Annotated in this window: 54 protein-coding genes (1 of these 54 running past the window's edge); 14 read left to right on the top strand and 40 right to left on the bottom strand. The window is 71.3% G+C overall.

Features of this window, described 5'->3' with window-relative positions; all coding sequences use genetic code 11:
• Positions 1-814, top strand: the 3' portion of a protein-coding gene (locus ACIBKY_RS52435; protein ID WP_397109761.1) for a saccharopine dehydrogenase NADP-binding domain-containing protein. 191 nt of this gene lie to the left of the window's left edge; only the last 814 of its 1,005 coding nucleotides appear in the window; its start codon lies beyond the left edge, outside the window; it ends in the stop codon at positions 812-814.
• Positions 815-839: 25 nt separating this feature from the next.
• Here ACIBKY_RS52435 and ACIBKY_RS52430 read toward each other — a convergent pair whose 3' ends face one another.
• From ACIBKY_RS52430 to ACIBKY_RS52410, 5 genes are all read right to left on the bottom strand, one after another.
• Entirely contained in the window at positions 840-1,799 is a 960-nt protein-coding gene (locus ACIBKY_RS52430) for a DMT family transporter (protein ID WP_397109759.1), read from the bottom strand.
• Positions 1,796-2,866: a glycosyltransferase family 4 protein gene (locus tag ACIBKY_RS52425; protein ID WP_397109757.1), complete on the bottom strand. Its 1,071-nt coding sequence runs from the start codon at positions 2,864-2,866 to the stop codon at positions 1,796-1,798. The genes ACIBKY_RS52430 and ACIBKY_RS52425 overlap by 4 nt, the downstream gene beginning before the upstream one ends.
• 31 nt (positions 2,867-2,897) lie before the next feature.
• A complete protein-coding gene (locus tag ACIBKY_RS52420) occupies positions 2,898-3,710 on the bottom strand; it encodes an SDR family oxidoreductase (protein WP_397109755.1) in 813 nt (270 codons plus the stop codon).
• Positions 3,707-4,888: a Gfo/Idh/MocA family protein gene (locus ACIBKY_RS52415; RefSeq protein WP_397109753.1), complete on the bottom strand. Its 1,182-nt coding sequence runs from the start codon at positions 4,886-4,888 to the stop codon at positions 3,707-3,709. The genes ACIBKY_RS52420 and ACIBKY_RS52415 overlap by 4 nt, the downstream gene beginning before the upstream one ends.
• 126 nt (positions 4,889-5,014) lie before the next feature.
• Complete coding sequence (locus ACIBKY_RS52410; RefSeq protein WP_397109751.1) at positions 5,015-6,145, bottom strand: ROK family protein; 1,131 nt, start codon at positions 6,143-6,145, stop codon at positions 5,015-5,017.
• 142 nt (positions 6,146-6,287) lie between these two features.
• Between ACIBKY_RS52410 and ACIBKY_RS52405 the strand changes: the two genes are divergently transcribed.
• Complete coding sequence (locus tag ACIBKY_RS52405; protein ID WP_397109749.1) at positions 6,288-8,549, top strand: phosphatidylserine/phosphatidylglycerophosphate/cardiolipin synthase family protein; 2,262 nt, start codon at positions 6,288-6,290, stop codon at positions 8,547-8,549.
• Between the two features lie 15 nt (positions 8,550-8,564).
• On the opposite strand, the gene ACIBKY_RS52400 is transcribed toward ACIBKY_RS52405, so the two are convergent.
• Positions 8,565-9,779: an MFS transporter gene (locus tag ACIBKY_RS52400; RefSeq protein ID WP_397109747.1), complete on the bottom strand. Its 1,215-nt coding sequence runs from the start codon at positions 9,777-9,779 to the stop codon at positions 8,565-8,567.
• A gap of 83 nt (positions 9,780-9,862) precedes the next feature.
• On the opposite strand from ACIBKY_RS52400, the gene ACIBKY_RS52395 reads away from it, so the two are divergent.
• A complete protein-coding gene (locus tag ACIBKY_RS52395; RefSeq protein ID WP_397109745.1) occupies positions 9,863-10,408 on the top strand; it encodes a CGNR zinc finger domain-containing protein in 546 nt (181 codons plus the stop codon).
• 34 nt (positions 10,409-10,442) lie between these two features.
• Here ACIBKY_RS52395 and ACIBKY_RS52390 read toward each other — a convergent pair whose 3' ends face one another.
• Positions 10,443-10,898, bottom strand: coding sequence for a DUF6640 family protein (locus ACIBKY_RS52390; RefSeq protein ID WP_397109743.1), 456 nt, complete (start codon positions 10,896-10,898; stop codon positions 10,443-10,445).
• A gap of 245 nt (positions 10,899-11,143) precedes the next feature.
• Here ACIBKY_RS52390 and ACIBKY_RS52385 point away from each other — a divergent pair, with 245 nt between their 5' ends.
• Positions 11,144-11,578: a hypothetical protein gene (locus tag ACIBKY_RS52385; protein WP_397109741.1), complete on the top strand. Its 435-nt coding sequence runs from the start codon at positions 11,144-11,146 to the stop codon at positions 11,576-11,578.
• 110 nt (positions 11,579-11,688) lie between these two features.
• Here the strand turns inward: ACIBKY_RS52385 and ACIBKY_RS52380 are convergent, their stop codons facing one another.
• Both ACIBKY_RS52380 and ACIBKY_RS52375 read right to left on the bottom strand, forming a co-directional pair.
• Positions 11,689-13,044: a glycoside hydrolase family 1 protein gene (locus ACIBKY_RS52380; RefSeq protein WP_397109739.1), complete on the bottom strand. Its 1,356-nt coding sequence runs from the start codon at positions 13,042-13,044 to the stop codon at positions 11,689-11,691.
• A gap of 70 nt (positions 13,045-13,114) precedes the next feature.
• Entirely contained in the window at positions 13,115-13,810 is a 696-nt protein-coding gene (locus tag ACIBKY_RS52375; RefSeq protein WP_397109737.1) for a TetR/AcrR family transcriptional regulator, read from the bottom strand.
• A 53-nt stretch (positions 13,811-13,863) separates the two neighbouring features.
• On the opposite strand from ACIBKY_RS52375, the gene ACIBKY_RS52370 reads away from it, so the two are divergent.
• Positions 13,864-14,991 (top strand): FAD-dependent oxidoreductase, encoded by a 1,128-nt coding sequence (locus tag ACIBKY_RS52370; RefSeq protein WP_397109735.1) that lies wholly within the window; start codon positions 13,864-13,866, stop codon positions 14,989-14,991.
• On the opposite strand, the gene ACIBKY_RS52365 is transcribed toward ACIBKY_RS52370, so the two are convergent.
• Genes ACIBKY_RS52365 through ACIBKY_RS52355 form a run of 3 tightly spaced genes read right to left on the bottom strand, consistent with a single transcriptional unit; the run spans position 14,966 to position 17,638 of the window.
• Entirely contained in the window at positions 14,966-15,457 is a 492-nt protein-coding gene (locus ACIBKY_RS52365) for a hypothetical protein (RefSeq protein ID WP_397109733.1), read from the bottom strand. The genes ACIBKY_RS52370 and ACIBKY_RS52365 overlap by 26 nt on opposite strands.
• Entirely contained in the window at positions 15,454-16,956 is a 1,503-nt protein-coding gene (locus ACIBKY_RS52360; protein ID WP_397109731.1) for an ATP-binding protein, read from the bottom strand. Before ACIBKY_RS52360 ends, ACIBKY_RS52365 begins: the two co-directional genes overlap by 4 nt.
• Before the next feature lie 7 nt (positions 16,957-16,963).
• On the bottom strand, positions 16,964-17,638 hold the full coding sequence (locus ACIBKY_RS52355) for a response regulator (RefSeq protein ID WP_397109729.1): 675 nt from the start codon (positions 17,636-17,638) through the stop codon (positions 16,964-16,966).
• Between the two features lie 191 nt (positions 17,639-17,829).
• Between ACIBKY_RS52355 and vanY-N the strand changes: the two genes are divergently transcribed.
• Both vanY-N and ACIBKY_RS52345 read left to right on the top strand, forming a co-directional pair.
• On the top strand, positions 17,830-18,414 hold the full coding sequence (vanY-N, locus tag ACIBKY_RS52350) for a D,D-peptidase/D,D-carboxypeptidase VanY-N (RefSeq protein ID WP_397109727.1): 585 nt from the start codon (positions 17,830-17,832) through the stop codon (positions 18,412-18,414).
• The gene (locus ACIBKY_RS52345) at positions 18,398-20,290 is read left to right on the top strand and encodes an AAA family ATPase (RefSeq protein WP_397109725.1); all 1,893 of its coding nucleotides are present in this window, start codon (positions 18,398-18,400) and stop codon (positions 20,288-20,290) included. The genes vanY-N and ACIBKY_RS52345 overlap by 17 nt, the downstream gene beginning before the upstream one ends.
• A gap of 15 nt (positions 20,291-20,305) precedes the next feature.
• Here ACIBKY_RS52345 and ACIBKY_RS52340 read toward each other — a convergent pair whose 3' ends face one another.
• The 5 genes from ACIBKY_RS52340 to ACIBKY_RS52320 all read right to left on the bottom strand — a co-directional run bounded on the left by ACIBKY_RS52340 (position 20,306) and on the right by ACIBKY_RS52320 (position 24,234).
• Positions 20,306-20,998 (bottom strand): aspartate/glutamate racemase family protein, encoded by a 693-nt coding sequence (locus ACIBKY_RS52340; RefSeq protein ID WP_397109723.1) that lies wholly within the window; start codon positions 20,996-20,998, stop codon positions 20,306-20,308.
• 11 nt (positions 20,999-21,009) lie between these two features.
• The gene (murF, locus tag ACIBKY_RS52335; RefSeq protein ID WP_397109721.1) at positions 21,010-22,401 is read right to left on the bottom strand and encodes a UDP-N-acetylmuramoyl-tripeptide--D-alanyl-D-alanine ligase; all 1,392 of its coding nucleotides are present in this window, start codon (positions 22,399-22,401) and stop codon (positions 21,010-21,012) included.
• Entirely contained in the window at positions 22,398-23,354 is a 957-nt protein-coding gene (locus tag ACIBKY_RS52330; protein WP_397109719.1) for a D-alanine--D-alanine ligase family protein, read from the bottom strand. Before ACIBKY_RS52330 ends, murF begins: the two co-directional genes overlap by 4 nt.
• Positions 23,355-23,470: 116 nt before the next feature.
• Complete coding sequence (locus ACIBKY_RS52325) at positions 23,471-23,812, bottom strand: hypothetical protein (RefSeq protein ID WP_397109718.1); 342 nt, start codon at positions 23,810-23,812, stop codon at positions 23,471-23,473.
• Between the two features lie 167 nt (positions 23,813-23,979).
• Positions 23,980-24,234, bottom strand: coding sequence for a hypothetical protein (locus tag ACIBKY_RS52320; protein WP_397109716.1), 255 nt, complete (start codon positions 24,232-24,234; stop codon positions 23,980-23,982).
• Positions 24,235-24,874: 640 nt separating this feature from the next.
• On the opposite strand from ACIBKY_RS52320, the gene ACIBKY_RS52315 reads away from it, so the two are divergent.
• Positions 24,875-25,234, top strand: coding sequence for a hypothetical protein (locus ACIBKY_RS52315; RefSeq protein WP_397109714.1), 360 nt, complete (start codon positions 24,875-24,877; stop codon positions 25,232-25,234).
• A gap of 862 nt (positions 25,235-26,096) precedes the next feature.
• Here the strand turns inward: ACIBKY_RS52315 and ACIBKY_RS52310 are convergent.
• The 4 genes from ACIBKY_RS52310 to ACIBKY_RS52295 are packed head-to-tail and all read right to left on the bottom strand — an operon-like array spanning position 26,097 to position 30,619.
• On the bottom strand, positions 26,097-26,798 hold the full coding sequence (locus ACIBKY_RS52310; RefSeq protein WP_397109814.1) for an ABC transporter ATP-binding protein: 702 nt from the start codon (positions 26,796-26,798) through the stop codon (positions 26,097-26,099).
• Positions 26,799-26,808: 10 nt separating this feature from the next.
• Positions 26,809-28,536 (bottom strand): branched-chain amino acid ABC transporter ATP-binding protein/permease, encoded by a 1,728-nt coding sequence (locus tag ACIBKY_RS52305; protein WP_397109712.1) that lies wholly within the window; start codon positions 28,534-28,536, stop codon positions 26,809-26,811.
• Entirely contained in the window at positions 28,533-29,411 is an 879-nt protein-coding gene (locus tag ACIBKY_RS52300; protein WP_397109710.1) for a branched-chain amino acid ABC transporter permease, read from the bottom strand. The genes ACIBKY_RS52305 and ACIBKY_RS52300 overlap by 4 nt, the downstream gene beginning before the upstream one ends.
• Positions 29,408-30,619, bottom strand: a complete 1,212-nt coding sequence (locus ACIBKY_RS52295; RefSeq protein ID WP_397109708.1) for an amino acid ABC transporter substrate-binding protein — start codon at positions 30,617-30,619, stop codon at positions 29,408-29,410. The genes ACIBKY_RS52300 and ACIBKY_RS52295 overlap by 4 nt, the downstream gene beginning before the upstream one ends.
• A 324-nt stretch (positions 30,620-30,943) precedes the next feature.
• On the opposite strand from ACIBKY_RS52295, the gene ACIBKY_RS52290 reads away from it, so the two are divergent.
• The gene (locus ACIBKY_RS52290; RefSeq protein ID WP_397109706.1) at positions 30,944-32,050 is read left to right on the top strand and encodes an amidohydrolase family protein; all 1,107 of its coding nucleotides are present in this window, start codon (positions 30,944-30,946) and stop codon (positions 32,048-32,050) included.
• A gap of 138 nt (positions 32,051-32,188) precedes the next feature.
• Here ACIBKY_RS52290 and ACIBKY_RS52285 read toward each other — a convergent pair whose 3' ends face one another.
• The 6 genes from ACIBKY_RS52285 to ACIBKY_RS52260 form a co-directional block, all read right to left on the bottom strand.
• Positions 32,189-32,755, bottom strand: a complete 567-nt coding sequence (locus ACIBKY_RS52285) for a class I SAM-dependent methyltransferase (protein ID WP_397109704.1) — start codon at positions 32,753-32,755, stop codon at positions 32,189-32,191.
• 10 nt (positions 32,756-32,765) lie between these two features.
• On the bottom strand, positions 32,766-33,926 hold the full coding sequence (locus ACIBKY_RS52280; RefSeq protein WP_397109702.1) for a cation:proton antiporter: 1,161 nt from the start codon (positions 33,924-33,926) through the stop codon (positions 32,766-32,768).
• A gap of 12 nt (positions 33,927-33,938) precedes the next feature.
• Positions 33,939-34,421 (bottom strand): cation:proton antiporter regulatory subunit, encoded by a 483-nt coding sequence (locus ACIBKY_RS52275; protein ID WP_397109700.1) that lies wholly within the window; start codon positions 34,419-34,421, stop codon positions 33,939-33,941.
• A 67-nt stretch (positions 34,422-34,488) separates the two neighbouring features.
• The gene (locus ACIBKY_RS52270; RefSeq protein ID WP_397109698.1) at positions 34,489-34,632 is read right to left on the bottom strand and encodes a hypothetical protein; all 144 of its coding nucleotides are present in this window, start codon (positions 34,630-34,632) and stop codon (positions 34,489-34,491) included.
• Positions 34,633-34,645: 13 nt separating this feature from the next.
• Entirely contained in the window at positions 34,646-35,635 is a 990-nt protein-coding gene (locus ACIBKY_RS52265) for an alpha/beta hydrolase family protein (protein WP_397109696.1), read from the bottom strand.
• Complete coding sequence (locus ACIBKY_RS52260) at positions 35,632-36,555, bottom strand: zinc-binding dehydrogenase (protein WP_397109694.1); 924 nt, start codon at positions 36,553-36,555, stop codon at positions 35,632-35,634. The genes ACIBKY_RS52265 and ACIBKY_RS52260 overlap by 4 nt, the downstream gene beginning before the upstream one ends.
• 88 nt (positions 36,556-36,643) lie before the next feature.
• Between ACIBKY_RS52260 and ACIBKY_RS52255 the strand changes: the two genes are divergently transcribed.
• On the top strand, positions 36,644-37,591 hold the full coding sequence (locus ACIBKY_RS52255) for a LysR family transcriptional regulator (RefSeq protein WP_397109692.1): 948 nt from the start codon (positions 36,644-36,646) through the stop codon (positions 37,589-37,591).
• A gap of 4 nt (positions 37,592-37,595) precedes the next feature.
• Here the strand turns inward: ACIBKY_RS52255 and ACIBKY_RS52250 are convergent, their stop codons facing one another.
• A complete protein-coding gene (locus ACIBKY_RS52250; RefSeq protein WP_397109690.1) occupies positions 37,596-38,192 on the bottom strand; it encodes a tetratricopeptide repeat protein in 597 nt (198 codons plus the stop codon).
• Positions 38,092-38,538 carry a winged helix-turn-helix transcriptional regulator gene (locus ACIBKY_RS52245; RefSeq protein ID WP_397109688.1) on the bottom strand — a complete coding sequence of 149 codons (447 nt, stop codon included), beginning with the start codon at positions 38,536-38,538 and terminating at the stop codon, positions 38,092-38,094. Before ACIBKY_RS52245 ends, ACIBKY_RS52250 begins: the two co-directional genes overlap by 101 nt.
• 88 nt (positions 38,539-38,626) lie before the next feature.
• On the opposite strand from ACIBKY_RS52245, the gene ACIBKY_RS52240 reads away from it, so the two are divergent.
• Positions 38,627-39,823 carry an MFS transporter gene (locus ACIBKY_RS52240; RefSeq protein ID WP_397109686.1) on the top strand — a complete coding sequence of 399 codons (1,197 nt, stop codon included), beginning with the start codon at positions 38,627-38,629 and terminating at the stop codon, positions 39,821-39,823.
• A 200-nt stretch (positions 39,824-40,023) separates the two neighbouring features.
• Here ACIBKY_RS52240 and ACIBKY_RS52235 read toward each other — a convergent pair whose 3' ends face one another.
• Genes ACIBKY_RS52235 through ACIBKY_RS52190 form a run of 10 tightly spaced genes read right to left on the bottom strand, consistent with a single transcriptional unit; the run spans position 40,024 to position 48,762 of the window.
• Positions 40,024-40,692, bottom strand: coding sequence for an O-methyltransferase (locus tag ACIBKY_RS52235; protein ID WP_397109684.1), 669 nt, complete (start codon positions 40,690-40,692; stop codon positions 40,024-40,026).
• A gap of 4 nt (positions 40,693-40,696) precedes the next feature.
• Entirely contained in the window at positions 40,697-41,866 is a 1,170-nt protein-coding gene (locus tag ACIBKY_RS52230; RefSeq protein WP_397109682.1) for an HAD-IIIC family phosphatase, read from the bottom strand.
• Positions 41,847-42,956: an acyl-CoA dehydrogenase family protein gene (locus ACIBKY_RS52225; RefSeq protein ID WP_397109681.1), complete on the bottom strand. Its 1,110-nt coding sequence runs from the start codon at positions 42,954-42,956 to the stop codon at positions 41,847-41,849. The genes ACIBKY_RS52230 and ACIBKY_RS52225 overlap by 20 nt, the downstream gene beginning before the upstream one ends.
• Positions 42,949-43,212: an acyl carrier protein gene (locus ACIBKY_RS52220; RefSeq protein WP_397109680.1), complete on the bottom strand. Its 264-nt coding sequence runs from the start codon at positions 43,210-43,212 to the stop codon at positions 42,949-42,951. Before ACIBKY_RS52220 ends, ACIBKY_RS52225 begins: the two co-directional genes overlap by 8 nt.
• Positions 43,209-44,075, bottom strand: a complete 867-nt coding sequence (locus ACIBKY_RS52215; protein WP_397109678.1) for a 3-hydroxyacyl-CoA dehydrogenase family protein — start codon at positions 44,073-44,075, stop codon at positions 43,209-43,211. Before ACIBKY_RS52215 ends, ACIBKY_RS52220 begins: the two co-directional genes overlap by 4 nt.
• 17 nt (positions 44,076-44,092) lie before the next feature.
• The gene (locus tag ACIBKY_RS52210) at positions 44,093-45,196 is read right to left on the bottom strand and encodes a Gfo/Idh/MocA family protein (RefSeq protein WP_397109676.1); all 1,104 of its coding nucleotides are present in this window, start codon (positions 45,194-45,196) and stop codon (positions 44,093-44,095) included.
• A gap of 32 nt (positions 45,197-45,228) precedes the next feature.
• Positions 45,229-46,467 (bottom strand): MFS transporter, encoded by a 1,239-nt coding sequence (locus ACIBKY_RS52205; protein WP_397109674.1) that lies wholly within the window; start codon positions 46,465-46,467, stop codon positions 45,229-45,231.
• The gene (locus tag ACIBKY_RS52200) at positions 46,464-46,724 is read right to left on the bottom strand and encodes an acyl carrier protein (protein WP_397109672.1); all 261 of its coding nucleotides are present in this window, start codon (positions 46,722-46,724) and stop codon (positions 46,464-46,466) included. Before ACIBKY_RS52200 ends, ACIBKY_RS52205 begins: the two co-directional genes overlap by 4 nt.
• Positions 46,724-47,533: an HAD family hydrolase gene (locus ACIBKY_RS52195; RefSeq protein WP_397109670.1), complete on the bottom strand. Its 810-nt coding sequence runs from the start codon at positions 47,531-47,533 to the stop codon at positions 46,724-46,726. The genes ACIBKY_RS52200 and ACIBKY_RS52195 overlap by 1 nt, the downstream gene beginning before the upstream one ends.
• Complete coding sequence (locus ACIBKY_RS52190) at positions 47,530-48,762, bottom strand: condensation domain-containing protein (RefSeq protein ID WP_397109812.1); 1,233 nt, start codon at positions 48,760-48,762, stop codon at positions 47,530-47,532. The genes ACIBKY_RS52195 and ACIBKY_RS52190 overlap by 4 nt, the downstream gene beginning before the upstream one ends.
• Here ACIBKY_RS52190 and ACIBKY_RS52185 point away from each other — a divergent pair.
• The 3 genes from ACIBKY_RS52185 to ACIBKY_RS52175 all read left to right on the top strand — a co-directional run bounded on the left by ACIBKY_RS52185 (position 48,739) and on the right by ACIBKY_RS52175 (position 54,105).
• Positions 48,739-48,876: a hypothetical protein gene (locus ACIBKY_RS52185; RefSeq protein WP_397109818.1), complete on the top strand. Its 138-nt coding sequence runs from the start codon at positions 48,739-48,741 to the stop codon at positions 48,874-48,876. The two genes, ACIBKY_RS52190 and ACIBKY_RS52185, sit on opposite strands and share 24 nt — an antisense overlap.
• A 632-nt stretch (positions 48,877-49,508) precedes the next feature.
• Positions 49,509-53,108, top strand: coding sequence for a beta-ketoacyl synthase N-terminal-like domain-containing protein (locus tag ACIBKY_RS52180; protein WP_397109810.1), 3,600 nt, complete (start codon positions 49,509-49,511; stop codon positions 53,106-53,108).
• Between the two features lie 10 nt (positions 53,109-53,118).
• A complete protein-coding gene (locus ACIBKY_RS52175) occupies positions 53,119-54,105 on the top strand; it encodes an ElyC/SanA/YdcF family protein (RefSeq protein ID WP_397109668.1) in 987 nt (328 codons plus the stop codon).
• 107 nt (positions 54,106-54,212) lie between these two features.
• On the opposite strand, the gene ACIBKY_RS52170 is transcribed toward ACIBKY_RS52175, so the two are convergent.
• Positions 54,213-55,073 (bottom strand): class I SAM-dependent methyltransferase, encoded by an 861-nt coding sequence (locus ACIBKY_RS52170; RefSeq protein WP_397109666.1) that lies wholly within the window; start codon positions 55,071-55,073, stop codon positions 54,213-54,215.
• Between the last annotated feature and the right edge of the window lie 525 nt (positions 55,074-55,598).

Here is a 55,598-nt window from a genome sequence, read left to right as displayed (position 1 = left end):
GGTCACGACGGTCCTGATGTGCGCCGAGATCGACAACGCCCGCGTCGCCCACGCCTGCCTCAAGAGGGGCATCGGCTACGTGGACGTGTCGGCCTCCCACGACCTGCTGGCCGGGATCGGCGGCCTCGACGACGTGGCCCGGGCATCCGGCGCGACCGCGGCGCTCAGCGTCGGCCTGGTCCCCGGGGTCACCAACCTGCTGGCCCGCGTCCGCGCCGAGCGCGCGCCGTCCACGGAACTGCGCGTCGGCGTCCTGCTCGGCTCGGGTGAACACCACGGCCCGGCCGCGATCGCCTGGACCCTGGACGGGCTGGGCACCCTGGAGGGCTCCTGGACGATGAACTTTCCCGTGCCGTACGGCTCGCGCGTCGTCCACCGCTTCCCGTTCTCCGATCAGTACACGCTGCCCGGGACGCTCGGCGTGCCCGCCGTACGCACCGGGTTGTGCCTGGACTCCCGGCTGCTCACCAGGCTGCTGGCCGTGGCCGGACGGCCCGCCGCCGCCCGCCTGCTGCGCCGGGGACGGGTCCGGTCGCTGCTCCTCGGCGCGCTGGCGAGGTTCCACTTCGGCGGCGACGGGTTCGCCGTGACCGTCACCTCGGGCGAGGGCGAGGGCGACGGCGAGGGCGGGGTGTCCTTCAGCGGGCGGCGGCAGAGCCGCGTGACCGGGCGCGCCGCCGCACTGCTCATCCGTGACCTGCCCGCGCTACCACCCGGTGTCCGGCACATCGAGCAGCTGGTGGACCCGATCGCCTTCCTGACCGAGCTCGCGAGCGACGGATTCGACCTCCTGCTCGGCCCTGACGGCCGCTGACGCGTCCGGCCCGTTCGTGCCCGCCCTATGGAGATCGGGTATCGGAAGGCAGCGTGGCGTGAGCGGGCTCGTCCTTCTTCTCCCGCGCGAGTTTGCTCCGGATGACGAGTGCCATCCCCGCCAGCGTGAGTCCCATGCCGGCGATCTGCGTCGACGTCGGCGCCCCGGCCAGGTGCGTCAGCGCCGAACTGACCCCCACCAGCGGCGGTACGGCGAGGCCCAGCAGAGCGGAGTAGGACGGCCCGCCCGTCAGCAGGATGCGGTGCTGAAGGAGGTAGACGGGCACGTAGATGACGATGCCCAGGAGCACGAGCATGCCCAGCACCGTCCAGCTCACCCGCTCGCCGGCCGCGACGTCCGTCGCCGCCCAGGCGGCCAGCGGCACCGTCCCGACCGCGAAGATCGGCAGGATGCGTGGCGCCATCGCCCCCTGGTAGCCGCGGTTCGTCCTGCTGAAGTAGAGGCCGTAGAAGGCCATGGAGAACATCGCCGCGAGCGCGACCAGCGCCCCGAGCGCCACGTCGTCGCCGAGCGACCCCGCCAGCCGGGGGACCGTGTAGAGCACGGCACCGGCGACCGCGATCACGGTTCCGGCGACGGTGCGTGGTGAGGGCCGGGTGCGCAGCATCACGCTCTCGGCGATCAGTACCACGGCCGGGGTCAGCGAGAGGGTCAGCGCGGGCAGCGCCGGCCCGGCGAGGCTGATCGCGACGGTCGAGAGCACCGTGTACGCGGTCACACCGGTCAGCGCCAGCAGCCCGATCTGCCACCACCGATAACCCGTGGCCCGGGAGGCGGGCGACGGCGAGGCGGGCGACCACCAGGTGAGCGCCACCAGGCCCAGGACGGTGAACGCGGTACGGCCCGCCGACACGATCGCTGTGCTCGCGTCGCGCAGAGAGGCCTCGACGACCAGCCAGGTCGAGGCCAGCAGGAGGACCAGCGCGACGGACTGCCAGATCAACCGCCCTCTGCCACCGCTCACCGCGTGACGGTTTCGTAGACGGCGCAGGTGCGGTCCACCATGCGGGCGGCCGTGTACAGCTCCCGGTGCCGGTCGCGGGCGCGGGTGGTCATGGCGGCGCCGCGGTCCTCGCGAGCCAGGACGTTCAGCGCGGCGCGGGCCAGGGCGTGCGGGTTGTCGGGAGCGACCAGCAGGCCGTCCACCTCGTGCCGGACCAGTTCGGGGATGCCGCCCACCGCCGTCGACACGATGGGGACGCCGGAGGCCATCGCCTCCAGGACGACGAGGCTGGCCGCGTCGCCGCGGGAGGAGGCCAGCAGGACGTCCGCCCCGACCTCGGCGGTCAGGGCGCCCGGCACGCTGCCGTGGAAGCGCACGTGATCGGCGATCCCGAGGGCGGAGACCAGCCTGCGGAGCAGGGTCTCGTCGGGGCCCGTCCCCACGAGGTGCAGCTTCGCGCCGGGCACCTGGCCGAGTATGAGCTCGAACGCGAGGACGGCGACATCCGCGCCCTTCTCCGGCGACAGGCGTCCGCAGTACAGGACCCGCGGCCCCGCGCCCGGCTCCAGCCGGAAGCCCGACGGCGAGGGGACGTCGACGCCGTTCGGCACATAGTGGACGCGGCCCGCGTCGCCGAGGAACTTGGCGATGGCCCGCTGGGCGAACTCGGCGACGGCGATGACCGGGAAGCCCGCGCCGGTGGCCAGGGCGGCCTCAAGGAACGGGTCCACCGGCTTGTACATGTGCTGCGTGTACAGCAGCGGCGTACCGATCGCCGAGGAGAGCTCCTCACCGCGGAACCCGGCGTGCATCAGATGGGCGTGGATCAGGTCCGGCCGCCAGCCGGCACCGGCGGCGAGGAGGGCGGCGGGGTCGCCGGGCTGTCCGGGAACCGGCACCGGGAGCAGGGTCGGGTCGACGAAAACGTCGGCGCCCGCCTCGCGGCAGTGCCCGGTCAGCACCCCGTCGCTCCCGGCCACCACGGCGACCTTCAGCCCGCGGGCGATCTGGTGGGTCACCTGGGTGGCGACATGGCTGACGGTTCCACCGGTCGTGGGGCCGCACTGCACCAGATGCATGACACGCATGCGTTGCGTCCTTTCCTGTCGGGTCGAGGGGTTAGTTGCCTTCGACGGAGCGGGCCATGAGGGCGTTGCCCGCGGTGAGCCCGCCGTCGACCGTCAGGACCGACCCGGTGATCCAGGCGGCGCTGTCGGAGGCGAGGAAGCAGATCGACGCCGCCACGTCCTCCGGCTCCCCGACCCGGCCCAGCGGATACCACTGCTTGAGCGCGTCGAAGGTGGCGGGGTTCTTGGCGATCTGCTCGTCCCAGGCCGGGGTGCGGATGGTTCCGGGGCTGATCGCGTTCACCCGGATGCCGTGCCCGCCGTACTCCACGGCCAGCGAGCGCGTCAGCGAGACGATCGCCGCCTTGGCCGCGCTGTAGGAGGGGTGGCCGAAGAAGGCGAAGGCGTTCACCGAGACGACGTTCACGATCACGCCGTCGCCACGCGCCATCATCTCGGGCAGCGCCGCCTGTACGCAGCGCACCGCACCCTTGACGATCACGTCGAGGTCGGTGTCCCAGAGCCGCTCCGGCGCCTCGTGGAAGTGGGGCGGTACCGGGCAGGCCACGATGGCGTTGTTGACCAGCACGTCCACCGGGCCGCCCAGTTCTCGCGCGGTCGCGGCGAATCCCGCGGACACGCTCCCGGCGGACGTGACGTCCAGCCGGAGGCCGAGCGCCCGGCCCCCGCCGGCGGCGATCTCCCGGGCGAGGCCGGTCGCGCCGGACTCGTCGATGTCGGTGACGGCCACCGCCGCGCCCGCTGCCGCCAGCCGCCGTGCCGTCACCCGGCCGACGCCTCCGGCCGCGCCGGTCACCAGCGCCACCCGTCCGCTCAGGTCGAATCGGTCCTGACGTCCGCTCATGCCGCCTCCACCTGTCCGTTGTCGAAGTAGGCCCGCAGCGACTCCTCCAGCTCGGGGACCCGCAGTACGGCGCCGCCGTTCCGTAACGAGCGGGTGGCGAGGTCACCGGCGGCCACGGCCGTCCGCGCGTCCACCGGCGAGGTGTCGGTGCGCCCGCCCTCACGCACGAACCGGACGAACTCCTCGATCACCTTCGCGTCCGCCCCGCCATGCCCCCCGACCGGCCCGGGGATGCGGAACTCCGCGTCTCCGGCCGGGTCGTAGCCACGACGGCTCGAGTTCCACACCCGGATCGTGCCGCCCGGCTCGTCACCGAAGTTCTCCAGCCGCCCGGCGTCGCCGATCACCGTGAAGGAGCGCCAGTAGTCGGGGGTGTAGTGACATTGCTGGTAAGCGGCCAGCACCCCGTTGCCCAGGCGCAGGTTCAGCAGCGCCAGATCCTCGACGTCGATCACCGGGTTGAGGTCACGCTGTCTCGACGGCGGCCAATGCTCCAGGCTCAGCCAGTTCTCCGCCTTGGGGACCCCGGCCGCGCGCCGCGGCAGGTCGCCGTAGACGGTCAGCCCGCCCAGCGCCTGCACCTCTTCGGTGTGGCCGCCGACGATCCAGTGCATGGCGTCGAGGTCGTGGCAGGCCTTCTGCAGCAGCAGGCTGTTCACCTTGGACCGCTCGGCGTGCCAGTCCTTGAAGAAGTAGTCGCCGCCGTGGCCCACGAAGTGGCGGATCCACACCGCCTTCGGGGTGCCGATCCGGCCGTCGAGCACGAGCCGGCGCATCAGGCGTACCACCTCCATGTGCCGCATGTTGTGCCCGACGTACAGCCGGGAGCCCGACTCCCTGGCGGCACGCAGTACGGCGTCGGCGTCCGCCACCGTCGTCGCCATCGGCTTCTCCAGGTAGACGGCCTTGCCGGCGCGCAGCGCGTCGATCGCCACCCGGGCGTGCGTGTGGTCGGGGGTCGCCACCAGCACCGCGTCGATGTCATCGCGGTCCAGCAGACGGCGGTAGTCGGTCTCGGCGGCGTTCGCGCCGAAGAAGTCGGCCTCCGTGCGGAGGGTGGTCTCATCCAGGTCGCAGACTGCGGTGATCCGCGACCCGCGGCCTGACTCGCGGTGGGCGGCGACGGCGAGGCTGCGCCTCTGTCCCAGCCCGATGGCGGCAATGCGGAGATCGTCCATGCTCTGTCGGCCTCTCCATCACGTTGAGTCGTCAAGGCGTGGTGCCGTTGCGATCAAGATGCCTAATGATGATTGAAAAGACAAGACTTAAAGCGATTTCGCGCACTAATATGGTGGATAGCATCATTAAAGGAGGGGAGCGACCGGCCCGTTCTCCGGGTTGAAGAACCGCTGGTTGAGGTGCTCGACCCCGAGGCAGACGGCCCCGATGGCCACGCATTCGTCCCCGAGCGTCGAGGCGCGCAGCTCGGGGGTGCGCAGGCACATCGTCTCCAGCTCGGCGCGGAGCGGTGGCATCAGGACGTCGGCCGAGCGGGAGAACCCGCCGCCGATGACGATCACCTGGGGGTCGACGGTCAGCGTCATGGCGGCGGTGGCCAGGGCGAGCACCTTGACGTAGCGCAGGACCGCGTTGAGCGCGGCGGCGTCGCCGCGCCGGGCCGCGTCGAAGACGGCCTGTCCCGAGTTTCCCGCGGTCAGCAGGTCGCTGGAGTCGGCCAGGTGGAACAGCGGGTGGAGGCCGATCTCGCCGGCCGCCCCGGTGGAGCCGCGCAGCGGTACGCCGTCCAGGATGATGGCCGCGCCGGCCCGGCGCCCGATGTGCAGGTAGACGATGTTGCGCGCGTCGCGGGCGGCCCCGCGGCGGCACTCCGCGAGCGCGGCGAGCCGGCTGTCGTTGTCCACCAGGACCTCACCTGCCAGCCGGGCGGTGAGATGGCCGGCCAGGGGCACACCGGACCAGTCGTGGATGGCGCGGGAGACGACGATGTTGCCCTCGTTGTCGACGTAGCCGGTGCTCCCGGCGGTGGTGATCCAGACGTCGGCCGGTGAGGTGCCGGTGGCGGCCAGGCAGGCGTCGACGGCCCGGTCGACCGCGGCCAGACGCTCCTGCCTGCTGTGCCCGGGGGTGATCGGCTCGCGGGACACGTGCCGGACGTCGCCGTCGAGGTCGCTGATGGCGGCCAGGACCTTGTGCGCCCCTATGTCGAGGCCGAGCACCCGGCCGTTCTCTGCGCGGAAGCGATAGCGGCGGGCGGGGCGGCCCTTGCCGCCACCGGTGCTCGGATCCATCTCGGCGACCCAGCCCATGGAGATGAGGTCCCGGACCACTTCCTTGATCGTCGCTCTGGCCAGCTCGGTGTGCTCGGCGAGCCGGGTGAGCGGGAGCGGTCCGGCTCCGCGCAGGGCGGAGACGACGGCGAGGGCGTTGAGCCGCCGCAGTCGCTGGAGGTCGCCACCGCTGACAGCGAGGGTCACTGCGTTGATCCCCTCTTGACGGCTATTAATTGTGGAGTCCACTATAAATGCGATTTCGGGGATCAGCACTCAGAGACGATCTTGTGTCCGCCACCTTCGAACTGGTCACCCCCTCGGTGCGTCATCCCATGAGAGAGGTCACATGCTCAAGATTCTTGCCAGCTTAGTCATGCTGCTCGGCCTGGCCGTACCGGCTCAGGCGGCAGCCGCCCCGCGGCTCGAGGCGTACTTCACCGCCCCGGGCGTCACCGGCCCCACCGACGGCTCGCTGGAGACCAAGCTCATCGAGCTGATCGACCAGGCGGCACCGGGCTCCACCCTCCGGCTGGCCACGTTCGTGCTCGAACGGGCGGTCATCAAGAACAAGCTCGTCCAGGCCGCGGGACGCGGCGTGGACGTCAGGGTCGTGGCGGAGAAGACCGGGCACAACCCCCTCCTCGACCAGCTGGCCGGCGAGCTCGGCCCGGACCACGTGGTGCTGTGCGCGGACGCCTGCAACAGCACCGCCAAAGACGTCATGCACCACAAGTTCGCCGTCTTCAGCCGGTTGCTGGACGGCAGGACCGACGTGGTGGCGCAGAGCTCGCAGAACCTCGACGCCAAGTTCGGCGCACACCAGAACATGCTGGTCAGCACCGGTGACGCCGGGCTGGCCGCCGGATATCGCGGCGTCTTCGACAAGCTGTGGTCGCAGCAGATCCACACCTGGTCGGGCTCCTTCACCTCCGACAGCGGCGACGTCACCGTCTGGATGACGCCACGCGCCGACGACCCGATGGCGGCGGCGATCGACGCGGTCTCGTGCCCGGGTTCGATCCGGCTGGCGCACTCCCAGTTCGCGCTCGACCGCGTCGCGGTCCGCAAGGCGCTGGTGAACCGCAAGAAGCAGGGCTGTTCGATCCAGATCTTCGTGCCGGAGGGCAACCAGACGACGGAGGTGGCCAAGGAACTCGCCAAGGACGGCCTGGTCGTTCACACCTTCCGGCCCGGCGGCTGCCACGAGCCCGTCACCACCTGCGACGTGGGCACGATCCACTCCAAGATCATGCTGACCGAGGACGCGCTGGGCAGAGAGTACGTCTACACCGGTTCGCACAACATCAACACGGGCTCGCTGACCACGGCGGACGACTCCTTCGTCAAGATCGACGATGCCGCGATCTACGCCGCCTACACCGCCAACATGGATCTGATGTACGAGCAGGCCATCAAGGTCGTGCCCGCCGCGTACCCGGACGCCGCGCTTCAGATGGCCGCCAACGCCGCAGACGACGAGCGCACCCCCAGGGCCTCGGCAGAACGCAACGGCTACACCGCGCTCACCTGGGAGAGCGGTGCGCGGGTCATCGCCAGAATCTACCGGTACGGCAGGCCCGTCACCGGCCCGATCCGCGTCGACATGGGCGGAGCGGGCTGCGCCACCGGATGGAACCACGTCCAGCCCGCCGCCGGAGTCGACGACGCCGGCAACGCCTACATCGCCTGGGCCGAGGACGGCGACTGCCGCGGCGAGCACAACATCGCGGTGCGCGAGCTCTCCGTCACCGGCCGGCTCGGCGCCACGATCTGGGTCAACCAGCCGGAATGGCGCGGTGACCAGGCGCGGCCCCGGATCGCGGTCACCGGCGCCGGAGCGTTCACCGTGGTCTGGGAGGACGCTCACACCTCGTCCGTCCGCGCCGCCGGATACTCCCCGGCCGCCACCCGGCTCTGGGGCCCGGACGAGGTCGGCGCCGGCGACCGGCCCGACGTCGCCGTGGACGCCTCCGGCGTCGCCACCGTGGTCTGGCAACAGGCCCCGCACGTGTACGGCAAGCGGCTCGGCACGACCGGGGCCGTGGTGGCCGGCCGTACCCAGATCAACGCCAACAACGCGGGCCAGCACCTCGCCCCGGCGGTCGCGACCACCTCGTCCGGAAACAGCGTGGTGGCCTGGAGCGACAACCTCGACGGCATCTGGCGGGTGCGGACCCGTGGATTCACTCCGGCGCTCGCCGGCCGGTTCGCCGAGAAGCCGGTGAAGAACGGCCGCTACACCCTCGGCGACCAGGCCGACGGCAACCTGGAGTACCCGCCGCTCTGCCACCTGAACACCTGCGCCGTGCAGGGGACGCCGTCGATCGCCGCGGAGCCGTCCGGGAGCTTCGTCGTCGGCTGGACCGAGACCGACATCTGGAACCGTGACCGCACGCACGAGGTGTACGCCAAGGGCTTCAACGCCGACGGCTCCGCGACCGGCCGCTTTCCCGCCGAGCGCATGAACCCGAACACGGTCGGCAACCAGTTCGCCACCGCGGTCAGCGCCGGACCGGGCGGATTCACCTACTTCTACACCGAGGACTTCAACGTCAACGGCTACGCGGACATCGTGGCCAGAACCGGATTCACCAACACCGCCCCCTGAGGGGTGACGGTCCTCCTACGCCACGTGGTCGGCTTGCGGGGCCGAGCCGGCGGGCCTCGCCGATCGCGCGGCGAACCACCCGGCGACGGCCGCCAGGACCGCACCGGCCGCGGCGGCGACGAAGGCGGCGGGGCCGGTGCCCTCCAGTCCGTCGCCGACCGGCCCGGTGAGCCGGCCGGCGACGGCGGTGCCCAGCCCGTAGCCGGCCCACATGAACGTGTTGAGCCAGGCGAAGACCTCGGTGCGGTAGCGGGCGGGCGCGTGGTCGGCGAGCAGCGCCGGCACGACGGCGTCGCGTGGCCCCGTCGCCAGCCCGACCAGCGTGATCAGCACGGCGAGCGTGATGAACCCGGGCGCCCGGCCCGCCCCGAGCAGGAGGAGGGACTCGGCGAGCGAGAACAGGACGAGAAAGCGGCCGGAGGTGATCGGCCAGGTCCGCGCGCCGTACCCGAGGGTGCCGAGGAGGGCCCCGGCCGACAGCAGGCCCATCAGGACGCCGGCGGAGGAGGCTGAGCCGAAGGAGTCGGCCGAGGCGACCGCGGCGACGCGCAGGCAGCCGAAGGTGAACGTGCCGGACGCGGCGACGGCCAGCAGCAGGAGCGTGGGCCGGTGGGTGAGCGGCCCGGCCAGGCGGAACCTGCCCGGTGCGGCGGGTTCCACCGGCCGTACCGCCGGTGAGGTCAGGAGCAGTGCGGTGCCGAGCAGAACCGCGGCGCCGGCGGCCGCCACCACGTTGTGGGCGGAGACCACGAGGGTCAGTACCGGCACGAGCAGGGGGCCGGCGATGAACATCGTCTCGTTGACGGCGTTGTCGGCCGCGTACGCCGCGGGCAGGCGGGCCTCGGGGACCAGGCGCGGCCAGGCGCCCCTGATGACCGAACCCGCGGGCGGGGTGGTGGCGCCGAGCAGGACCGCGGCGCCGATCATCAGGGCGGGCGGGGTGAGGAGGAGCAGGGCGTAGGCCAGGGTGTGGGCGGCCAGGTAGGCCTTCAGTGCCCGGCGCGGGCCGTACCGGTCGGCGACCCGGCCACCGAGCGGCGCGCACAGCGCCAGTGCCAGCGCGTGGCCGGTGAGGACGAGCCCGGCGACGGCGTAGGAGCCCAGCCTGTCGACCGCGGCCAGCAGCAAGGCGAGGCTGAGGACGGGCGTGCCCAGTTTGACGATGAGTCCGGCGGCGAGCAGGCGCGGGACGCCCGGACAGGCGAGCAGGTGTCGGTAGGGTGCGAGCATGGGCGACTCCGTTACCATCTAACTGGACTACACCCATGACATCTGGAAGAGGTGTTACTAGTCAAGTGGAAATAGCCTGTAACGTGACCCGGCAGGCTCCGCTGCTCACCGAACTGGTCAACCTGGCGACGGCGCGCCGGCGGGGCGGCGCCTCGGTGCTGCCGCCGGTCGGCGAGGCCCTGGCGGCGGCGTTCGCCGCGGGACTCGGTGACCGGACGGCCGCGGCGGTGCTCGCCGTACCGGATGCCGGTGCTCGCCTGGCCGAGCTGGCCACCGAGCTGCGGCAGGCCCTGCTCGCCGCGAGCCCGGCCGACCAGGCCGCCCGCGTCAATGCCATGATCGCCAGGTACGGCGCGCAGCCGTACCTGGTCGAGGATGTTGGGCAGCCCTTCCACCTGCACTTTCACGGTTCCGGCGGAACCCCGGTGGAGGCTCTGGGCGGCGAGTTCGCCATGGTGCTCGCCCTTGTGGTGGACGGCTACGGGCCGGATCGTTTCGGAGAGTGCGCGGCGCACCAGTGCGAGGCGGTCTACATCGACCTGACCCGCAACGGGTCGCGTCGTTACTGCGGTGCGGCGTGTACGGCTCGTGCCAAGACCGCCGCCTATCGCGGCCGCCGCCAGGCCTGAGCCACGTCCTCCGCCCCTGCCCGGAGCCCTCTGATCAGGCAGAGGCGGGGTGACGCTCACGACCGGGCGGGTTCGCCGGCGCGAGCAGGGTCGCCGCCGCGGCGGCCAGCAGGGTCAGGAGCAGGACGATCGCCAGGAAGACCTGCCCGTGCAGGCCGAGGACGAAGACGGTCCGGCCGGCGAACTCCGGGTCGTAGGTGGCGGTGCCGGGGAACAGCAGCGCGCCGATCATGCCGACCCAGGGGACGGCCAGGATGGCGGCGGCGTGCAGCGGCGAGTTCCGGCCTCGCCGAAGGGCGAGGGCCAGGCCGATGATCCCGAGGAGCACGGTCATCACCATGTATTGGGCGTCGTGGAACTTGGCGTGCGGCGGCCAGGCCGGGTTGAAGGCGTGCTGCGCGGCGAGGTCGGGGACCACCAGGTCGGCCAGGACGGCGCCGACCGTGGTGATCACGGCGACCAGGGCGATCAGGATTCGGGGGAAGGGCATGACAGGGTCCAGGTGGGTTTGATGGGGCGACACTTCTCTTAGGGCATCTAGTTTTCTTAGAGGCATTAAGTAAACATAGATGCTCTAGGATGTCAATCACGCCCTCGAAGCTCGCCGTCGAGCAGGTACGGCTCCGCCATGGGGCCGGCGCTCGTACCGGTGCCATCCGCCCTGGCATGGCGCAAAAGCCAATCAAAAGCCGCGAACTATAGCTTCGGGCCGACATTTCACCGTGAAGGGGTCACATGAAGACTGGATCGGCTGCCAAGCTCGCGTTGATCGTCGCGGCCGCCCTCACCGCGCTCCCGGCCGTCGCGGCGGGCGCCACGACCGCATCACCGCCCTATTACCTGTACTACCGGAACACGGCGAACCTCTGTAAGGTCAGCCCTCCTCATATCCCGAGCAAGGACATTCCGCGGCACTCGTACGGCGGGAGCTTCATCAGGACCTGGTCCGTCGGGAACTACAAGTACACGCTGAACCGCGAAACAGGCTTCGTGAAGGCCCGTGTCGAACGGACCTGCTCCAAGACGATCCAGGAGATCTACTACGGGATCGAGGCCGGAAAGGTCAGCCGGCTCACCAAGCGCACCCAGCTCTGCTACAGCGGGGGCTGCAACGCGGGCAGCATGACCTATGGCAGCTGGCGTAAGGGATGGACCCACGAAACGTGGTGACCGGGCGGGGCCGTGACGCGATCCGCGGCACCGCTGGACCCGTCCGGGCCGCACCGGACGGGTCCTTCGCCTTGGAACCCCGCCGCCACGGGCGCCGGCGGGGGAACGGGTCAGGCGGACGGCAGGCCGTTGGCGGTGGCGACGGTCTGGTACCAGTGGCCGGAGGCCTTGATGGTTCTGCGCTTGGTCTGATGGTCCACGTGGACGAGGCCGTAGCGCAGTGACAGGCCGTCGTAGAACTCCCAGCCGTCGAGCAGGCCCCAGACGAACGCGCCGCGCAGGTCGATGCCGTCCTCGATCGCCCGGTGGGCGGCGATCAGGTGGTCGCGGAGGTATTTGATCCGGTCGTGGTCGTGGACCTCGCCGTCGGTGAGGCGGTCGTCGCGCGCGGTGCCGATCTCGGCGAGGTAGACGGGTTTGTTTCCATAGGTGTCACGCAGGCCGACCAGCGCGGTGTGCAGGCCGCCGGGGTCGTTCTCGTCGAAGGTGTCGGCCACCTTCAACGCGAGTTCTCCGGGTTTGGCGGAGTGCGCGGCCCGGCTGCTGCCGTAGTAGTCGACTCCGATGAAGTCGATCGGCGCCGAGATCGTCTCCATGTCGCCGTCGCGGATCGACGCGTGGGGCCAGGCCTCGCCGTACCAGTCGATGAGCACTTCGGGGTAGTGGCCCAGCAGTTGCGGGTCCAGGACGATCCCGTTGGAGAAGGCGTCCAGGCGGGCCGCGGCGGCGACGTCGCGCTCCTTGGGGGATTTCGGCGCGGTGGGGATCAGCAGGTGCCAGTTGCCGATTTGTCCTCGGCCGCGCATCGCCTGGACGGCCTGTCCTTGGCCGAGGAGCTGGTGGTGGATGGCGATCAGGCCCTGGGACACGTCGGCCCGCATCGGCGGGTAGTAGCCGAAGAAATAGGCATATTGCGTGAAGGACACGATTTCGCACATCGGCAGCCAGTGAGTGACCCGGTCGCCGAGGCGGTCATGGAGGACGGTGGCGTACTCGGCGAACCAGTGCGCCATGTCCCGGTTGAGCCAGCCGCCGCGATCCTGGAGCGCTTGCGGGTGGTCCCAGGTGTACATGCCGCAGATGGGCGACATTCCGCCGGCGAGGGTCTCGTCCACCAGCCGGTCGTAGAAGTCCAGCCCGGCCTGGTTGACGGTGCCGGTGCCCTCGGGCATCACCCGCGCCCAGCTGATCCCGAAGTTGTGGGAACCGAGCCCGAGCCCGCGCATCAGCCGCAGGTCGTCTCGGTAGTGCCGGTAGAAGTCGGGTCCGTCCTCGGCGGTCTCGCCCGTCGTCACGTTGCCGGGGGTGCGTGACCAGGGATGCCAGATGGAAGGGCCGCCGCCGTCGGCGAGCGGCGCCCCCTCGTTCTGTACGCCGTTGGTGCCCGCGCCCCAGAGGAAGCCTCGCGGGAAGGCGTAGTCGAGGGAAGGGTCCACCCGGGCATCGTCGTGCTGCGTTTCGGTCATCGTTTCCTTCCGAGATGGCGTTCGGACCGGTGCTCACGGCAGACGTTAACCCCGGAGGGCCCGCCTTCGCCTATGGCGGGTTGCCTATGCCGCCGAGGATGAGGGCGATGCCGGTGAGGAACTGGTCGCGATCGTCGTGCTCGCTCATCTGGCCGCTGACGGCGTGGATGAACGGGTATTCGGCGGGGTCGAGTTCCCGCCACGCCATCGACGTGGCCTCAAGGAACCTCTCGCGGTCCTCGTCGGTCTCGGCGCCGGGGGAGTCCCCTCCGATGCCGGTCTGGCAGACGGCGCCGAGGATGTAGTGCACGAGCGTCGAAGCCGCGACGAACCAGATGGCTCGTGGCACGCCCAAGGCGCGCACCTGCCGGCCGATCTTCTCGAAGATCCCCACGGTCACCGGGCCCCACGGGTTACGGGTGAGCTGTACGGCCAGCCGCGTCGCGAGCCACGGGTGTACGGCGGCCGCGTCGAACAGGCCCAGTGCGACGAGGCGGATCTCGTCCTCGGGCGTGGCCGGAGTCCGGTCGGGCTCGGTGGCCAGGGCGGCGGCGACGACGGTTTCGGTCGCGGTGTCCAGCAGTTCGTCCCGGGTGCCCACGTGGTAGTAGATCGCCCCGGACCCGGTGGCAAGGCGCTCGGTCAGTGCCCGGACGGTCAGCCCACCCTCGCCCCCCGCGTCCAGCAGCTCGATCGCGGTATCGATGATCTGCTCGCGGGAGAGCACCTGTCTGCGCCGCTCTGTCCGGCGCGCTCGCGTTGCCATGTCCGCATTCTGTCACCTTGGAGCGCTGAACCAAGTTGATATAGTGTTCCAACATGGAACAGCGCACCATAAATGCAGTCACGATCATCGGCGCCGGGCTCGGCGGACTCACGCTGGCCCGCGTCCTGCACGTTCACGGCATCCCGGCCGAGGTCTACGAGGCCGAGGAGTCGCCGGAGGCACGGTCGCAGGGCGGGCTGCTCGACATCCACGACTACAACGGGCAACTCGCCCTGGAGGCGGCCGGTCTGATGGAGGAGTTCAGCGCCATCGTTCTGGAAGGCCGCCAGGCGATACGTGCTCTGGGGCCGGACGGCGCCGTACTGTTCGAGAAGGCCGACGACGGCACGGGCGGCCGTCCGGAGGCGCACCGCGCGGACCTGCGGCGCATGCTGCTGGACGCGCTCCCGGAGGGCACTGTCCGGTGGGGCCGCAAGGTCACCGGTACCCGGAGCCTAGGCGGCGGCCGCCACGAGGTGATCTTCGCCGACGGCGGCAGCGTCACCACGGGCCTGCTGGTCGGCGCGGACGGCGCCTGGTCGCGGGTCCGCCCGCTGCTGTCGGAGGCGGTGCCCGAGTACGCGGGCACGTCTTTCGTCGAGACCTACCTGTTCGACGCCGACACGCGGCACCCGGCCGCCGCGAAGGCGGTCGGCGGCGGCATGATGCTCGTCCCCGCGGAGGGGAAGACGATCACCGCTCACCGCGAACGCGGCGACACCCTGCACGCCTACGTGGAGCTCACCAGGCCGCTGGAGTGGTTCGACGGCATCGACTTCGCCGATCCGGCCACGGCCGCCACGCGTGTCGTGGCGGAGTTCGACGGCTGGGCGCCCGCGCTCACCGCGCTGATCGGCGACACCGACACCCCGCCGGTCCTGCGCCCGCACTACGCCCTGCCCGACGGGCACCGGTGGGACCGGACGCCCGGGGTGACCCTGGTCGGCGACGCCGCGCACCTGCGGCCCCCCAACGGCGAAGGAGCCAATCAGGCCATGTACGACGGCGCCGAGCTCGGCAGGGCCATCGCCGCCCATCCCGGCGACGCCGAGACCGGTCTCGCCGCGTACGAGCAGGCCATGTTCGCCCGCATGAGCCAGGCGGAGGACGAGACGGCCAGGCACCTTGAGGAGACGTTCGGCGACGTGATCCGCACTACCGCCGCCCCGGGCAGTCGCTAGGGTCGACGCTCTGCCCCGCACCGACGACGGAGATCTTGGCGGGGCTCCCCGGCAGCGCGGCGGCGGTGCACACGATCTGCCGGACGGCCAGCGGAGACAGTTCACTGCCCGGGGTGGACGGGTTCAGCACCAGGTGGTCAGAGGACTTGACGGTCGCCGCGATCGGGCCGGCTCCGGACGGGACGTCGGTGGTGAGGTCGCGTGCCCGTTCCTCCGCGGTGGGGCCTTCCACCAGCAGCCCGAGGATGTCGGTCAGGAACATCGGACGCATACGCGGCCGCGTCACCACGCTGAGCCGGCCGTTCTTGACCAGGTAGAGCGTGACCTTCATGGCTGGGGCGGCGACGCCTCCGCTCGGCGGCCGGCCGGCGGAGATGGCGTCGCTGGGCCGTACGCCGCAGCCGGTCACGGCGACGAGCGACACCAGGCCCGCGGCCAGCACACTGCGGGACAGGCCCGCCCTCATGCGGAGCCGCCTTCCGGGTCGTGTGCCCGGCGTGGCAGACGCAGCGTGAAGAGGGCGCCGCCGTCCGGGGCGTTGGTGACGGTGAGGTCGCCCCGGTGCAGGCGCGCGTTCTCCATCGCGATGGCCAGGCCGAGGCCGCTGCCCTCGGACCTGGTCCTGGCCGCGCTGGCCTTGTAGAAGCGGTCGAACGCGTGTGGCAGCACCGCGTCGTCCAGCCCCGGCCCGTGGTCGCGGACCTCAAGAGTGATCCACTGCGGGTCGGCGGAAAGGCGGACCGACACCGGTGGCGCGCCGTGGCGCAGGGCGTTGCCGACCAGGTTCGCGAGGATGACGTCCACCCGGCGCGGGTCCAGCCGGGCCGTCACCGCGGGTGGAAGCTCGGTGCGCACCTGCTCCGTCCAGCCCCGGGCACGCAGGGTCGCGGGCACCAGTTCGGCCACGTCGACCTCGTTCAGCGTCAGGGCCGCGACGCCGGAGTCGAACCTGCTGATCTCGATGAGGTCGTTCACCAGCTCGGTGAGGTTGAGCGTCTCCTGGCTGACCAGCCTGGCGGCCTTGCCGGCGGTCTCGGGCAGCCGGGCCGCCTCCTCATCGAGGATCTCGGCGACCGCGGCCAGCGCGGCCAGAGGGGTGCGCAGCTCGTGGGACACGTCGGCCACGAACCGGCGGGCGTCGGCCTCCATCTCCCGCAACTGCATGACGTGCTGTTCCAGCTCCGCGGCGGTGTCGTTGAACGTACGCGCCACGTCGGCCAGTTCGTCGGAGCCGCTGACCGCGATCCTGGTCCGCAGCTCGCCCTCGCCCAGCAGGCGTGCCGCCCGTCCGAGTTCGCGCACCGGGCGCAGCACGCTACGGGTGGCCAGCAGCGCCAGGAGGACCGCGAACGCCATGGCCGCCCCGCCGATGAGCCAGGCGCTCGTGGCGAGCCAGTCGATGCTGCGCTGTTCGGGAAGCAGGCTGGTCATGGTATAGACCTCGATACCCGAGGTCCGCGTCCGGTCCTGCTCGACGATCAGCAACGGCGCGCCGATGATCAGGAAGGGCCTGCCCTCCCGCACGACGCGTTGCCACGCGATGTCGCCGCCGGCCACTTCCCGCCGGAGACCCTGTGAGATGTCACCGGGACCCAGGGGCGGCGGTGTGTTCCCGCCCGGCCCCCCGCCCGGCGGGCCGGGCGGGCTGCCCGGCGGTGGGCCCTCCGGCGGGCCGACCTGCGCGTACACCTTCTGGTAGAGGACGAGCGTGGAGCTGCTTATTTCGGTCATGGATCCGGCGATCCTGCCGAGCTCGGTCTGGTCCGGCGTCGCCGTCCGCAACGGGAACAGGGCCTCCAGGCGGCCCTTCATCGCCTGCAACGCGGCGTCCTGGGCCCGCTGCAGGATGTCGTTGCGGGCCTGGACGTAGATCCCGCCGGCCACCGCCGCCGTGGTGACCACACACAGCAGCGCGAACGCGGACAACAGCCGGGCACGCAGCCCCAGGCTCGGCCGAGGCGTCATCGGCGGCTCACACCGGCCCGAACCGGTACCCGAACCCCCGCACCGTCTGCACGTAGACGGGCGCCGCCGAGTCGTCCTCGATCTTCGCGCGCAACCGCTGCACGCACGCGTCCACCAGACGCGAATCACCGAAATACCCGTGCTCCCACACCGAGTCCAGCAGTTGCTGGCGGCTGTGCACGCGGCCCGGCGTACCGGAGAGTTCGAGCAGCAGGCGCAGCTCGGCCGGGGTGAGCCTGACCGGGACGCCGCGGTTGGCGACCACGAGCCCGGCCCGATCGATGGTCAGGTCCCCGTGCCGCTCCAGCTCCGCCTGGTCCCGGCCGATCCGCCGGAGGACCGCGCGAATGCGCGCCTCAAGCACCCTGGGCTGCACCGGCTTGACCACGTAGTCGTCGGCGCCCGCCTCCAGCCCTGCCACCACGTCCATGTCGTCACCACGAGCGGTCAGCATGATGATCGGTATCTCCCCGATGGCCCGGATGCGGCGGCAGACCTCGAACCCATCCATCCCGGGCAACATCAGGTCGAGCACGACGACGTCCGGAGGGTCCGTACGCAGCCGCTCCAGCCCTTGCTCGCCGGACTCCACCGCGCCCACCCGATGCCCATGCCGGGTCAGGGCCAGCTCAAGGCCCTCCCGCACGGCCGGGTCATCCTCGATCAACAACACTCGCGACACGCCGCCGAGTACCACAGCACGCTCCGTAACTCGTCCGCCGGTCAACTCCATCCACTGTCGGCCGGTCATGTCCCCGGCTCGTCCGTGCCATGTCATGGTTGTGTCACGGTCACACCGGCGGTGGTCGCCGTCGTCAAACGGTGACAAACGACAGACGACGCACACACATTCGGCGCCAATCGTAGTTCGTCATGAACGAACCACGCACCATCCCATCCCGGCCCCGAGATCGGCTGTTCGCCGTGGTCACGCTGATGCTCGCCGTACTCCTGCTGCCCGTGGCGCTCGCCCGCAACCCCGGCAGGGCCCGCGAACTGGCCTGCGGCTGGGCGCTGCGGATGCGCTTCCCCGCCGAGGACCTGACCGGGCTCACCGAGGGCGCCCTGGCGGCGTTCACCGCGGCGCGCACCGAGGCGTTCTGGCGTCACGGCCAGCTCATCGGCCTCACCTCGGGACACCGCGATCCCCTTGTCCAGCAACGGATGTTCGACGACGAGGTACGCCGCACCGGCTCCCCGGCCCTGGCCCGCATGCTGGTGCTACCACCGGCGGAATCCTGCCACGTCAAGGGCATCGCGCTGGACGTACGCCCTCACGAGGGCGCGCGCTGGCTGGAGGAACACGGCGCCCGCCACGACCTCTACCGCATGTACGACAACGAGTGGTGGCACTTCGAGCACCACCCGGAGCGCCGCGGCACACCACCGCGACGACGGCCCCACCCCGGCGTGTCCCACATGAGCGAGTACGGGAACCGGTATGCCGGCGGAGAGTGACAACACGTCCGGACTGCTGGGGCGGCGCCTGCGAGCGGCGCGCGAGGCGGCGTTCGTGGGGCGCGAGGAAGAGCTCGCGGTCTTCAACACGGCGTTGCACGGCGGCGGCGTCCTGTACGTGCACGGTCCCGGCGGCATCGGCAAGACGGCCCTGCTGCGACGGTTCGCCCGCGAGGCCGCGGCGGCGGGCCGGCCGGTGTCCATGGTGGACGGGCACGTGCCGGTGATCCGCGAGACGGACGCGGTGCTGCTCGTCGACGACTTCGAGCGCGTGCAAGGCCTGGAGGGATGGCTGCGCGAGCGGTACCTGCCGCGGGTGCCCTTGGGAGCGCTGGTGGTGATCGCGGGGCGCAACCCGCCGGACCTGCGGTGGCGGGCGGATCCCGGATGGGCCGGGGCACTGGAGGTGCTGCCGCTGCGCGACCTGCGGCCCGGAGACGCGCGGGCCCTGCTGGACTCCACCGGAGTGCCGGCCGAGTCGCGCGAGCCGCTGCTGGCCTTCGCCGGTGGTCATCCGCTGGCGTTGCTGCTCGGGGCGGCCGTGGCGGTGAAGGACGGCGGGCGGTGGACGCCGGATCAGGACGTGGTGGCCACGTTGCTGGACCAGCTGGTGGGCGAGCCGCCTTCGGCGGCGCACCGGCACGCCCTGGAGATCTGCGCGCACGCGCACACGACCACGGAGGACCTGCTGCGCGCCGTCCTGCCGCAGGACGCCGGGCCGTTGTTCCGGTGGTTGCGGCGGTTGCCGTTCGTGCGGCCGGGCAGGCTCGGACTGTTCCCGCACGACGTGGTACGGCAGGCCCTGGAGGCGGACCTGCGATGGCGCGATCCCCAGGGATACACGGCCATGCACGACCGCGTCCACGCGCATCTGGCGGACAGGGTGCGTACGGTGCGCGACGCGGAGGTGCCCGGCGCGGTGGCGGCACTGCTCTACCCGCACCGGGGCCCGAGTTCGCCCGCCGACGGCCGGTTCCGGGAAGAGCCCTTGCGGGAGGAGGACATCGGCACGCTGCTGCGGGTGGCGGCCGACGCGGAGGGTGCCGCGGGCCGCGCCGCCTTCTGGGCGGAACGTCAGCCGGAGGCGTTCCGGCTGTATCGACGGACCGAAACCGGCGAGCCCGTGGCCTTCACGGCGTGGCTGCGCCTGTCGGAACTCGACGAGGAGGAGCTGGCGGCCGACCCGGTGGTGGCCATGGCGTGGGCGCACGCGCGTGCCACCACGCCGTTGCGCGCCGGTGAGCATCTGGCGGTCAGCAGGACCTGGGCGCTGCCGCCGTATCGCGGAGACTCGCCGGTGATGGACCTGATCCGGTGCCGGGCGATCGGCGACTGCCTGCGCTCCGAACGGATGGCATGGTCCTACATCCAGGACGCGGAGCGCTACGGGATGCGGGCCATCTCCGACGATGCGGACACCCTGTTCGCCCACGACTGGCGCGCGGTGCCGGCGCGGGCGTGGCTGGAAGGGATGAACCGGCAGCCCGACGGCGGTCCCGGGGTCGCGCCGCTGGCGGTGCTGTCCCAGGCGGAGTTCGCCGCGGCGGTTCGCCAGGCGCTGCGCCAGTTGCCGCGCAAGGACGCGCTGGCCGATTCCCCGCTGACGCGCACCAGGCTGCTCGCCGAGCGGGCCGGGCAGAACCCGGCCACGGCCCTGGGCGAACTGCTCCGCCAGGCGATCGACGACCTGCGTGAGGACCCGCGCTCGGCCAAGCTCCACCGGGCGCTGTCCGTCACGTTCCTGCGCGGCACGCCCACTCAGGAACTGGCCGCGGAACGGCTCGGCCTCCCTCTCACCACCTACCGCCGACATCTGAGCGCCGGCATCGAACGCGTCCGAGCCGGCCTGTGGCACGGGGAGCTGTACGGCACCTGAACCGCAGAGGACGCGTCAGTCGGCGAGCGCGAAGCTGGCCGCCGCCTCCGCGTGCAGCCGGGCGCTCGGAAACACCGGAAGGGAGCTGTCCTCCGCGCGGATCAGCAGCTCGATCTCCGTACAGCCCAGGATGACGCCTTCGGCGCCGTCGTCCGCGAGGTCATCGATGATCTTGGTGTACGCGTCCCTGGACGAGTCGCTGAGCACCCCGCGCACCAGTTCGTCGAAGATCACGCGATGGACCAGTTCCCGCTGCTCACGCCGTGGGACGACCACGTCGAGGCCGTGGGCGGCCAGCCGATCGCGGTAGAAGGGCTGCTCCATGGTGAAGTGAGTGCCCAGCAGACCGACCTTGCGCATCCCCCCGGCGCGGATCTCGGCGCCCAGGATGTCGGCGATGTGCAGCACGGGGACGTTCACGGCCCGCTCCACGTCGTCGCTGACCCGGCTGAAGGTGTTGCTGCAGACGAGCAGGAGGTCGGCGCCGAGATCCTCCAGGTTCCGGCCCGCACCGGTCAGCAGGGTACTCACCTCCTCCCAGCGGTCGGCGAAGATGAGATCCTCGACGGTCGTGTAGTCGACCGACCAGATGAGGCTGTTGGCGGAGTGGCTGCCGCCGAGCCGCTCGCGTACCCGCTGGTTGATGATCTGGTAGTAGACCACCGTCGATTCCCAGCTCAGCCCGCCGATGAGACCGATCGTGCGCATGGAACTCCGTTTCACAGAATCGCCTGGGCCCCGGCCAGGGCACGGGCACAGACGCCGAGACCGATCTCGCTGGACGCCTTGACGAACACCACGTCGCCCGGTTCGACCAGCGCGGTGGCCAGCCTGAGCGCATCGGCCACGTCATCGGCGGCGTGGACGGCCACGCCCTGGCCGGAGGACTCCGCCGCCTCCGCCAGTGCGAGCGGATCCCCCGCTCCGACCGCGATCAGCACGTCGAAGCGGAGGTCGGCGACGAGCCGGCCGATCTCCGCGTGCCGGGCGCGGGAGGCGTCCGCCTGCTGCCCCATCGCGCCGAGCACGGCGACGGTACGGCGGGCGCCGGCCAGCGCCTTCACCGCCCGCAGCCCGGCCCGCATGGACTCGGGGCTGGCGTTGTAGGCGTCGTTGACGACGGTGATGCCGTCAGGTCGTTCGACGATCTCCATCCGCCCCGCGGAGCGGCGCCGGGCGGCGTTCAGCCCATCGGCGATCTCGGCGGCGTCCAGGCCGAGCGCGGTGGCGACGGCCGCGGCGGCCAGGGCGTTGCTCACCTGGTGCTCGCCGATGAGGCCGAGCTCGACCGGGGCCCGGCCGGAGGGCGTCACCAGCTCGAACGCGGCTCGCGCGCGATCGGTCATCCGCACGTCCTCGGCCCGCACGTGTGCCTGCGGCGGCCTGCCGTACAACAGAATCCTGGCCTTGGTGCGACCGGCCATGCCCATGACGTACGGGTCGTCGGCGTTGAGCAGCGCGAACCCGTCCGCCGGAAGTGCCTCGACCAGCTCGCCCTTGGCCTCGGCGACGTCGGCCGGCCCGGTTCCCAGACGTTCCACGTGCGCGCTGCCGACATTGAGCACCAGCCCGACCTGGGGCGGCGCGAGCCCGGTCAGGTACGTCAGGTCGCCCTTGCGGCCCGCGCCCATCTCCAGCACCAGGTATCGGGTGGTGGCATCGGCACGCAGCACCGTGAGCGGCAGCCCCAGCTCGTTGTTGAACGACCTGTCGGTGGCGACCGTCGCGGCGTGCCGTTCGAGCACCTGGGCCAGCAGGTCCTTGGTCGTGGTCTTGCCCACGGAGCCGGTCAGGCCGATCACGGCCGGGCTGATCTGTTCGAGCAGGTGCTTGGCCAGCAGGCCGATCGCGAGCTGGACGTCCTCGACCACGAGGGCGGGCACGCCGACGGGCCTTGAGGCCAGCACGGCGACGGCGCCCGCCGCGACGGCGCCGGCCGCGTAGTCGTGACCGTCGACGTGGGCGCCGGCCGTCGCCACGAACAGGCCGCCGGGCACGACCTCCCGGGAGTCGACCGCCGAGGGCGCCGTCACCAGCGCCCGCGGGCCGGGCACGTCACACAGGCGGGCGCCGACGACCCGCGCGATCGTGTCGAGCGTCATGGGGATCATGAGCCGCTCCTGGCGAACGCGAGGTCGATGAGGCGGCGCAGCAGGTCAGGGTAGGGGAGACCGCTCGCGGCCCACGCCCTGGCGTAGACCGAACGTGAGGTGAAGCCGGGCATGGTGTTGATCTCCAGCACGTACAGGCGTCCCGTGTCCTCCTCGTAGAGGAAGTCGACACGGGACAGGCCGTAGCCACCGATCGCCCGGAAGGCGCGCAGGGACAGCTCACGCACGTCCTCGGCCACCCGCTCCGGCAGCACCACCGGGATGGTGGCGATCTCGGCCTGGCTGAGGTACTTGGCCTCGTAGTCGAGCCACTCGCCGGGCACGATGAGCTCGCCGGGCGCCGAAGCGTCCGGAGAGTCATGGCCGCCGAGCACGCCGCAGATGAGCTCGCGCGCGTTCACCTCCTGCTCGACGATGACCACCCGGTCGTAGGCCAGCGCCAGATCCACGCCCGCGCGCAGTTCCTCCATGGAGGTGACACGGGAGATGCCGATGGAGGAGCCCATGCCGGCCGGTTTGACGTACATCGGCCAGTCGAGTGACTTCACCAGACCCCAGGAGTCGGTGGTGGTACGCCATTCGTGCCCGGTGAACCACACATGTGGGGTGACCGGAATGTCCTCCGCCAGGAAGGCGCGCCGCATCGCGACCTTGTCCATGGCCACGGCGGAGGCCAGGACGCCGCAGCCCACGTACGGGATGCCCAGGGTCTCCAGGTGGCCCTGGACGACGCCGTCCTCGCCGAACGGCCCGTGCAGCACGGGGAAGACCACGTCCACCCGGTCGCGTCGCAGCTCCACCGGCCATCTGCCCTGCCGGTCGATGATGACGGCGACGGGGTCGTACAGATCCCTCGGCAGGGCGTCGAGCACCGCGTGCGCCGACTGCAGCGACACCTCATGCTCCGCCGACGGCCCACCCGCCAGTACGGCCACACGTACGCGTTGAGTCACGATCTGATCAGCCTTCCTCAGCGACACGGAGACAGCGCCGCCGGCGCCGTGGTGTTCGGCGTCGCCGGCTCAGCCTGCCGAGTGTCGAGCTTCGGGCCGACCATTTCCCAGGCCATTTACCGTCCAGTTCCTGACCACAGCGACAGCTCGACCAGCAAGGAGACGATGGGGTCCGGCCAGGCGGAGGCGGCGAAAACGGGAAGGAGACGATGGGGTCCGGCCAGGCGGAGGCGGCGAAAGCCGGGAAACGCCGAGAGTTCGCGGCACTTCTGCGGGCTCGCCACGCCCAGGTCACGCCGTGGCAGGCCGGGCTGACCCACTCCCCGCCGCTCGACGAGGACCAGCTCGACGAGGGTCGGCTCGACTACCAGCGCGAGCTGGCCGGCCCGGCGCCGCGCGAGCTGGGGTGCGGGCAGATCGGCGTACGGCCTCGAACATGCGGGTGGCCCGACTCTCACCTACCCCGGTCAGGTGATGTCGGGCCACACGGCGATCGTTGTGCGGGCTACACGCCGCTTCAGGGCGGCTTCCGTGGTTGTCTGAGTGATCTCGTCAACGGTTCGCTTTCGGATCTGGTTCATCAGGCGAGAAGGCGGGCTCTGACGAACGGGGAGACAGGGCGGGCCTAGAAGAATCTCAGGCGCTCAGGGTGTTCCTGATCGGGGTCATGGACGTAGACCTTGCCGCCGTCGTGGTCGATGCGCTCAAGGTAGGCGTAGACCTGCAGAGCGCGATTGATGATGTCGGTCTTGCTGTCGCCGGACAACTCCACTGCCTCTTCCAGTGCGCGAGCTGCGCGCTGGGTCAGGTTGACCGTGACGCGCTCAAGCTTCGCTGTAGTGGTGGGAGTCCCGTCGACAGCAGGTCCGTTCTTGGTCATTCGTGATCCCTCGCGATAAGGGGCTGTGTCGTGCTTCGCCAGTCGCACAGCCAGACAGACCAACGTGGATCGAGCTCACACGTCTGTCTGCGTCCGGGGGGAACGATTGAAATGTCAGGTTGGTGGGGAGGGGTGGTCGATCGCGCAGTCGACCTGCGTATATTCGGCGCGCTCTTGGTGGCGCGAACGCCCAAAGCCTCGCGGAGGAAGGTTTCACTCGCGGAGGGGGGCACGCTGGGCCTGGGGCGCCGGCGGCGCGCTCGTAGAACGATGGTGCGTCACGTGGGTGGTAGATCTGACACCGATCTCCACCTGCGTTTCGAGGGATGCGGGGACATACGACCTCCAACTAATTCGTCGGGATGCACGCGCACCACAGTACGCAGGCATACATCGTACGTCAAGCAATTACCTGCATGTTAGCTGCTTCTTTACGTGCAGAAGACTGCAGGAAGACATACGTAATCATCGCATCGTGTGCGTGTGATGTGGCCTTGACGTGATGTTGGGTGCTACAGTGCGGCCTGGAGACCACGCCCAGGCACGTGAGGTGCACTGTGTGTGCTGGTCGAAGGGGTTAGTCGCTGTTCGTTTACCTGCCGCGCGCCAGCGCAGGCAATGATCAGAAAGCCACCCGCCAGTGCGTAAATCAAAAGTCGACGCCGACACAGATCTGACGCAAGAGGAAGGTGAGCCCACCTCGCGCGCGGACGTACTGCCCGCCCGCCAGAAGATCAACGTTGATCTTGACCTGAAGAACCTGCGTTTCACGATCACCACAGAATCGAGGGATGACGCCTCTTTCGGACCGGCCCTGTCCATCCTGCTGATCGCGCTCGCCGGCCTCGTCCCCGGCACGGGAATCGGCATACTGCTCTGGCTGGCCACCGCCCCACCCTGGCTTATCGCCGTCGCCGCAGCAGCAACCACCACCGGCTGTATCACCGCGTCTCTGTTCTGGCTCCGATCCCAGACCCGGCGCCGCAGATCGGCCGACTGACGCTCTACCTGGAGGAGGCCGCACGCGTCACACCGGAGGCGCGCGCGGACCACATCACGAACACGTACGACCGACCGCCCATGCAAGCCATGACCTGAAGCTCAATCCGCGCCCGAGCTTCCCGTCTGGTCTCCTCATGTCCGGGCCTTGTCCCACCCGGACAGCCAGGCGCACCTCCCTTCGGCGGGCGCATCCGACAGCCATGACGCGGGGCCCGCGACGAGAACGCGTCACCCTCTCCGGGGGGGCGTCCCGGAGAGGAACCTGCCCGAAGCCAGTGCCGCCGACCTGATGCGCGGCTACCGTCCTGGCGTCCGCGAAGCCCGGGACGCGCGGCAAACATGATCGAGGGGCGAGTCCTACCTGGGCCCCTACGACCGCGAGGTCTACGGGCAGGCGTCGAACACCACCCACGCCGAGCGCCTGCGGCTCATCGTGCCCGGCGTGGAGCACCTGATGGTCGGCTATCAGCACTATGTGACCCGGCGGCGCTGGGACTTCCTGGTCCGCCACCTGATGGGCGCCGAGCCCCTGAGGACTACCGGCTCGCTCCCATCCCCTTCGACCCCTCCATGATCTGACAAAACATGAAACCGCTCGTCCTGGGCGGCACCCCATCACGTGAACCGTGACGAGAGCGCCCGCTCGTCGAGGCCGGTCTGAGCGCCCGCCGCGCGACACCCTCGCCGGCACCTGGGCCTGGCTCCAGTCCGAGGGCGAGGCGCAACTCGACGACATCGCGAGGCGGGCGGGGGTGGGAAAGGCGGGGCTGGTGCGTGCCGATCTGACGGGGGAGGACGTGCCCGCGTTCACGCGCCCCCGGCCTTGAGGTCGTGCCGGTACGGCGAAGCGGCCCCCGGAATCATCTGCCTCCCAGGTAGAGAGCCGCGATCTCGGGGTGGTCCGCGATTTCCCGGGCGGTTCCGGCGAGGCGGACCCTGCCGCCCTCCATCACCACCCCGTGCGTGGCCAGACCCAGGCCCAGCCGTACATTCTGCTCCACGAGCAGGATGGTCACCCCGTCGGCGTTGAGGCTGTGGATGAGGTCGGCGACGCCGGCCAGGCTGCGCGGATCGAGGCCGAGCGACGGTTCGTCGAGCAGCAGCACGGCCGGGCCGAGCATGAGGCAGCGGGCGATCTCCACCATCCGCCGCTGGCCGCCGCTGAGGTTGCCCGCGCGGTCCTCTGCCCGCTCGGCCACCAGCGGGACCTTCTCGCCGACCTGCTCCAGCCGCCGGCGCAGCAGCTTCCTGTCGCGGCGGATCAGGTAGCCGCCCATCAGCACGTTCTCCCGCACGGACATCGCGGGGAAGAGTGCCCGCGACTGCGGCACCTGAGCCACGCCGCGGCGCAGGATCTCCTCGGGGCCGCACCCGCCGAGCCGCGTGCCGTTCAGGGTGATCTCGCCGATCTCGGGGGAGATCAGTCCGCTCAGCACGCGCAGCACCGTGGACTTGCCCGCGCCGTTCGGGCCGACGACGCAGGTGATGGACCGCCCGGCGCACTCCAGGTCGACGCCGTGCAGGACGCGGCCGCCGCCGTACCCCGCCACGACGCCCTTCATGGTCAGCACGTCACACCCCCAGGTAGGCGTCCAGGACCAGCGGGTCCCGCCTGATGCGGCCGGGCGGTCCCTCCACCAGCGGGGAACCGGCGGAGAAGACGATGACCGGGTCGCACAGCTCGCTCACCAGCGGGATGTTGTGCTCGACCACCAGGAACGTCACGCCGCGCGCGTTCGCTTCGCGGATGACCTCGACCAGGCGGCCGAACAGGCTCGGATTGACGCCACCCGCGGGCTCGTCGAGGAGGACGAGCTTGGGATCGAGCATGAGGACCTGGGCGAGTTCGACGAGTTTCTGCTGGCCGTACGAGAGAGCCCCGGCCTTCTGGTGCGCCATCCTGCCCAGGCCGACCAGGTCGAGCAGTTCCTTCGCGCGCTCGGCTTCGTGCCCTCTGACCGCGTTCGCGAGCATCGTGCGCCGGCGCCCGTCGGGCAGGGGCGCGACCACGTTCTCCCGCACGGTCATCTCCTTGAACAGCCGCGTCACCTGGTAGGTACGGCCCAGCCCCAGGTGCGCGCGGGTCCAGGGCGGCAGCCGGTCGATACGGCGGCCGTCGAACCAGATCTCGCCTCCGTCCGGTCGGAGCCCGCCGGTGACCAGGTTGAACAGGGTGGTCTTGCCGGAGCCGTTGGGGCCGATCAGCGCGGTGATCGTGCCCTCCCGGACGACCAGGCTCGCGTCGTCGACCGCGGTCAGGCCGCCGAAGCGCTTGCTCAGTCCGCGGACCTGCAGCAACGGTTCGCCCGGCGGCCTCGGCGTGTGGACGACGCCGCGGGCTACCTGTTGTTCGATGTACGCGACGGGCTCGGGATGCCGCCTGGCCCACCAGGCCCGCACGGTCGGCAGGATTCCCTCCGGCAGGAAGAGAACGACCAGCACCAGCACCAGCCCGAAGATCAGCACCCGTGACTGCGTGCCGCCGTAGACGGTGGCCGCCTCGCTCAGGAACTGCACCAGGAACGCGCCCAGCACCGGCCCGTACAGCGTCCCGCGCCCGCCGAGCAGCGCCGCCAGCACGATCGTGACGCTGCCGAGCATGGAGAACGCGCCGGTCGGACTGACGAAGGTCAGGAAATAGGCGTACACGCCGCCCGCGACGCCGATGAAGAACGCGCTCGCCGCGTAGGCGGTGACCTTGAACCGGGTGGTGTTCACCCCGATCGAACCGGCCTTGCCCTCGTCCTCACGAATCGCCACCAGTCCCGTGCCGAGCTTGGTACGGCGCAGCCACCCGCTGAAGGCCACCGTCACCACCAGCAGCCCGAGGAACAGGTAGTAGAACGGGAGGTTCTGGTAGTCGCGGCTCCAGAAGGGCAGTTCGAGCGCCAGGCCGTCCGAACCCCCGGTGAGGCCGCGGGCATTGGTGGCCAGGATCTGCGCCGCGAGCAGCATCGCGATCGTGATGATCACGAAGGCGTGCCCGCGGGTCCTCAGCACCACCGACCCGATGCCCAGCGCGACCACCACCGCGGTGATGCCGCCGATGGGCGCCACCCAGAGCGGATTCATCCCGAGATTCACGGACAGGATGCCTGCCGTGTAGGCGCCGAGCCCGAGGAACATGCCATGCCCCAGCGAGACGTATCCGGCATACCCCGAGATGATGTTCCACCCCGATGCCTGGATCGCCAGCAGGAACGCCAGCAGCAGCACGGCCTGGGGATACGGCTGCCACGGATTCACCACCGGGTAGGCGGCCAGTACCGCCAGGCACCCGGCAACCACCCACCGCCTCATGCCGCGTCCTCCCGAATCCGGGCGCCGAACAGCCCCTGCGGCCTGAACAGCAGCACCACCATGATCACCAGGTAGAACACCAGCGTCGACCAGGTCAGCGAGCCGTACGTGGCGGTCAGCGTCTCGGCCAGTCCCAGCATCACCGCACCCGCCAGCGCGCCCGGCAGGCTGCCCATCCCGCCGAGCACCACGATCCCGAGCAGCTTGGAGATCCACTCGTAGTGGGAGGCGGGGAAGAACGGATACAGCACCGACAGGATCGAACCGCCCACCCCGGCCGTCGCCGTGCCCAGGGCGAAGGCCAGCGCCGCCGTACCCGACGCGCCCACGCCCACCAGCGCCGCGCCCGCCGGGTTCTGGGTCGCCGCCCGGATGGCCCGGCCGGTCCAGGTCCCGGTCAGCACGCCGTACAGTGCTCCCAGGACGAGGACGGCGGCCAGGAAGCCGAACACCTGCGCCTTCGGCAGCGAGATCGCGCCGATCCCGAAGGACTCCTCGAAGTACGGCGGCGTGGCCGAGCGGAACCGGTTGCCCGCGATGATCGTCAGTAGCCCCTCGATGATCAACGCCAGGCCGAACGTGAGGAGCACGGACATCGCGGGCGAGGCGTCCTTGACGCGCGAGACGAGAAGCCGGTGGATCAGCCAGCCCAGCCCCGCCATCAGCGGCGTGGTGACGACCGCCGCCATGATCGGATCCACGCCCGTCCGCCGCCACAGCCACCAGGTGGCCAACGCCACCAGCACCAGGAACGCGCCGTGGGTGATGTTCACGATGCGCATCACGCCGAAGATCAGGGTCAGGCCGGAGGCCATGAGCGCGTAGACGCCGCCGATCAGCAGGCCCAGGGCGACCGCCTGGACGAACTGGGTCATCGAGCCGCCTTCCAGCCGGGCTTGGGGTTGACCACGTTCGCCGTGGTGGCCAGGTTCTTCGGGGCGATCACCTCGACCGTGCCGCCCTGCCACTGCGCGAGCATGAACGAGCCCTTCGGCTCGCCGGTCGGCATCCAGCTCAGCGGGCCGAGAATGGTCTCGACCGTGTTCGCGTGCAGCCAGGCGCTGATCTTCTCCTGGTCCACCGCGCCGACCTTCTCCGTCGCCGCCTGCAGTACCTGGGCGGCGGCGAAGGCGTCGGCGGCGTCCTCCGCGGGCGGGGCGTTGCCGTGGGCCTTGCGGTAGGCGGCCACGAACTCCGCGTTCAGCGGCGTCTTCGCCTTCTCGTTCCAGCTCACCGTGTACAGCACGCCCTCGGTACTGGCGGTGCCGACGCCGTTGGCGTACTGCTCGCCGTTGCTGGGGGCGCTGGTCTGGAAGAGCATCTTGGGTGAGTAGCCGAGCTGCTTGAGCGCCCTGACCAGGCCCACACCGTCCTCGAAGACCGCCCCCTGGGCGATCAGGTCGGGCTTGAGGGTGCCCAGGGTCGTGGCGAGCGTCTGGAAGTTGGTCGTGTCGCCGGGATAGACATCGGTGTTGACGGTCCTGACGCCCTGGGCCTCCAGCTGGGCGCGCAGGGAGTCGATCACCGGCTTGGCGAAGGGGTCGTCCTGGCTGGGGTACGCGGCCGTCTTCGGGCGCCGGTTCTCCGGTAACGACCTGATCCACTCGGCGAACACGTCCGCCTGGTGGCCCGAGGCCGCGGGCTGGGCGAAGAACAGGTGCTTGAAGCCGCGCTCGAACATCTTGGCCGCGCCGCCCGCCGGCTCGATGAACACCATCCGGTTCTTCTCGGCAACCGCCGACGCCGGGTAGTTGAGCAGTGAGGAGAACGTACCCAGCACGAAGTCGACGCGGTCCTGGGTGATCAGCTTGGTGTAGTCGGCGACCACGGTGTCCTGGTTGCTGGCGTCGTCGACGATCTTCAGCCGGACCTTCCTCCCGAGCATGCCGCCCTTGGCGTTGACCAGGTCCCGCCAGACCTCGTAGCCACGCTTGGCCTCGCCACCCGGCTGCGCGAAGTCCCCGCTGAGAGGCAGCGAGATCCCGATGACGAGATCTCCGCCGCCACCGCGCTGCGCCGAGGGCGGCTGACCGCAGGCCGCCAGTGCCAGGACCGTCGCCGCGGCCAGCGCCATCCGCCTCATGGCCTTCTCCCTACGCAATCGATTGCGTTACGGAGGAGCATGAAAGCGGTCTGGCTCGCTGTCAATAGGAGAAGGAGCCTGGATAGGCTGGCGCAATCGAATGCGCACCTGTCGTCGCTGCCTTGGTGGCCGGGCTCCACGATCCTGGGCCGCTCGAAGGACTGGGCCACGGTCCTGCGGGCCTCACGATGTTCGCCGGCGGCGAGCCGGGAGCCTGCCGGCATCGTTGACACGCCCGCGCCCTGACCTTACATTCCCGTTGTCAAACCCAGGGCTCGATCGCGGTTCTCGGCGGCTTCCCGTTGCTGCGATCGAGGAGTCATCATGAGTGTCAACAGGCGCACCCTGCTCACCGCAGGGGCCACCGCCGCGGCGTTCGCCGCCGCCGGAAGCTCCACGTCGGCTATGGCGTCCACCACGGAGCTCATCGGCATCGACGTCCACGCGCACGGTGTACCCAACGGCCTCATACCGGTGCTGAAGGCGCGGGGATCGGCGTACGACATCGAGGTCATCGAATCCCCGGGGGAGACCAGGATCCGGCTCGGCTCCGTCACCACCGGTCCGCTCGATCCGCGCTTATCCGACCTCGCCGCCCGCATCGCGACCATGAACCGCACCGGCGTCGAACGTCAGCTGCTGTCACCGTTCATCGGCCTGACCGGCTACCACCTGCCGGACGCGGCCGGGCGCTGGTACAGCAGGGTGCACAACGAAACCATGGCGCAGACCACCCGGACGGCGCCGCACCGCTTCACCCCCATGGCCACCGTCCCGCTGCAGTCGGCCGGTGCCGCGGACGAACTGGTCTACGCCGTCGAGCGGCTGGGCATGGCCGGTGTGGAAATTTCCACAGACACTGGCAACGGCAACCTCGACGACGACAGTGTTGAACCGTTCTGGGAAGCCGCCGAGAACCTGCGAGCCCTCGTCCTCATCCACCCCTCGGCATCCGCCCGCGTCCAGCTCCCCCACCGGCTCGGCAATTTCGTGGGGAATCCATCGGACACCACACTCGCCATCGCCCGGCTCATGTTCGGCGGTGTCCTGGATCGCCACCCGGATCTGCGGATCTGCCTCGTCCACGGCGGCGGATTCCTCCCCTACCAGGCGGGCCGGCTCGAACGCGGCTTCCGTGTCTACGGCGGAGACCACATCAGGACCTCCCCGCTGGAACTGCTCCGCCGGCTCTCCTACGACACCGTGCTGCACTCGCCCGGCAGAGTCCGCACGCTGATCGACCTCGTCGGACTCGACCGTGTCCTGCTGGGCACCGACTACCCCTTCGACATGGGCGACCCCACCCCACAGCGAACGCTGGCCGCGATTCCCGGGCTGCGTGAGCATGAGCGCCGGCAAATCGCCAGAAAGAACGCCGAACGCCTGATCCGCCCCCAGACTGACCTGTCCGATCCCGCGGCAGCGCACTGAGACGACCGAGGGCTCCCGGCCGGACGATGCCCCGGCCGGGAGCCCCGCAAGAGACTCCCTCGGCGGCCTGCCGCGGGTCCAGCCGAAGGAGCGCTCCCCATCCATGCTGATCCGGAGACGGGCCGCTCGGCACGGGCGTCATCTCCCGGCGATGACCAGGCGGAACCAAGGGAACAGCACCGTCCCGCTGATCACGCGCTGCGCCTGGATCGCGAGCCCGGCGGCGGCCAGATGGCGGGACAGGCGGTCGGGGCGTTGGCGGGAGTACAGGCGGCGAGGCGGTGGATGGGTCAGGTCGGCGTAGGCGAACACCCCGCCGGGGGCGAGCACGCGGGCGATCTCACGCAGCCCGGCGGCCAGGTCGTGCCAGTGGCGGCAGCTCAAGGTGGCGGTGACCACGTCCGCGCCGGCGTCGGTGAGCGGCAGCCGTTCCGCCCGCGCCCGCACCAGCCCGGAACCGGACGGGCGGGGGCGGGCGGCGGTGAGCATGGCGTGGGCGGCGTCCACCCCGATCAGGCGCGCGTCCGGATAGCGCTCGCGCGCGCGCCGGAGCAGGCGCCCGGTGGCGCAGCCCACGTCCACCAGCACGCCGGGTGGCGGCCGGTGGCTGTCCAGCAGGTCCAGCAGGGCGGCCTGTACGGGCTCGCTCACGGCGGCCGGCAGGCTGTCGTCGTAGCCCGCCGCCCAGCGTTCGAACCGCCCCATGCCTTCAGTGTCAGGTACGGCGGGCGATCGCGGTGATCAGCGGCTGGACGAGTTTGGCGGCCAGCGGCCCGAAGGCGGCCAGGATGAGGACGTAGGCGGCGGCCAGCGGCCCGAGGTCGGGGTGTGCTCCCGCGGCGACGGCCAGCCCGGCGATGACGATGTTGAATTCGCCGCGGGGGATGAGGGCGATGCCGGCGCGGGCTTGGCCGGCTTTGGCGATCCCGGCGCGGCGGGCGGCGTAGGCGCCGGTGAGCAGTTTGGTGATCATGCTGACGACGGCCAGGAGGATGGCCAGTCCGGCGACGGGCAGGATGGCGGCGGGGTCGGTCTGCAGTCCGAAGAAGACGAAGAAGACGGCGGCGAACAGGTCGCGTACCGGGGCGAGCAGGGTGCGGGCTTCGTGGGCGAGTTCGCCGGACAGGGCGATGCCGACGAGGAAGGCGCCGACGGCGGCGGAGACCTGGAGTTTGGTGGCGATGCCGGCGACCAGGAGCGCGAGCCCGATCACCTTGAGGAGCAGGACCTCGCTGGAGGGGCTGGCGACGAACTTTTCGATGTAGTGGCCGAAGCGCAGCGCGATGAGCAGGACGACGCTGACGGTCGCCAGCGCGATGCCGACGGTCACGGCGCCGCCGGCGAAGCTGACTCCGGCCAGCATGGCGGTGAGGATAGGCAGGTAGAGGGCCATGGTGAGGTCTTCGAAGACCAGGAGCGACAGGACGACGGGGGTTTCCCGGTTGCCGATCCAGCCCAGGTCGGACAGGACTTTGGCGGTGATGCCGGAGGAGGTGGCGTAGGTGACGCCGGCCATCGCGACGGCGGCGACGGGGCCCCAGCCGAGCAGCAGGGCGAGGATCGCGCCCGGCGCGGCGTTGAGCACCAGGTCCACGAGGCCGGCGCGGGCGTTGCCGCGCAGCGAGGTGACGAGCTCAGAGGCGTTGTACTCCAGGCCGAGGGTCAGCAGCAGGAGGATGACGCCGATCTCGGCCCCGGTGGCGATGAACTCGCCGCTGGTTGCCAGGGGGAGAATGCCGCCCTGGCCGAAGGCGAGCCCGGCCACGAGGTAGAGCGGGATCGGGGAGATACCGGCCCGAACCGCTAAGGCGCCGAGCACGCCGAGGCCGAGGATGATGGCGCCGAGTTCGAGGATGAGGATGGCGGTGTGGTGCACGCGGTGCCTTTTCTATCCGGTGGCGAGAATCTCGGCGACCGCCGCCGTGGACTCGGCCGTGCCGACGACGACGATGACATCGCCCGCCAGCAGGACGAAGTCGGGGGCGGGGCTGGTGATGACCTGCCCGGTGCGGACGACGGCCACGATGGAGGCGCCGGTGCGGGTACGCACGCGCGCCTCACCCATCTGCCGGTCCGCGAACGGGCTCGCGTCGGTGATCGGCAGCTGGACGCTGACCAGGCCTTCGACCTGCTTGTGCAGCTGGTTGAGCCGTTGGACGATGCGGGGCGCGCCGAGGAGCTCGGCCAGGGCGTCGGCCTCATCGTCGTTCAGGACGATGTCCTCGCGGGCGCTGTCGGGATCGTCGGGGTCGTAGATGATCAGATCGCGGCGGCCGGTGCGATGGGAGACCACCCCGATCCTGCGGCCCGCGCGGGAGGTGAACTCGTGTTTGAGCCCGATGCCCGGCAACGCCGTCTGCTCGATCTCCATGGGGTCTCCGTTCTTGAACGCCATGTGCCGTGATGCCGGAAGGGGTGGTCAGCACCAATTGCGCAAATTACCAATGCCGCTCTACCAGCTCCAGGCGGAGTTCTTCAAGACGCTCGGCCACCCGGCCCGCGTCAGGATCCTGGAGTTGCTCGACCGGCGCGAACATTCGGTCGCCGGACTGCTGTCCGAGGTCGGCCTTGAGCCTGCGCACCTGCCGCCCGTGATCAGCGTGGTCCGGTCAGCTCGCCCGAAAGCCAGTCGGCGGCCGCCGGCAGCCAGTCGGGGCGGGCGTTGCCGAGCAGGTGGTCGCCGTGCGGAACGTGCAGATACCGTCCGCGTGACGCCAGGCGGGCCAGGGGCTCGCCGTTGGTGACGCCGGGGATGGCGTCCTGGCCGCCGTCGATCACCAGCAGCGGGCAGGTGATGCGCGGGGCGAGGCCGGACAGGTCCACCTGCCCGGCGAAGCGGCGGGCCGCGTCCTCGCCGCCGGCGCGTTGGACGAGGAGGTCGCGTACCGGGGGTGGCAGGGCGTCCCAGTCCAGCCGGAACGGGCCGCTGACCGTGACGGCGGCCGCGACGCGCGGTTCCCCGGCGGCGCCTTCCGCGACGTAGTAGCCACCCAGGCTGAGCCCGATGAGCCCCACGCTCTCGGCGCCGAGCGCGTCGATGACCTGCCCGATCACCTGGTGGTAGTCGGCGCGGACGGTGGTGGTGGCGGTGAGCGCGCCCTGTCCCGGCCCGTCCATGGCGAACACGGCCATGCCGCGGCGCAGCAAGGCGTTGATCACATCGTGGAACTCCTCCTTGCCGGAGTCCAGCCCGGGGACCACGATCGCGGTGGCCGCGGCATCGGCCGGGCCGCGCAGCCGGCCGGTGAAGGTCGCGCCCTCGATCCGGCGCGCGCCCGGCTCCAGCAGGTCCAGCGCGCGGCCCATGGCGTTGTCCGCCTCGGCGGCCGCGAGCGCGCGCTCCCGGTTCGGCCCCAGGGTGGCGAAGTGGAACCAGCGCGCCGCGTCCTGGAAGTGCCCGGCCGCCGAGATCGCCGTGCTCGCCCGCGCCGCGCGGGCCAGGTGCCCGCGCGCGGCGCTCATGAAGGCTTGACCCCATTGGTCCAGGTCGCCCAGCTCGGCGATGGTCCGCTGGTACTCGTGCGGGTCGAGCCCGGCTCCGGTCGCGCGCGACAGGTTGGCGGCGGCGAAGTCCGCGGCGTTCATCGTGATGCTCCGATCGTCAGGACGGCCTTGCCACGGATACGGCGTTCCCGCAGGTCGATCAGGACATCGGCGGTCCGGCCCCAGCCGGCGGTCCGGCCGATCTCCACGTGCAGCCGCCCGCCGGCCACCAGCCGCAGCAACGTGGCCAGGTCGCCGCCGTACGGGCCGCCGGCGTAGTGGAAGTGCCGGATCACGGCGTTCTCCGGCCCGGCGAGCAGGTCGAAGAAGTTCACGGTCGCGGGTGTACGGCCGGCCTGGCCGAACCAGATCAGCGTGCCGCCCGGGACCAGCCTGGCCAGCGCGGCCGCGAGCACGCCACCACCGATGGACTCCATGACCACGTCGAACGGCCCTTCCGCGCCGGCCACGTCGTGCACGATCGCCGCGGCTCCCAGCTCGCGCAGGCGCGCCCCGCGCTCGGCGGTGGCGGTCACCGCGGTCACCTCCGCCCCGGCCGAGGCGGCGAGCTCGGTCAGATAGTGCCCCACTCCGCCTGAGGCGCCGGTCAGCAGTATCCGCCTGCCTGCGACGGCGCCGGCCGTACGGAGGAGCCGGAGTGCGGTGATCCCGGCCAGCGGCAGGGCGGCCGCCTGAACGGTGGTGATCTCGTTGGGCAGGACGGCGACGGAGTGGGTGGGCACCGCCGCGTACTCGGCCCAGCCGCCCATCGCCGGATGGCCCACCACGCGGGTGCCGGCCGGCGGCCCGGAGCCGTCGGCGGCGGCCTGGACGACCAGGCCCGCGACGTCCTTCCCCGGTGTCAGGCCGGGTTCCGGCTCTTCCAGCAGGAACGTCTCCCCGCGATTCGGCGAGAACGCCTCGACCTTGATCAGTACCTCGTCCGGGGCGGGCGTGGGCTGAACGTCCTGGGCGAACTCCACCGGCCGCGCCGCATCTCCCGTAGGGATCAATCTACGCATGCGGCCATGAAACCGTCATCCGGGTCGTGTGCTCCAACAACGATCGCGACAGACCGACAACCATCGGTTGTCACCTAAGGTGACAGGCGTGGACCTCGACTTGGCGCAGGTACGTGCGTTCGTCTTGACCGCCGAAGAACGGCACTTCGGTCACGCGGCCCAGGAACTGTCGATCTCCCAGCAGGCGCTCTCCAAGCGGATCGCCCGCCTGGAGACCACGCTCGGCCGGCGCCTGCTCGACCGCGGCGGCCAGGGAGTACGGCTCACCGAAGCCGGGCGGCGTTTCCTGGAGCCCGCCCGGCAGGCGCTGACCGCCGCGGACCAGGCCGTGGCGGCGGTGCTGGAGGCGCACCGCCCGCTGCGGATCGACGTGTGGGGACACCTGTACGCGCCCATGCGCACGCTGGCACAGGTGAGCACCGCCGAGCCGCGGCTGGAACTGGGGCACGGCCGTGACCTGCCCGCAGTGATCGCCGCGCTGCTGCACGGCGACGTGGACGCCGCCTTCGGCCGCGTCCACGCGCCGCTGCCCGCCGGGCTGACGCATCGCCTGGTACGGCTGGAGCCGGTGGATGTGATCCTCAGCGCGGATCATCCACTGGCGAACGCGCCGGCGATCCGGCCCGAGCAGCTGCGTGACGGCGTCCTGTGGGCCCCGGGCGCGTTGCACCGGCTGGACTTCCTGCGCCGCTTCGCCGATTCCTTCGGCATCCGCGAGCGCGCCGAGGGCACCAACCTCGGACTGGACCACTTCCTGGCCGACCTGGCGCTCGACACCCGGCGCTTCGGCCTGCTGCCCGCGGACGTGCCCCTCCCGCCCCGCCCGGCGATCCGCTCGATCCCGCTGATCGGCCCCACCCCCTTGTACGCCTGGTCGCTGCTGTGGCGCGGCAACGGCGCTCATCCGCTGCTGGACACCCTGGTGAGCGCCTTCGTGGCGGAGGCGGAGCGGAACCGGTGGCTGGAATACGACCCCGTCCACGACTGGCTCCCCGAGAACGACCTCCCCGGCGCCGATCCACCGGCCACCCCGTGAGGGATCAAGAACCCCGAGGACGAGCCACGTCCCGCAGCGCGGCGATGGGCGCGCCGGCACCCTCCAGGCGGCCGCGGGCGAACGCATGGGCAAAGGCATCCGCCCCCATGGCGCGCCGGGCGGCCAGGCCCAGGCCCACCTCGGCGAACTGCTCCGTGAAAGTGTTCAGCTGCTCGGCGGCCAGCCGCCTGGCCCGCTCGTGGTACTGGTCGGCCTCGGCGTACGAGCCGGTTTGCAGCGCGATCCGGCCCAGCATGGCCAGGCTGTCGGCGACCTGGGGCCAGAGCTGGAGGTCCTCGGCGACGTCGAGGGCGTCGCGGTGCAGGGCGCGGGCGCGTTCGTAGTCGCCGCTGATCTGGGCGAGGGACCCGAGCAGGTGCGTGGCCTGCAGGAGTCCCCAGCGGTCGCCTTCCTCCCGGAAGAGCGCCAGGCTCCGCTCGGCGTCGCGCCCCGCCGCGTCCAGGTCGTGCGCGGCGGTGTGGGTGGCGAGATGTGATGAGCTAACGGGTCTTCCGCACGTGGGTGGTGTCGGAGTCCAGGACGGTGCCGTTGGCGCCGGCCGGCGAGACTTCCGGCACAGGGATGCCGCGCCGGTCGACAAGGGTGGAGTGGGTCTCGCCCGGCGCGAAGGCGTGGCGTTCTCCCCACTGCCGCAGGGTGAGGATGACGGGGAAGAGGTCGCGGCCGGCTTCGGTGAGCACGTACTCCTGGCGGCGGCCCGATGGTGCGGTGCGCTGGGCGAGGAGCCCGTGAGCGGTGAGCTTGCCGAGGCGGTCGGTGAGGATGTTGCGGGCGATGCCGGTACGTCGCCGGAACTCGGTGAACGATCGTGCCCCGTCCATCGCGTCCCGGATGACGAGAAGGCTCCACCTGTCGCCGACGAGGTCGAGCGTACGGGCGACGGGGCAGGTGGGGTCGGTCCAGCCCGGGTTCGTGGTGCGCGACATGACACCTTCCAATGAGTTGCGAAGTGAAACCATTATGCCGTACGGTCAAATTGGTTGCATTTTGCTACTTATTGGAGATGGGGGCGCGATGGACATGCGGCGACGGTTGCTTCTCGCGGTGGTGTGCGGTGTCGCTGTGGCGAGCATCTACGCGGCGCAGCCGGTTCTGGAGCCCATGGGACGCGATCTCGGCGTGCCGGCGGAACTGACCGGCTGGATCGTGGCGATCGGCCAGATCGGGTACCTGGCGGGGCTGGTCCTGCTGGTGCCGCTCGGCGATGTGGCCGACCGGCGCCGGCTCATCGCCGCGCACCTGGCGCTCACCGCGGTGGGCATGATCCTGACGGCCTCGGCGCCGGCCGCGTGGGTGGCGTTCGCGGGGCTCGCGGCGGCCGGGGTGTTCGCGGTCGTGGTGCAGACCACGGTGGCGTACGCCGCGTCGGTCTCCCCGCCCGCCGAACGCGGACGGAACATCGGGGTCGTCACCTCGGGCGTCGTGGTCGGCATCCTGGGCGCGCGGGTCGTCACCGGCACGCTCGCCGAGGTGTGGGGCTGGCGGAGCGTCTATGCCGTGCTCGCGGTGCTGGCACTCGGGCTCGCCGCCCTCGTCCTCGTCGTCCTGCCGGCGGAGGAACGCCCCAGCCGGCCCGCGGGGTACCGGCGGGCCGTCCTCTCCCTGGGCGGACTGTTCCGGCAGCGCGTCTTCCTGACGCGCGGGCTCATCACGTTCTTCCTGTTCGCATCGTTCGGCACCCTGTGGAGCGGGCTGTCCCTGCCGCTGGCGGGCGCGCCGTGGCAGCTCAGCGAGAGCCAGATCGGGCTGCTCGGCATCGCCGGACTCGCCGGCGCGCTCGGCGCGGCACGCGCGGGACGATGGGCGGACGCGGGACGGGCGGCTCCGGTCACCGGTCTCGCGCTCACCCTGCTCATCGTCTCGTGGGCGGCGATCGCGCAGTTGCCGTGGTCACTGGGGCTCCTCATCGCCGGCATCGTGGTTCTCGACTTCGCGGTGCAGGCCGTACACGTGAGCAGCCAGCACCTGCTCACCGCCGCGAACCCCGACCGCACCAGCGGCGCCATCGGCGGCTACATGATCTTCTACTCGCTCGGCTCCGCCCTCGGCGCGGCCACGACCACCGCCGTCTTCACCGCCCACGGCTGGGTGGGCTCCAGCCTCCTGGGCGCCGGATTCGCCGCCTGCGCGCTGGCCATCTGGGCGTTCGACCGGCGACCCCTCGGCGGCGCGAACCTCCGAGCCGAGAGCCCCGAGTTGCAACACCGCTGAACCCGTACGTGCGCCTTCGCGGCGCGGGAAGGCGAACAACCGTGGAACAGGACTGAAACGCCTCTCGGGTGGCGGCCCCGCAACCAGCGTGACCTCACGGGCCTCTCGCACGGAACGGTGGTCTCCGGAGACCGAGGACGCTCGATGAACCGGCACCCCAGCCACGCCGCGAAGACCGGCGGCATCGCGGAGGGTGCCGGTCAGGTGGGGTGTTTGCGGGCCAGGGTGATGCCGTCGGCCATCGGCAGCAGTGTGATCTCCACGCGTTCGTCGGCGTGCAGCAGCAGGTTCAGCTCTCGGATCGCGCGGGTGTCGGGGTCCTGGGCGTCGCCGTCGACGACCTTGCCGAACAGCAGCGTGTTGTCGATGACGATCAGCCCGTTGGGCCGCACCAGGCCGAGGGCCAGCTCGTAGTAGGTGAGGTAGCCGGCCTTGTCGGCGTCGATGAAGATCAGGTCGGCGCTGGCCGGGCCGTAGGTGTCCAGGAGGTCGGAGAGTGTGGCGGCGGCGTCGCCGATGCGCTGCTCGATCCGGTCGGCGACGCCGGCGAGCTGCCAGAACTCGCGCGCCACCGGCGACCATCGCTCGGTGATGTCGCAGGTGATCAGGCGACCGCCCGGGGGCAGGGCGCGGGCCATGCACAGTGTGCTGTAGCCGGTGTACGTACCGACCTCGACCACGGTGCGGGCGCCGGTCAGGCTCACCAGCGTGGCCAGGAACTGACCCTCCTCGGGCGGGACCTGCATGAGCCGGCCGCCGGGCAGCCGCGCGGTCTGCTCGCGCAGGCCGGTCAGGACGGGGTCGTCGCGCAGGGAGATCTCGCGTACGTAGGAGCGCAGTTCGGGGGTCCAGTCGAGCTGGCCGGCCATGGGTTCAGCCTCCTTGGCGGGCCGCGCGGGCCAGGTCCGGGGCGATCAGGTCGGGGGTGGTCAGGTCGGGGGTGGTCAGGTTGCGGGTGGTCAGGTCGGGGGCGGTCAGGTCGATGGCCGCCGCCGCCGGACGTGGCGTGGGCACCTGGTGCAGCAGCTGGGTGCCTTCGACGGCGTGCCCGTCCAGGCAGGCGCACGGCTCCAGGTTGTAGCCGGCGAAGCGGTAGGCGATCTCCATCATCCGGTTGCGGTCGGTGGGCCGGAAGTCGGCGGCCAGGTGGACGCCGGCGGTCGCGGCCTGGTCGCCGAGCCAGTTCAGGATGGCCGCGCCGGCGCCGAAGGAGACCACGCGGCACGAGGTGGCCAGCAGTTTGACATGCCACATGGCCGGGTGCACGCGCAGCAGCACGACGCCGACCGCGCCGTGCGGGCCGAAGCGGTCGCTCATGCTGACCACGAGGACCTCGTGGCCGGGGTCGCCGGTCAGCTCGCGCAGCGCCGCGTCGCCGTAGTGGACGCCGGTGGCGTTCATCTGGCTGGTGCGCAGGGTGAGCTCTTCCACGCGCGCGATGTCGCCGGGTCCGGCGCGCGTTATGCGCATCTCCAGCCGCAGCGAGCGCAGGAACTCCTCGTCGGGTCCGGCGAACGCCTCCTTCTCCGCCTCGCGCAGGAATCCGGCCTGGTACATGCGCCTGCGCTGGCGGGAGTCGGCGGTGACGGTCGCCGGGCTGAACTCCGGCAACGCCGTCAGCCCCGGGAGCTGGCCGGGCTCGTACAGGCGTACCTCGGGCAGGTGGAAGGCGACCTCGGCGCGTTCGGCCGGCTGGTCGTCGATGAACGCGAGCGTGGACTCGGCGAACCTGAGCCGCTCGGCCAGTTCGCGCACGGCCGCCGACTTCGGCCCCCAGCCGATGCGCGGCAGGACGAAGTACTCGCTCAGGCCCAGGTGTTCCAGGCGGGCCCAGGCCAGGTCGTGGTCGTTCTTGCTGGAGATGGACTGCAGGATGCCCCGGGCGTCCAGCGCGGCGATGACCTCGCGGACCTGCTCGCTGACGTGGACGTCGCCGTCCTCCAGCAGCGTCCCCTGCCACAGCGTGTTGTCCAGATCCCAGACAAGGCACTTGATGGTCGCAGAAATGATCCTTCTCCTGTCGTCACGACCCGGTGAGCGCATGCCGGGCCAGGATCAGCTGGCAGATCTCGCTGCTGCCCTCGATGATCTCCATGAGCTTGGTGTCGCGGTAGGCGCGGGCCACCACGTGGTCGTCGCGCGCGCCCGCCGAAGCCATCACCTGTACGGCCGAGGCCGCGCCGCGGGCGGCACCGCCGGCGCTGACGTGCTTGGCCAGAACGGTGGCCACCACGACGTCGGGGGAGGAGGCGTCCCAGCAGTCGCTGGCGTGCTCGCAGGCGCGGGTCGCACTCCGCTCGGCCACGTACAGCTCGGCCAGGTGGCGGCCGATGAGCTGGTGCTCGGCCAGCGGCTTGCCGAACTGGCGGCGTGAGCCGGCGTGCGCGGTGGTGGCGGCCAGGCAGGCGCGCAGGATGCCGACGCAGCCCCAGGCGACCGACATGCGGCCGTAGGCCAGTGCGGTGGTGACCAGCAGTGGCAGCGGCTGGCCGCCACCGCCGAGCACCGCGTCGGCCGCCAGGCGCACCTGGTCGAAGCGGACGTCGGCGTGGCCGGCGGCCCGGCAGCCGAGCGGCGCGGCCACCGGCTCGACCGTCACGCCCGGCGCCGTGGCGGGCACCAGGACGGCGGCGGCCCCGTCGCCGTCCTTGGCGACGATGACCAGCAGGTCGGCGTAGGCGGCCGCGGTGACCCACTTCTTGTGGCCGGTGAGCACGACCGTGTCGCCGTCGCGGCGGATCTCGCTGGTCATGGCCGCCAGGTCGCTGCCGGCCTCGTCCTCGCTGAAGCCGACCGCGGCCAGGTCGCCGCCCACGAGCCGGGGCAGGTGGGCGGCGCGCTGGCCGGGGCCGCCGAGGCGCTGGATCGTCCAGGCGGCCATGCCTTGGGAGGTCATCACGCTGCGCAGGGAGCTGCACCGGCTGCCGACGTGGGCGGTGAACTCGCCGCCGTCGCGGCTGCCGAGGCCGGGCCCGCCGTACGCGGCGGGGACCTGCGCGCACAGCAGGCCACGCGCGCCCAGCGTGCGCAGCACCTCGGACGGGACGCGCCCGGCCAGGTCCCAGTCGCCGGCGCGGCCGCCGATGAGCTCGTCGGCCAGTTCCCGCGCCATGGTCAGGGCGGGCTCAGGCATCGGCCTGCTGCTCGCGCAGCCGGTGCACCAGCGCCGCCATCGTCTCGACCGAGCGGAAGTTGTCCAGTTGCAGGTCGGTGCCGGTGACGGCCACGCCGTACGCGCTCTCCAGGTGGACGACCAGCTCCATGGCGAACATCGAGGAGACCAGGCCCGAGGCGAACAGGTCCTCGTCCTTGGTGACGAACGACTTGGTGCGGCTGGTCAGGTGGGCCAGCAGCTCGTCCTCGACGGTGGTGATGGGTTCGACGGTCATGACAGCGCCTCTCCGTAGTCGTAGAAACCCCGGCCGCTCTTGCGTCCGAGGTGGCCCTGGCGGACTTTGTCCAGCAGGACCTCGCATGGCCGGCAACCTTCGTCGCCGGTCCGCTCGTACAGGGCCGTGAGGGAGTCGGCCAGGTTGTCCAGCCCGATGAGGTCGGCGGTGCGCAGCGGCCCGGTCGGGTAGCCGAGGCAGCCGTGCATCAGCGCGTCGACCTGTTCGACCGTGGCGGTGCCCGCGCCGACGACCCGCGCCGCGTCGTTGATCATCGGGTGCAGGAGACGGCTGGTGACGAAGCCGGGCGCGTCGCGCACCACGACCGGCTGGCGGCCCAGCGCGGACAACAACGCCATGGTGGCGGCCATCGCGGCCTGGTCGCTGTGCTCGCCGCGGATCACCTCGACCATCCTGATCAGGTACGGCGGGTTCATGAAGTGGGTGCCGAGCAGGTCGCCGGGCCGTTTGAGCGTGGCGGCCAGCTCGCCGATCGGGATGCCGGAGGTGTTGGTGATCAGCGGCGTGCCGGGTTCGACCAGGCCGCACACCTCGCCCAGGACGTCGGCCTTGAGCGCGGCGGACTCGGTGACCGCCTCGATCACGGCGCCGGCGTGACGTCCGTCGGCGAGCTCGCCGGTGACGGTGAGCTCGGCGGGCGCGGCGCCGCGCGGGGTCCCGCCCAGCAACTGGGCGTGGCGGGTCTGCTGCCGCACTCTGGTGTACGCGCTGTCGCGCGCGAGCGCGTCGGTCTCGACCAGCACGACCGGGACGCCGTGCCCGATCGCCATGGTCGCGATCCCGACGCCCATCGTGCCGGCCCCGATGATGGTGAGCCGGTGTGCTGACTGCTCGGTGTCCACCCAACCTCCTGAAAGGGTCACAGTGTCTGGCGCTGTCCGCTGGCCGAGCCGCGCACGGCCAGGTCCATGAGCCGGTGGATGCCGGCGGCGAAGGCGAAGCCGGGCTCGGCCGGCTCGCCGGTCCGCACCGCGCGCGAGAGCCCCTGGTAGGCGTGGGCGACGCTGGCGGCCGGTCCCGGCGCGAGGGCCGAGGCCGGGTCGTGCACGTCGACCGGGACGGCCAGGGGCAGGCTGGTCTCGCCTTCGAGCAGGCGGATGTCCCAGGGCGCGATCTGGCAGGGCAGTCCGGGTACGGCCGGTTCGATGGCCAGCGTGGCCTCGGAGCCGACGATGCGCAGGCTGAACCCGGCGGCCGCAGGCGGCGCCCCGGACAGGATGGCCACGGTGGCGGTGGCGCCGTCGTGCAGCGATCCGGCGATGACGACCTGGTCCGGCGCGCTCGCTTCGACGAGCTGCCCGGTCTCGGCGATCGTGACGCGCGGGCGGCGGGTGTCGAGCTGTGCGGAGAAGGCGGCGAAGGGGCCGAGAACGGCCCGCAGCACGGCCAGGGCGTGGCCGCCGCCGACGGTCAGCAGCGTGGCTCCGCTCGCCTGGTCGATGATCTGGCGGCGGGCTTCGGTGACGCCGGCCTCGCCGAAGCCGGACAGCATCACCTGGAAGGAGGCCGACAGCACCTGCCCGATCCGGCCGCCGGCGACCAGGTCGCGGACGAAGCGGACGCTCGGCGAGCGCACTCCCTGCAGCCCGGCCAGGTGCAGGCGGCCGGAGGAGGCCGACAGCTCGGCCAGCTCGCGCGCCTGGGTCCCGTCCAGGGCCAGCGGCCATTCGCAGTAGACGTGCTTGCCGGCGGCCACGGCCGCGCGGATGAGCGCGTCGTGCTTGGGCACCTTCACACAGATCGTCACCAGGTCGACCTCGGGGCTGGCGATCAGCTCGGCCGCCTCGCCGAAGGCGAGGGGGACGTCGAAGGCCCTGGCCGTCTCCATCGCGCTGTGCTTCCTGGTGGTGGCGACGGCGGCGACCGTGAAGTCCGGCAGCCGGCTCAGCGCCGCCAGGTGGGCGCCGACCGCCCAGCCGTTGCCGCTCGCGCCGATGATCCCGGCCCGAATCGTGCCGTTCATGCTCTTCCCTTCAACTCGTGCCCCCGGGCGAGTCAGCTCGTGCCCGCGGGCGAGGGTGACACCGGCCGCAGTCCGCGTACCGCGGGGATCGCGACCAGCGCGAGGCAGCCGAGGGTGAGGACGGCGGCGCTGGCCAGCAGGACGGGCGCGCTGCCCGCCGCCTCGGCGACCGGCCCGGACAGCGCCCGGCCCACCGGGACCAGCATCATCGAGCCGGTGATCTCGTAGGCCAGCACCCGGTTGAGGACCTCGGGCGGCACCTGGGTCTGCACGGAGGTCGACCACATCACCGCCCAGTAGGAGCGTCCGACGCCGGCCGCGAACATCGCCGCGGCCACGAGCGCGACCGGCGCCTTCAGCGCGATGAACAGGAACTGCGGGATGAACAGCGCCAGCCACAGGGCGCCGGTCAGCAGCGGCCTGCTCGGCATGCGTTTGAGCGCCAGGAAGCCGCCGGCGATCGCGCCCGCGCCGTGGGCCGACATCAGCAGCGCGTACGCCGAGGCGCCGCGGTCCTCGGTCAGGACGGTCGCGCTGAGCACGTGGTAGGGGCCGAACACGGTCAGGCCAAGGACGACGAAGACGCAGATGACCGCCCACAGCCACGGCCGGGAGGCGAAGGCCGTCCAGCCCTCGCGGATGTCCTTCAGCACACGGGGACGGCCCGCGGCGGCGCCGCCGGACAGCCGCAGCGTCCAGACCAGCAGGCAGCTGATCAGGCAGGTGGCGGTGACGAACACCATCACGACCGGCGGCCCGGCCACGACGAGCAGCACTCCGGCCAGCGCCGGCCCGCCCAGGGTCACGCACGACTCGGTGATGCGCAGGGCGGCGTTGGCCTCGTGCACCCGGCCCGGCGCGACCTCCGGGACGATGCCGGAGATGGACGGCTGGAACAGGGCGGTGGCGGTGCCGAAGACGGCCTGCGTGATGAGGATCTCGGGCAGGCTCGGGCTGCCGGTCAGCAGGCTCACCGCCAGCCAGCCCTGCGCGGCCAGCCGTACCAGATCGGCGAGGACGAGCAGCGGCTTGGGACGGAAGTGGTCGGCCAGCGCGCCGCCGAACAGCATCAGCACGATGGTGGGTCCGAGGGAGGCGGCCAGCGCGTAGCCGACACCGCTGGCGCCGTAGCCCTCGCCCAGAACGGCGGCGATCAGCCCGATCGGCAGGATGATGTCACCGAGCAGGGAGATCGTGCGGGCGGCGAAGTAGTTGCGGAAGTTCGCCGACCACAGGCGCGGCCCCGCGCCGGTCGCGAGATCCTCGGTCAAGGTTGGGCCCGGAGCTCGCGGATCGTCTCCCACAGGACGGCCGGGGTGGCGAAGGTGGTGAAGGAGACCAGGTCGTCGGGCAACGCGAGCTCGTACTCCTCCTCCAGCCTGGCCGCCAGGTTGATCATGCTGATGGAGTCGAGGCCCAGGTCGACCAGGGACACGTCGGGCTCCAGCCCGTCGGCCACGACCCCGTCGGGCAGGCACTCGGCGATGGCCGCCTCGAACCGCTCGTCCCAGGTGATCTGCATGCTCATCACTCCGTTCCTCGGTATGGGAGAAGGTTTCCGGCCAGCCAGGCGGCGACGCCGTCGGCGTCGCAGGCACCGGTGATCACGTCGGCCGCGCGCAGCACGTCCTCGTCGGCGTTCCGTACGGCCACGCCCACCCCCGCCCAGCGCAGCATGCCGAGGTCGGCCGCCGAGTCGCCGAAGGCCACCACCTGGCCCGCGTGTACGCCGCGTGCCGCGCACCAGCGGCGCAGGGCCGAGGTCTTGTCCACGCCCGGCGCGACGATGTCGGCGAAGCCGTCGAAGCGGTGCGAAACTTCGGCCAGACCGGCCACGGACGCGGTGACGGCGGCGTCGAAGCGGGCCGGATCCATCCACGGGTTGCGGGCGAACAACTTGAAGACCGGGCCGGCGACGCGGCCCTCGTCGGCCCGGCGTACGCGGACGGTGCCGAGCCGGTCGGGGTAGTCGTGTTCGACCTCCGCCGCCTCGGCGGTGACCCAGCCGAAGCGGGTGCGCGGCGCGGCGGCGGTGATCCGGTCGGCGATGGTGTGGATCGTCTCCACTTCCAGCACCTGCTGTCCGGAAATTTCGTTGGAAGGGAGGGCGTAGGTGATGGCGCCGCCGCAGCAGATGCCGGCCGAGACCAGTCCCACCTCGTCGGAGACGCGGCGCAGCGCGGACAGGTGGCGGGCGGTGACGTAGACGATGTCGAGCCCGGCGGCGGCGGCCGCGCGCAGCGTGGCCACGCTCGCGGGTGACAGCGAGCCGTCGCTGCGCAGCAGGGTGCGGTCGAGATCGGTGGCCACGACGCGCAGGCGGGAGGCGTCGATCACCGGCGCGCCTCCCCGGCGGGGACCACCTCGGACAGGCGTACGCTCCAGTCGCCGGCCGCGGCGGTGAGGAAGCGGTGGATGTCGGCGGCGAAGGCGCTCACCCAGGGCCGGGAGTAGAAGTCGGTGCGGTAGCGCACGTCCACGCTGATGACGCCGGGCCGTTCGGCGCTCAGGATGCGCAGGCCGCCGCGCGGTACCGGGAGCACGGGCAGGCCGACCTGCCTGAACACGGCTCGCCCGGTGCCGTCGGGCCCGGTGTCCGGCATGGGGGAGGCGGGGTCGTTGTGGCTGCCGAAGTCGAAGTTGACGTATCGCGGCACCTTGGCCGGGTCGGCGCCGTGGCGCACGCCGTACTGGGAAGGGTTGACGAGCTTGGTGACAAGCGAGTGCGGCAGTTGCTGGCGGCGCAGCGCCCCGAGGACCGCGCGCGTCTCCATGGCCAGCAGCCGCTCCAGCGTCGGGTCGCCGCCCAGGTCGGTGCGGAAGACGATGGGGGTGGCGAAATAGCCGAAGACGTCGGCGACCTCGGGCGGCACCCGGTTGGCCGCCGAGCCGTAGACGGCGACGTCGTAGGGGTCGTGGGGGGTCGAGCCCGGCAGGCGGTGCGCGGCGACGGCCGCCTTGACCGCGGCCGAGACGATCCCGTAGACGCTGACGCCCGCGGCCGTGGCCGCGGCGGCGAGCTTGGGCTGCAGGCCCGGCGCGGTGGTGAAGCGCACCCGGTCGGCGCCTGTTTCGCCGCCCGGCGCCGCGGGGTCGGTCAGGCCGGAGGCCGGCAGCGGGTCGACGCCGTCCAGGGTGGTACGCCAGTAGTCCGACAGCCGCTCCAGGACGGCTCCCTGCAGATAGGAGCGCTCCCATGCGGCGTAGTCGGCGAACTGGACCGCGACCTCGGGCAGCCCGGGGTCAATCCCGGCGGTCTGCGCGTCGTAGAGCCGGATCAGGTCGTTGACCAGCACGTCGCGGGACTTGCCGTCGGCGATGATGTGGTCGACGCTGAGGCCGAGCAGGCTGAGATCCTCCTCCACGCGCACCAGCCATGCGCGCAGGAGCGGGCCGCCGGCCAGATCGAAGGGCTCCTGCAGGCGGCGCTCCAGCAGGCTCAGCGCCTGCTCGCGCGAGCCGGCGGCGGCCACGTGGAAGAAGTCACGCAGTTCGGCCACCGGACGCATACGCAGGCCGTCGAATGTGGCGCGTAAATTCTCGTGGCGGGCGGCGACGCCGTGCAGCGCGGTTTCGAGCGCGGAACGGTCGAGTTTCCCGGTTATCTCAAGGCAGGTGGCGATGACATTGTTCGGAATATGCCCGCCGCCGGCCAGGAGGCGTTCTTCCTGAGTGTGTGATACCGGCAGATCCCGGTCGGCTCTCGATAGGACGGTAATTCCCCCGGACCGCGCCAAATCTTCCTCCGTATGTGGTGCGTGTGCCATCCGGGCTGTATTCGAGTGCCCCGTGGACCCGGACGCGAATGGAACTCCAACAGATCGCGTCCGCAATGTCAATGCGTCCGGACCGCCCTCACTTGCTGTCAGAGGCCTGATAACCGTCTCGACATGCGCCAGAACGGCAGTGCCCCCTACCTGCGAAGAATCTCATAAGGGGGGAGCCGTAAAACAGGATTACGGCCTGTCCAGGGCCTGGTCGACACCATCATGTGACCCACGTCACAACAAGGTCGGGGATTGACACATTCTTTTTCCGATGCGAATCTCGCCAATGATGCAGCCAGGGCTCAAAACGGGGGACGGTGCCTGTGCAAACCCATGTCTTGACGCGTTCAGGTCTGCTGCCCTGGATTATCTCGGGCTCGGATGAAGCCGCACTGCGGGCCAGGGCGGCGGAACTGTCACGGTACGTGGCAGCACATGAGCGGATCGACCTGACCGGCCTTTCCTATTCCCTTTCGAGGGCCGATGCCAGGTCAAGCAACCGGGCCGTTCTGCTGGCTCGGGACCGCGCGGGATTGATCGAGGGAATGGCCGCGCTGGCCGATGGCGAAGACGTTCCAGGGCTCTTTCGCGGCACCGGCCCAAATCGCCGGACGGCATTCCTGTTCTCCGGACAGGGCGGTCAGCGCGCGGAGATGGGCCGCGAACTCGCCGAGGTCTTCCCGGTCTTCTCCGCGGCCCTCGACGAAATCTGCGCCCACTTCGACTTCCCGCTGCGCGAGGCGATGTTCGCCGCCGACGGCACCGCGCTCGACGAGACGCTGTACACCCAGGCGGGCGTGTTCGCGCTGGAGGTCGCCCTGTTCCGGCTCGTCGAAAGCTGGGGCCCGCGGCCCGCCTACGTGCTCGGCCACTCCCTCGGCGAGCTGGCCGCGGCCCACGTCGCCGGCGTCATGTCGCTCCCGGACGCCTGCGCGCTGGTCGCCGCGCGCGGCAGGCTGATGGGCCAGGTCGCCGGGGACGGCGCGATGGCGGTGATCCAGGCCGCCGAGCACGAAGTCGCCGCCGGCCTCTCCGCGAACGTGTCCCTGGCCGCCATCAACGGGCCCGCCTCCGTCGTCGTGGCCGGAGACGCGGACGCCGTGGCCGGCCTCGGCGCGCGCTGGCAGGCCAAGGGGCGCGTCGTGCAGCGCCTCAACGTCCGGCTCGCCGGGCACTCCCCGCACATGGACGCCATCCTCGGCCCGCTGGGCGAGGTCCTGGCCGGGCTGGAACTGCGGCCCGCGCGCATCCCCCTCGTCTCCAACGTCACCGGCACCATCGCCACCGAGACCGACCTGCGCTCGCCCTCCTACTGGGTACGCCACGTCCGTGAGCCGGTGCGCTTCCACGACGGCATGCGCCGCCTGCGGGAGGAAGGCGTCACCGCCTTCCTGGAACTGGGCCCGGACGGCACCCTCACCGGCATGGGCCGCGCCTGCCTCGGCGAGGACACCGAGGCGGTGCTCGTCCCGGCGCTGCGCGGCAGCGGGGCCGAGGCCCGCGCGATCGTGCTCGCGCTCGCGCAACTGCACGCCTGCGGCACCCCGGTCGACTGGGACCCGATCTTCGCCGGCTCGGGCGCCGAACCGGCCCCGCTGCCCGCCGGGCTTTCCGATCGGGACGCCGCGACGGGCACCGGCCTCTCCTTCCGCGAACGGCTGCCGGCACTGCCCGAGCGGGAGCGGCTGCGCGTCCTGACCGACCTGGTGCGCACCCAGGTCGCCTTCGCCGCCGACCACCTGACCGCCGACGAGGTCACCGGCACGCGTCCGTTCGCCGAGCTCGGCCTGACCTCGCTCAACGCCGTCGAGCTGCGCGACCGCCTGGCCGCCGCCACCGGCACGCGCCCGGCCGCCACGCTGATGTTCGACCACCCCACCCCGGCCGCCCTCGCGCGCCACCTGCACGACCTTCTCGCGGGTACGGCCGGCGGCCCGCGCACCGCCCCCGCACCCATGGCCGGCGACCCGGTCGCCGTCGTCTCCATGAGCTGCCGCTACCCGGGCGAGGTGCGCTCACCCGAGGACCTGTGGCGCCTGGTGTCGACCGGACAGGACGCCACCGGCGGCTTCCCCGCCGACCGCGGCTGGGACCTGGAGATCCTCAGCCGCTTCAGCGAGGGCAGAAAGGGCGCCAAAGGTCCCGCCTACCGCAACGCGGGCGGCTTCCTGTACACGGCCGGCGAGTTCGACCCCAGCGTGTTCCGCCTGTCACCGCGCGAGGCCCTGGCCATGGATCCGCAGCAGCGCCTGGCCCTGGAATGCTCCTGGGAGGCGATCGAACGCGCCGGCATCGACCCCGTCTCCCTGAAATCCACCGAAACCGGCGTGTTCGTCGGCACCAACGGCCAGGACTACGCCTCCCTCCTGCACGCCTCCCAGGAAGGCGTGGACGTCTACCACGGCACCGGCGGCGCCGCCAGCGTCCTGTCCGGCCGCATCTCCTACGCCCTCGGTCTCGAAGGCCCCGCCCTGAGCGTGGACACCGCCTGCTCCTCCTCCCTGGTGGCCCTCCACCTGGCAGGTCAGGCGCTGCGGCAGGGCGAGTGCTCGATGGCCCTGGTCGTGGGCGTCACCGTGATGGCGACCCAGCGCAAGTTCCTGGAGTTCGCGCGCAACCGGGGGCTCTCGCCGGACGGGCGGTGCATGTCGTTCGCCGAGTCGGCCAACGGCATCGCCCTGTCGGAGGGCATCGGCGTCCTGCTGCTGGAGCGGCTGTCCGACGCCCGCCGTAACGGACACCGCGTCCACGCGCTGCTACGAGGCAGCGCGATCAACCAGGATGGCGCCTCCAACGGCCTGACCGCACCCAACGGACCCTCGCAGGAGCGGGTGATCCGGCGCGCGCTCGCGCACGCCGGACTGCGCCCGGACGACGTCGACGCCGTGGAGGCGCACGGCACCGGCACCCCGCTCGGCGACCCCATCGAGGCCAACGCCCTGCTCGCCACCTACGGCCGCGACCGCCCCGCCGGACGCCCCCTGTGGCTGGGTTCCCTCAAGTCGAACCTCGGCCACAGCCAGGCCGCCGCCGGCGTCGGCGGCGTCATCAAGGTCATCATGTCCCTGCGCCACGGCCTGCTGCCCCGGACCCTGCACGTGGACGAGCCGACCAGCCGCGTCGACTGGAGCGCGGGCCCCGTGCGGCTCCTGACACGGGAGACGGCCTGGCCCGCCCGCGACGTCCCGCGCCGGGCCGCCGTTTCGGCGTTCGGCATCAGCGGCACCAACGCCCACGTGATCATCGAAGAGGCCCCGCACCCGAACCCCGGGCCCTCTCCGAACCCCGTACTCTCTCCGAACCCCGCACTCGCCGCGGAGCCCGCGCGCGCCCGCGACGTCCGCGCGCCGTGGATCTTCGCCGCGCGCACCGAACCCGCGCTGCGCGCGCGGGCCGCGCAACTGCTCGACGTGCTCGAACGCGGCGCCGCGCCCGCCGACGTGGCGGTGTCACTGGCCACCAGCAGAGCATCACTCGAGTACGGCGCCGCCATCGTCGCCACGGGTCGGGCCCACCTGGCCGAGGCCCTCACCGCCGTGACCACCGGCGGCGAGACGGACGGCCTCCACCGGCGCACCACCCGCAAGGAACCCGCGACCACGCTGCGGCTCACCGCGGGCGGCGGCCGGTTCGCCGACGAACTGGCCACCGCCCTCCCCACCTACGCGCGTGAACTCGCCGCGATCACGGCCGCACCGGGTACCGGCGTGTGGGGACCATCCGGGCAGGAGGCCGGCCGCGCTCTGATCCGCTGCCTCTTGCACTGGGGTCTTCGCCCGGACTCCATCACCTGCCCGGAAGGCTTCGCCGCCGGGATCGCCGACCTGGCCGGGGTGCCGGTCCTGGCGGCAGCGGCCGAGCCGGACTCAGGTCTCGTGGTGACGGTCGGGGACCCTCTCGTGGTGACGATCGGCGACCCGGCCCGGCCCGCGCACGAGGGCCATCTGACCTACCATCCCGGCGAGGGCGCCGCCGTGCACGAGCTCGCCACGTTGCTCGCCCGCCTGTACGCCGCGGGCGTCACGGTGAACTGGCGGGCGTTCACCGCCGAGTTCGGCGGCGGACACGTGGACCTGCCCACCTACCCGTTCCAGCGACGCCATTACTGGCTGAAGGCGCCGGCCGCGCCGTACACCTCCCACTGAAGCGGCCACCATGCCGCTCGCCACTCGCCCCGCGTCGAGGGCCAGGGACTACCTCGCCTCCGTGCTCTCCCAGGCGGGCAGCGCCCGCGAGGACGCGGCAAGCGCCGCGGCGCAGGTGCACGTGGACCTGCCCGGCCAGGACGCCGCGGCGTTCTACCTGACGTTCACCGAGCACGACCTGCTGGGCTGCGGCCAGGGGGTGCTGGCGGCGGCCACCGCGGTGGCCCGCTTCGACGGTGGCGTCATCGAGCACCTGTGGAGCGGGCGCGTCACGGGCACCCAGGCGGTCATGTCCGGGCGGGTCAGCCTGGAGGGATCGTACGGCGAGCTGGCAGGGCTGCGCCGGGCCATGCGCGGGCCGAGGTTCCGGGCGTGGGTCAACCGGCTGCGGCTGCCGTCCAGGGCGGCGCACCACCCGGCCTTCCGCCCGCGCGGCGGCCCGCCGCTGATCGTCATCCTGGGCGCGACCAACGACGACAGCGGCGGCCTCAGCCCGATGGCGCGGGCCAGGGCGGCGAAGGCGATCGAGGTGCGGAACATGCTGGCGGGCGCGCGGCTGGTGCTGACGGGCGGCTTCGGCGCCCATTTCAACACCACCGGCCACCCCCACTGGCGCTACCTGGCCGACCACCTGAGCGAGTGCGGGGTGCCGCCGCAGGACATCCTCGCGGTGACGGAGAGCAAGCACACCTACGAGGACATCCTGTACCTGCGCGAGGTCGTCGCCCTGCACCGCCCGAAGCGGGTCGTGGTGGTGACCTCGGACTACCACGCGGCCCGGGTCCGCTGCATCCTCGACCTCGTGCTGCCGACCGCGGGCCTGGCGGTGGCCTCCAGCGACGGCGTGGACGCGCGCCTGCTCGCGCGCCTGGCCGCTCACGACGAGGAAGCCCTGGCCAGGACGGTCGTGGCCGCCGCCCTGTTCGGGCCCGACCAGCTCAACGACGGCCCGCTCGCCGTCTGCCTGGGCCCGACGTTGTGCTGGAAGTCCGTCTGATCCGGTACGCGCTCACCGACCCGCTCGACCATGGCGTCCTTCCAGGCCCGATCACCTCGATCTCGCCGCCGGCCGGGGGGATTCCGCCGACGAGCACCCGGACCGGTTCACGTGGTCACCCCGGATGAGTGGCCGAAGGTGTATCTGAGCATGCCCTTGTCCATTCTGGCCAGGCCCGGGATCGCCCGCATGATGGCGCAGCGGATCTGTTCGCCGCGTGGCATCTTGGCCACTTCGGGGGAGCTGATGAACCGTTCCCGCTCGGCCAGTTTCAGGTCCGGGTTCCAGCGCTCCACCTCGCGCGGGTTGTCGAACCCCTCGTTGACGGGGACGCCGATGGTCTTGATGGCCGGGACGACGGTGCGCATCATCCGGGAGGAGAGCTTGGAGAAGCCCAGCAGGAGGATCTCGCCGCCGTCGAAGTGGGCGGTGATTCTGGTGAGGAGTCTGATGAAGGTGGGTTTGGTCATCCAGGGGTAGAGCCCGTCCATGACGGCGATGACGGGCCGGTGTGGCGCGAGCGCCTCCAGCCAGCCTTCGTCGTTGAGCGAGGTGGCCAGCATGTGGATGTTGGCGGTCCGCTCGTACACCTGGGCGCGCAGGGCGATCATCGTGGGCAGGTCCACGTCGTACCAGTCGGTTTCGGGGGGCGGGCCGATCCGGTGGCCGCGGCTGTCGAGCCCGCAGCCGAGGTCGAGAACGATGGCGCCGGGGTGGCGGGTGAGAAAGCGGCGGATCCAGCGGTCGAAGTGGACGGCCCTGATGGTGACGTTGAGGCGTTCCTTCTCTTCGAGTTTGGGACTGGGCTGGATGCGCCGCCAGTCGTAGTCGAGGGCCTGGGCGATCTTCTGGGCGTAGGGGTCGCCCAGGATGGGGCCGGGGGCGCCGGCGTCCACCGCGCGGGCGTGCAGGGTGATGAACGAGGTCTCCTCGATGCCGCTCAGGCCCGCGGTGCTGATTCCGGGCACGGTCTTTTCCTCTCTCGCTGCCGCATCGCGGCGACGGGGACACTCCGCGCCTCCTCCCGTGACCGCCGGCGATCATGAGCGGGGGTGTCGGCGCCTGTCTTCACATTTGCCTTTATGTTTCAGCCAAAACTGAAATGGCTAGCATCTTGGACTTAACCATCATTGGCGGCAATCGGCAAGCGCTCGTGACGAGGAACGGCTTCAGTGCCTGGTGTTCGAAGCGGCCCTGGCCGCGTTGCTCCCTCGCCCAGGGCCGGTTGGCATCGAGATGGTGGTTCCCGGATGAGCTACTCGGTGTTGCTATCTACCAGTACCCGGTGTTACTTTGTACTGGTAGATAGCGCCACCGAGTAGTTGGCGCGCTGGCCGTGGCGCGTTTCGCCCCCGGCGACCGGCCGTAAATCAGAGAACGGATATCCGGATGACAGTCCATCAGGCACCAGGGCCCGCGATCCGCGTTCAAGGTCTGACGAAGGCCTACAAGGAACTGCGGGTGTTGCGGGGTGTGGACTTCGAGGTGGCGCG

Origin of the sequence: Nonomuraea sp. NPDC050394, assembly GCF_044459065.1 — a bacterium.
In the GTDB taxonomy this organism is placed as follows: Bacteria; Actinomycetota; Actinomycetes; order Streptosporangiales; family Streptosporangiaceae; genus Nonomuraea.
Note: the sequence above shows the minus strand (reverse complement) of the source record. Positions and strands in the feature narration are given on the sequence as shown.

Coding starts and splice junctions, on each gene's coding strand:
- ACIBKY_RS52295 (WP_397109708.1), bottom strand. CDS start 30,619: ATGAGGCGGATGGCGCTGGCCGCGGCGACGGTCCTGGCACTGGCGGCC.
- ACIBKY_RS52290 (WP_397109706.1), top strand. CDS start 30,944: ATGAGTGTCAACAGGCGCACCCTGCTCACCGCAGGGGCCACCGCCGCG.
- ACIBKY_RS52285 (WP_397109704.1), bottom strand. CDS start 32,755: ATGGGGCGGTTCGAACGCTGGGCGGCGGGCTACGACGACAGCCTGCCG.
- ACIBKY_RS52360 (WP_397109731.1), bottom strand. CDS start 16,956: ATGACGCCTCGGCCGAGCCTGGGGCTGCGTGCCCGGCTGTTGTCCGCG.
- ACIBKY_RS52365 (WP_397109733.1), bottom strand. CDS start 15,457: ATGAGGGCGGGCCTGTCCCGCAGTGTGCTGGCCGCGGGCCTGGTGTCG.
- ACIBKY_RS52225 (WP_397109681.1), bottom strand. CDS start 42,956: ATGCCTGAGCCCGCCCTGACCATGGCGCGGGAACTGGCCGACGAGCTC.
- ACIBKY_RS52310 (WP_397109814.1), bottom strand. CDS start 26,798: ATGAAGGGCGTCGTGGCGGGGTACGGCGGCGGCCGCGTCCTGCACGGC.
- ACIBKY_RS52240 (WP_397109686.1), top strand. CDS start 38,627: ATGGACATGCGGCGACGGTTGCTTCTCGCGGTGGTGTGCGGTGTCGCT.
- ACIBKY_RS52220 (WP_397109680.1), bottom strand. CDS start 43,212: ATGACCGTCGAACCCATCACCACCGTCGAGGACGAGCTGCTGGCCCAC.
- ACIBKY_RS52260 (WP_397109694.1), bottom strand. CDS start 36,555: ATGCGTAGATTGATCCCTACGGGAGATGCGGCGCGGCCGGTGGAGTTC.
- vanY-N (WP_397109727.1), top strand. CDS start 17,830: ATGAACGAACCACGCACCATCCCATCCCGGCCCCGAGATCGGCTGTTC.
- murF (WP_397109721.1), bottom strand. CDS start 22,401: ATGATCCCCATGACGCTCGACACGATCGCGCGGGTCGTCGGCGCCCGC.
- ACIBKY_RS52200 (WP_397109672.1), bottom strand. CDS start 46,724: ATGAGCATGCAGATCACCTGGGACGAGCGGTTCGAGGCGGCCATCGCC.
- ACIBKY_RS52245 (WP_397109688.1), bottom strand. CDS start 38,538: ATGTCGCGCACCACGAACCCGGGCTGGACCGACCCCACCTGCCCCGTC.
- ACIBKY_RS52175 (WP_397109668.1), top strand. CDS start 53,119: ATGCCGCTCGCCACTCGCCCCGCGTCGAGGGCCAGGGACTACCTCGCC.
- ACIBKY_RS52345 (WP_397109725.1), top strand. CDS start 18,398: ATGCCGGCGGAGAGTGACAACACGTCCGGACTGCTGGGGCGGCGCCTG.
- ACIBKY_RS52385 (WP_397109741.1), top strand. CDS start 11,144: ATGAAGACTGGATCGGCTGCCAAGCTCGCGTTGATCGTCGCGGCCGCC.
- ACIBKY_RS52210 (WP_397109676.1), bottom strand. CDS start 45,196: ATGAACGGCACGATTCGGGCCGGGATCATCGGCGCGAGCGGCAACGGC.
- ACIBKY_RS52405 (WP_397109749.1), top strand. CDS start 6,288: ATGCTCAAGATTCTTGCCAGCTTAGTCATGCTGCTCGGCCTGGCCGTA.
- ACIBKY_RS52265 (WP_397109696.1), bottom strand. CDS start 35,635: ATGAACGCCGCGGACTTCGCCGCCGCCAACCTGTCGCGCGCGACCGGA.
- ACIBKY_RS52370 (WP_397109735.1), top strand. CDS start 13,864: ATGGAACAGCGCACCATAAATGCAGTCACGATCATCGGCGCCGGGCTC.
- ACIBKY_RS52235 (WP_397109684.1), bottom strand. CDS start 40,692: ATGGCCGGCCAGCTCGACTGGACCCCCGAACTGCGCTCCTACGTACGC.
- ACIBKY_RS52180 (WP_397109810.1), top strand. CDS start 49,509: ATGGCCGCGCTGGCCGATGGCGAAGACGTTCCAGGGCTCTTTCGCGGC.
- ACIBKY_RS52415 (WP_397109753.1), bottom strand. CDS start 4,888: ATGGACGATCTCCGCATTGCCGCCATCGGGCTGGGACAGAGGCGCAGC.
- ACIBKY_RS52420 (WP_397109755.1), bottom strand. CDS start 3,710: ATGAGCGGACGTCAGGACCGATTCGACCTGAGCGGACGGGTGGCGCTG.
- ACIBKY_RS52375 (WP_397109737.1), bottom strand. CDS start 13,810: ATGGCAACGCGAGCGCGCCGGACAGAGCGGCGCAGACAGGTGCTCTCC.
- ACIBKY_RS52380 (WP_397109739.1), bottom strand. CDS start 13,044: ATGACCGAAACGCAGCACGACGATGCCCGGGTGGACCCTTCCCTCGAC.
- ACIBKY_RS52425 (WP_397109757.1), bottom strand. CDS start 2,866: ATGCGTGTCATGCATCTGGTGCAGTGCGGCCCCACGACCGGTGGAACC.
- ACIBKY_RS52230 (WP_397109682.1), bottom strand. CDS start 41,866: ATGCGCTCACCGGGTCGTGACGACAGGAGAAGGATCATTTCTGCGACC.
- ACIBKY_RS52300 (WP_397109710.1), bottom strand. CDS start 29,411: ATGACCCAGTTCGTCCAGGCGGTCGCCCTGGGCCTGCTGATCGGCGGC.
- ACIBKY_RS52400 (WP_397109747.1), bottom strand. CDS start 9,779: ATGCTCGCACCCTACCGACACCTGCTCGCCTGTCCGGGCGTCCCGCGC.
- ACIBKY_RS52305 (WP_397109712.1), bottom strand. CDS start 28,536: ATGAGGCGGTGGGTGGTTGCCGGGTGCCTGGCGGTACTGGCCGCCTAC.
- ACIBKY_RS52275 (WP_397109700.1), bottom strand. CDS start 34,421: ATGGAGATCGAGCAGACGGCGTTGCCGGGCATCGGGCTCAAACACGAG.
- ACIBKY_RS52340 (WP_397109723.1), bottom strand. CDS start 20,998: ATGCGCACGATCGGTCTCATCGGCGGGCTGAGCTGGGAATCGACGGTG.
- ACIBKY_RS52390 (WP_397109743.1), bottom strand. CDS start 10,898: ATGCCCTTCCCCCGAATCCTGATCGCCCTGGTCGCCGTGATCACCACG.
- ACIBKY_RS52320 (WP_397109716.1), bottom strand. CDS start 24,234: ATGACCAAGAACGGACCTGCTGTCGACGGGACTCCCACCACTACAGCG.